Raw genomic sequence first — 57,671 nt, forward strand, 5'->3', positions numbered from 1 at the left:
CACTCCCCGCCACAGTTTCCACACACTCCACACATACTTCCCCACTATCCTAATTGGCATCATCTTCCTCATTCCCTTATTTATCAATCACTTATCATACATTATCTAATTTTGGCACGCGCTTTGATCTTTAATTAGACGTTAGCGAAAAGCAATAACCGATTCCTTAACACAAAGGTAGAGAATTGAAAACATATGTCTAATAATCATTAAAGCAAACGATTATGAAAAAATTAGTATTAGTAGTAGCAATGTTTATGTTTGTTTGTGGTGGTTCATTCCTTGTAAAGGCTCAGAGTTCTGCAGAAGCTGTGACAGCCCCGACAGAAATCAATGCAACAGTTGTCAATGATACAGTAGTAAAAGATACTGTAACTAAAGAAGACGCGCCTGCAAAGGCATCACTGGTTGCACTCGCCGCCAATGTCAATGATACAGTTGTCACAGACACTACATCAAAAGACAAACCGGCTGAGCCTGTCAAGGAATAACCTTGCCAACAACATGCAGGACATAGTCTGCCGAAGAATAGTAAGCACACTACAAAAAAAGCCATCCCTACTTTCGTCTATTCCGGGGATGGCTTTTTTATTATCCTATCTTCTTACAATCATTCTGTAGGAGTACTTGTTTCCAATATCGGATCTGTTTTCCAACTTGAAACAATATTTGCCGCCTCTGCTTCGAAGCTCTTTCCTGCCAAGGACACAAATGTCTTGGTATTACCATTTCCATTATTGAATAACCAATTAGCTACCATTCCATCCTTATCCTCACTCAACAACTTGCCGCTCTGCTCGGAGATCTGTTGATCCGACAAGGCTTTTGTCCAAATACGGGCATAACTGATAGCTCCGTTCAACCGGCGTTTACCATCAGACTGGCCGATGTAGAAATCAGAAGTAAGATTGATCTCTTTCAAATCATCCGGCGTACCGTTTGATAATTGAAGCGTTTCTCTGACACCATTTACATACAATGCAATCCGTTCGCTTCCGCTCTTACTATTATCCAATACCACAGCCACATCATACCACTTATTGGTTTCTATCTTAGTAGAGCCCTCATAGCGAATACTACCTTTATCATCTGCAGCAAGCTGAAGGAAACGTTCCTCATCATTGCTTCCTCCCTTATGCACATCGACACGCAGCAAGAATTTCTTCTCTATACCCATCACCGTATTAATCCGGGCATTTCCATTGTCATTGCCATTCAACGACTCAATGTTGAAACGAGCCTCAAATGTGAGCGTACTCAAATTCTTTAGCGATTCATCTGCCGTACCATTATATTCAAACGGTACTTTAAAGTAATTACCGCTACCCAGGTTTGCCACTTTATCTGCCTGTACCACCGTTACGGTCAGACTTAATTCCTGTTCCGCTTCGTCTCTGACAAACACGGTAGTGATACCCGCTTTCTTACCTATTAAATTGAAACGAGTGTCATCCACCTGCTGAATAGCTACAATCTCTTCATTCTCTGCTGTCAGACTATAACCTCCGTTTCCTTTTTCTACCGTAATCATGATCTTATTGTTGACTCCCACTCTCGGTGTCAGATTGGAGACATCGATAGAAATCGGATTTACCGTCACCTGAACCACTGCCTGTTTTCCTTTATGGTCTGTAAAAGTCACTGTTGTATGTCCGTTCTTCAAACCTGTCAAAGTATAGAAAGGACGGAACTGATCTGTATTAACCATGCTGACAACCGTTTCATCCTCCACCTCATAAGACAATTCATCATTGCTGGAAAAGTTTCCCATGCTGACAATCAGTTGCTTTTCACCGGCAACTTCCAAGATCACCTCCGGTTCATTCACTTCCAATTCAAATACACCTACATTCACAGAAATATTGGCAACTACTCCTTCTCCATCCATTACTTCGACGGTAGTGGCCCCATTCTGTGAGCCACTTTTTACAGTTATCAATTCGCCGGAAACGGTAGCCGTTGCAATGGCAGTGTTGAAACTTCTCACGGTATAGTTTCCGTTTCCAACCACTACATTCACTTTGGCTTCCTCATTCTGCCCGATACGTATTACCGGTTTGTTCACAATCAACTCTATCAAGTCTTTAGCCACATCGTCGTCGTCATCGTCATCACAACCTGTAACGGCAAACGATAATACCGACAAAAGCAACAGACACATATATGTATAGATTCGTTTCATCTGATTTTCTTTTTAAAGTTATACATTCCTACCGGTTTACCATCCGGGATTTTGTTCAATGGTCGGTGTCTTCTGCAACTCACTCTGGCGAATCGGGAACAGATAATGCTGAATAGAGAACGTACGTTCTTCCACGCAGAAACGCTCCATTCTATATTTCACACCGTCAACCGTAATGGCCCCATTCTCATCCTGCACCGGACGCATTCCGTTAATCATTCGCTGGCAACGGGGCAATGCACCGTTATTGGCAGCCCAGTATTTCTGTGTACGTTTTGAATTGTCACTCCCGCTCGATTTCCAAAGGCTTTCCTTTGCTAGCTCTTCCTTACTGGTGGGTTCCAGATACAAGCGGCAAGTCCACGGACGTTTTCCTTCATAAAAAAGTTCCACGCGACGTTCGCGCTGAATGTATTCACGCATCAACTGTTGATTAGTCTTTACTTCCGGCGGCATCGGTTTCATAAAAGAACGTTCACGAACCGTATTCACCAATTTATAAGCTTCATCGATATCCTCGCCCAATTCATTACAAGCCTCTGCATAAATATAAATAAACTCCGGAAGACGCCAGATGGCGGGCGCATTGATACTGAAGTTACCGGATTTGTTCCATGACTCCTGTTGGAATTTACGTAAATAATAACCGGTAGTAGTTGCATTGGTAGCACCAATCTTATCGGAACCACTCGCCGTATTGATCGTTTTCGACTCGTTCTTATTATTACGGTAAGGAGCTCCGTGATAAATTACATCACGATAGAAACGCGGGTCACGAGTACCTTTCACATACGGATTAGTATCATCATAGCCACCTTTGCGGGCTTCTGCCGAATATACCGGATAGCCATAATCACCTACGATATATTCGTATTCATCCACTTGTTCCTGCACCGGTTGCTGGCGCGAACTTCCCTCACGGCTGGGCGGATAAATATCACCCTGCCATGCCTGATCCTTGCTCTTCGTCATAAAGAACACATACTCATTGGCAAAGGCATCCATATCATAAAACATATCCCACAAACGAGCATATACACGGCTGTCATTCAGATTACCGTCAGCCGGATCCTTGAAATCATTTGCATCATGTTTCGTATAGAGAGAATAACGCTTGGTTCCGCCGACTTCGAAATCCAGAACGGCTTTAGCCGCTTCTTTGGCTTTTCTCCAACGAGTAGCATCATAAGCATACTCATTTTCAAACACACGACGCAAGTTGTATCCATATTGAGAAGCACCGTTCCACAACGGAGTAGCCGCTACCCAGCGAACAAAAGAAATCAATCCCAGACAGGCTCCCTTATCCACACGCCCAAAATTCTCGGAAGTTTTCACATATTTATTAGGAACCATGCCATAAGCAGTTTGCGCATCCGTCACAATCTTTTCAACCATCGAATGAACAGATTCTTTCTTGAAGTCCATATTATCTCCGGCATTAATCACACGGTCAATATAAGGAGCTTCGCCATACATACGCAATAACAGCATGTGGAAATAACCACGCATGAAATACATCTCACCGATACGGTTGCGAAGATCACCATCCTGCTGTGGGTTGTCGGGCGTGTTATACTTCTGTACATTTTCTATAATCAGGTTCGCTTTACGGATTCCTTCATAAAGAGCTTCCCAATATTGCCCTACACTACCGGGCAAAGAATTCGGGTTCCAGGCACCGTTATTGAAGTTATTCGTAATGTTTCCCTCTACGTTGGTTCCTTCACATTCGTCCGTAATGGCACTGTTGCTGAAGTGCTCGAAGAACACCAGCGGACGGTCTGCTTTCTTTGCAGCCGCGTATACGTCGGAAACCAGTCCGTTCACTTTTTCGTAACGGGCAAAAACGTCCGCTTCCGTAATATTATCATCATCGTCCCGATCCAGGTAATCGCTACATGAAGTAAAGACCAACGGCAGGACCAATAAAGCAATTGCTGAAAATCTATATAACTTTTTCATATTTCTATCTTATTTAGAATGTTATATCAATACCAAAATTGAATACCTTTTGAATAGGATACCAGGAAGCTCCGTCTCCGGATTTCGTTTCCGGATCTATATCCACATCACCCAGTTTATCAAAAGTCAACAGATTCAGACCTTGTACATAGATACGTGCCTGTTGCACATGGAATTTACGTAATAATTTGGGTGATACATTGTAACCAAATTCCACATTCTTAAGACGCAGGTAGGAAGCATCATACAAAAACAAACTACTGTTTCCATTCTTGTTGTTATCATGTGTTCCATAATGCAATGCCGGATATTTGGCAGTAGCAGCCGTTTCCGGTGTCCAACGGTCCAGATGCATTTTCTTCACACGTCCGATCTTATCTTGTTCAAATTGCGGGAAGTCAAATACAGCAGCCCCATTCAACAGAATAGATGATTTTGTCGCACCTTGCAATAATACACTAAAATCAAAGTTCTTATACTGGAAACCGAAAGGAATACCGAACATCAGTTCCGGACTACGCGGATTTCCCATTACCGTACGGTCTTCATCATCAATCACTCCGTTACGATCCAAATCCTTATAAACAACATCTCCCGGAATTAATTGTCCCCACGGCTGATAACCGATCTTGTTCAAACGGTCAGCCTCTTCCTGATCGGCTACAAAATGATCGAACACATAGACGAAGTTTTCGTATAAACGTTTACCGGTTTCTTTACGCCAGGAGTTCTTGCGGGCAACTTCCGCTTTATATTCCAGACGGTTACGGGAGAAAGTCAGGTTCGGACGAATATAGTAACGGAAATCCTTTCCAATCTTATCATTCCAGCTCAATTCGATATCCACACCACGGTTGCTTACTTCACCCAGATTCTGTAAAGCTGCATCTTTACCTACAATGTCCGGATATCCCATGATACCGTCACTGTTCATATCTGTAATAATGTCAAAACGATATTCGTAAAATGCATCTATCGTCAATGCCAAGCGTTGATTCAGGGTAGTAAAGTCGATACCGACATTCAGTTTACGTGCTTTTTCCCAAGTCAGATTCGCATTAGCCAAATTACCTTCGGAAGTTCCGCCTACATTCGTACCAAAGTTATTACCGAAATCATAACCGCTACCACCACCGTAGAAAGCCAGATATGGGAAACGGCTGCTGACGTTGTCACTACCTACCAAACCATAGGAGGCTCTTACTTTCAGGAAGTCAATCCAGGAAGCCTTTTTCATAAATTCCTCTTCAGAGACTACCCAACCGATTGAACCAGCTGGGAAGAACCCGTAACGTTTGCCCGGAGCGAAGTTCTCGGAACCATTGTAACCGAAGTTAAATTCCATCAGATACTTCTGATTATAATAATAAGCAAAGCGTCCGGTGATACCCTGGCTATGATAAGCCAATTCATTGTTAACAGTACGGTTACCACGGTTTGCCAATAACATGGCTGTCACTTCGTGGCGGTTGCTAAACAAACGGTTGTAATCCAAACGTGCCTGTATATAAGTACGTCCGTCAGAAGCGTTATGACTGAATCCGTTGCCGATAGTCTGGTCAATATCATATTTGTTACCCGTTTTGTAAGCACCCGTATAGTGTCCGCCTGCCATATAAGCATCCGAACCTTCGATCGGCATAAACGTCGCATATTTCGGATATTCACGATAACCGTCTTTGTAAGTATCCAGTTTGCGATTAATCCATCGTCCTTCAGAAGCATCATAAGAGAACATCACTTCCGCTTTTAATCCTTTCGTCAGAAATTCCATATCCAGATTCATGGCAAAACTACCATTCAGATACGTGTTCTTTTCATTCAGATAACCGGTACGGCTCAATTCACCCAGAAGATTGTAACGGTAGATATTGTCACCATAAAGCATACCACGAGGATTTTGCTGAATGTATTCCTCATTCTGCGGATGCGCATTTTCTTCCACCAGAATGGGCAGATATGGAGGCTGGGTAGCACAGATGGTCATCAGGCGACCGGCTGTTGTACCCGGTGCATTACGGTCGGTAATACGGGCCCCCAAATCCAAACGGGTACTCAAATAACGATTAATGTTGATATCGATGTTCGAACGGAAGTTGTAACGGGTGAACTTGGTTTGCGAGTCATATTCACCGGCATTCGAATATTTGTAGTTACCGCCTTGTGAAAAGTAATTGGCCAATACATAATAACGTACCTTGTCCGTACCGCCACGGATGGAGAGGCTGACATCTTCCTGCAAACCGGGTTTGAAAGCAAAATCATAATAATCCCAGTCATATCCCAAACCATCGGAGTTGTCTCCTTTCGCACGGCGGAAATTGTCAATCGCCTGTTGAGAGAAAAGGTTCAAACTGCTGATGTCTGCGCCCGTCATCTTGGCATCGTTCAATCTGGCTTCATTATATAAAGTTGCATAATCGGCAGAGCCTAAATATTCGGGGAAACCGATCGGCTGGTTAATACCGATAGAGGCTTTCAGGTTCACGGTTGCCTTTTCCGCTGCCTTACCACGTTTGGTAGTAATAACGATTACACCATTTGCACCACGGATACCATAAGCGGCAGTGGCGGAAGCATCTTTCAGGATAGTGAATGTTTCAATTTCATCCGGTGCGAGGTAACTCATGTCACGTTCGATTCCATCGACAATGACAATGGCACTCTGGTTACCGTAAGTTGCCTTACCACGGATAAACAATTCACTTTGATCCACACCCGGTTCACCACCCGCATACTGGTTTACAATCAACCCCGGCAGACGTCCGGCAAGCGCATTGTTGATATTGGCAGTAGGACTTTGCGTCAGATCTTTTGTCGTGATGGTAGCAACAGAACCGATCATCGTTTCTTTACGTTGTTTGGTATAACCAACTACAACCACTTCCTGCAATGCTTTCGTATCTTCCTGCAATAAGACAGTCAGTTCTTTCTTTGCACCGGGAACAATCTCCTGTGGCTGGTAACCCAGATAAGAAAACACCAACGGAGCTTCCGCATAAGGCAGTTTAAGCGTAAACTTACCATCCATATCCGTAATCGTACCTGCATTGGCTACTCCTTTCACGACAACAGACACACCGATCAACGGATCATTTGTCGTCTTGTCCAATACCGTACCCGACACTGTTATCTTATTGCTTTGTGTGGCCTGCACCTTTGCCGTTCTTCCCGTTTGCGCCACACCCTGCAAAGGTATACCTGCAAGAAGAGTGCAAGAAACAGCCACCAGACAAATATTTCTTTTTATATGTATCATCTTTCTTTTCGATTTTCTATGTGTAATAAATCAATCTTATTCCTCTGCTTTCTTACCGAAATCCGGTCCGACCCAGTTGGCCTTTTCCGTTGCTTTACCTTGCACCCAGTCTTCATAACGGGCACGGATTTCAATCATTGTTGCTCCCGGGACTTCCGCATTCAAGGAGATTGTCAGGCGATCTTCCCTGTTGTCGCGATTACCAAAGGCCGGTGCTTTTGCCCAGTCGTACTCCCACACATAATAGCCTTCGGGATGAGCCAACGTCCAAAGCACATCAGAACAGCTGCGCAATGCAGCGATAAACTTATTCTTGGTCTTTTCCGGATAAAGGCTGTTAGTCGGCTGTTTCACCATATCCAGGAAGTAACGGACAAATATTCCACGGAATAAAAGATTATCTCCCGAATTTCCTTCACCACTGAATACCGGATAGTTAGAGTCCATTTTCTTATTTACCTGATAAGAGCCGAAAGCAACCGCATTACGAAGATATTCCTCCTCACCGGTAGCATTGTACAATTCCAAGGCAGCCGCCATAAATGTTCCCTGATTATAAGACAAAGCTACTTTATCAGGATCTCCCGGTGTACCGTCATCTTTAATACTCAAATTATCATATACCTGTCCGGTGGAAATATCACACAGATAAGCCGTCATCCAGTTGTATACCTCTTTGGCGAAGTTCAGGTAATAAGCAGCCTGCTCTTCCCAACCGTCTTTAGCCTCCTTAATGGTGAGCTGATATAACTTCATAGCCAACAGGCAACCGGGACCATTGGAACAAGACATACGCGAAGCCGGCGCATCCGTTTTCCATGCCATTCCTCCTGCCCCTTTGTAGTCATTCTTTGCTCCCTTGATATGATTCCACATCTTCATCAATGCACTGTAATAATCAGGATCACCAGTCAACTCGTATACCCGCAGGGAAGCTAGTGCCATCCATTCCATATCATCATAGAAGTTATTCCAAAAATCCTTGCCACCATAACCGCAATGCTCATTCCAGTCATCAAAAGCCGGCAGGAAAGGTTTCATGATGTTTTCATACAAATAAGTCTGATATTCGGGATTGTTCGCATGGCGGATATAAGCATCGGTGATAACATCCAATGCATGTCCCTGTGACCAACCACCGCTACCGCCTGTACTTGTTGGTTCTCCGGTTTCCGGTGTATTCGGTTTTTCCCAATAGATGCTTCCGCAAAAGGTATTCCGTCCACTGGCATTCTCATAGAAATATTTGATATATGTTCCTGTACTTTTGTCGGCTGCATCCGTCCAGTTCACATCCGACACATATTCGCCGGATGAGTTACCTTTGTAGATGTCTCCCAAATCGCCATCGTCACAAGCTGCGAATATTGCCAGTGCACCGCTTAACAGCAAAACTCTTTTTGATAATGATACTATATAGTTCTTCATATTATTATTAAGTTTTAATCTTCATTCGTTTCCGAAGCTACCCAACGGTGGGTATACGTTCCAAGCTCTGCGTTGAAATAAAGGGTTACATCGGTTTTCACCGTAGCATAATATACATTTCCCTGTATAGCACCCCACTGCAGTAATTCGTCGCAGAAACGGAAACTATAATCCCAGGCATCAGTACCCAATGCTAATTGATATAGATTATAATAACTCTTATCGGTATCCAAATTAGGCTGTCCCTTATCTCTTTCCTTATGTCCCCAACGGTAAGTCGTTCCGTTGATCTCCATCTTAAAGCTATGACGGGTTTCACCGCTTCCTGCCCAATCCTCTTTTTGCTTACGTGCTGTATAATTCTTCACGCCCCATTTGCCATATCCCAGATAGTCGAAGTTTTGTCTGTACCCTCCAGACTGGTTATAAAGATATACGGCTCCTATCTCATCATAACTGATGGTTTGTTCACCCATATTGATGGTAATACGATAAATACCCGATTGAGGGACAGTCACCGTATATTCTTCACCATCGTTACGTTCACGCAGCACTCCATTATCGTCTACATAATAATAACACTTACGACCTTCGACAGTAGACATAAAGACAAACGGCTGGTTGGCTTTCAATTGAGTGAAAGTCTGATAGATTCCTTCATTCTGACGGAGCATTTGTTGTGCTTCCGCTTCATCACCATCATCTTCCGTACCCACACCCGTGATGTAAACCGGGTCATTTTCAGCAGGCATATCATCGATGCCATCCATCATGAAGATCACGAAATAGCCTTCCAGACTACTAAGAGCCTGATCCAATCCGCAATAAGCACGCACCTTCCAACGCAGTGTGCCGTTGGTATTGCAACGGAATTTAGCCAGTTTACCTATTGTGTTTGCCTGATAATGGGTTAAAGTCAACTGTGATTCCAAACCGTTATTGTCAGAAAAGATCGTTTCTACCGGTTTGGTAAAGTCGCCCCCGATCGTATCAATCAATACTTCATAACGATATACTGTATTTCCGTGTTTTTCGGTAGGCGTCCATTTCAGAACAATATCTGTCAACGAAGCACCCGAAAGTACTACCCGCTCGCCACTAGCCATTGCATCCATGGTTCTAACAGGTTCAGGCGGAACAATCGGTTCATAATCATCCGGATCAAATCCCGGATTCAGTTTATTGTCACAAGCCGTCAGTCCGATAAGAAAAAACAGCAGGGCAAATTTGATTAGTTTTTTTGTTATCATATTGTTTCTCATATTATTATATTCCTAGTTTTAGTATGAATGAGGACATTCAATTGGTTCAAAGCGGCTCTTATCTCCATTATAAGTTGCAGGAAGTTCCGCTCCCCAGGCAGGTTTATTTTCGCTTATATTCTGCAAACAAACTTGCGCATCCAATCCGTTGCCGCCATTTCCCCAATTTTCAAAAACTGTAGTACCTCCGACACCTTTCGAGAATACCCAATATCCCATCAAGTCAGAGTGTTCTTCTGCATTAAGGATTTTGCACATATTCGCTTTAATTTCACTTTCGTCCAACGCTCTCTTCCACATCCGTGCCTGATAAACTTTGCAATATCCTACCCGATATGAATCTCCGGAACGTCCAATCAACAGTGCTTTATCATTTCCACCTACATCTGTCAGATTGAGAGATGAATTAGGGGCACAATCCTCATAAGAGTTATCTGCAGGAGTCAACGTTTCTCTCACCCCGTTTATATACATTTTATAAGCCTCTTTAGTACTTGATTTCGTTCCATCATATACAATGGCTATATGATACCATTTACCCGGAGTCTTACGTCCACCTTCCGAATCATCGCAATAAATAGTTTGCTGACTACGGAAACGGGGATCACTCTTACCATTAATTTTAGTGGCTATTTCAAAACGCGGATTCACATCCTTAGCTTCTGCACGAAGCAGGAATACACTTTCCAAACCTATAAACGATTGCATAGAACGAGTATAAGTCGGGTAGAACACAACCTCAAAAGTAAGCTGATTCATACTTTTCACCTCTGAATGTGATTCGGCATACTTTTTAATATCAATTTTAAAGCATACGTCATATTCCATACGATAACATACCGGATTCACATAAACTGGTAACGTCAATTTCTGACCTGCCGCATCAGACAGTTCCAGTGTGGTAGCCCCGAGCTTCTTTCCTGTTAGTTTTAACTTGGTAGCCCCGTCTTCCGTAATCAATTCTGCGGTTTTCAAATAGGTTTTATTATCATCTGTGAGTTGTGCCAACTTATAATCACCATTTCCTCTGGTAATAGCTATTTCTGTAGATGCCTCATAACCACCGATGATTAAAGAAGTTGCTTCATTTTCCAGTTTAAGGTTATATGGATTCACTTTCACCGAAATCTCCTCCACAGAACCTTTCTGGTCTGTCACAATCACTTTCACATCACCTCTAGCTTTGGGTTTCAAGGTAATCAAGTTCTCTTTTTCAGTAGCTTCCACAATCGTTGCATCCGTAGTAGGCTCGCTGTCTCCCACCTGATAAGTGAAACTATATCCGCCATTACCTCTCTCAATAGAGATATATTGAGATTCGGCATCCGGTTCGGCAAAAGTGGCTTCATTACTTTTCAGTGTCAGATCCACGATGTTCACTACCACAGGAATAGTGATTGTCTTACCTTTCTTATCTGTTATCGTAATATTTACCGGATCGGCTCCAGTCTCGAACTTGGCAGTCAACGGAATAACTTGTCCGGATAGTTCACCCACTTCCAAAAACTTATCAGCACCTTCCGGTATGGAAATCTGATAATCTCCGTTACCGGTCAAAATCTTCACCAGTCTCTTTTCACCGATAAAAAGGTCAAAACCTTCTTCCGGTGCATCTACCGTCAAATCCCAGAGTTTTGCTACCCGAACCAGCACTCTAGCCACTTTCTTACGTCCATCTACTATTAATATAGTAGTTTCCGTACGGTTATTTTCTTCCAACTGGCTATTTTCGGTAGCTTTAATAGTCACCTTATTACCATTGATTGTAGCCGTCGCCACGTTTTCATCAAATGGCTTCACATAATAATCGCCATTACCGGAGGTGATACTCACCGTAATTTCGTCTCCTTGTAGTAGTGTCACCGAATTATTATCGACAACCAGATCTGTTGCCGGTTTCACTTCCTGTTCTTCTTTATCATCACTGCACGAACCCATAAAAAATGGAATGGTCAATGCTGAAAGAAATAAAAAACTAAGTTTCCTTTTCATTAGATTAAAGATTAATAAATTAATACTTTTCAAGTTTATCTACTTAAAACTTCGATGAGACAAAGATAAAATCACTAAACTCTACCAAAAGAAAATTAACTATCCTTTTTTACCTTTTGGCACGGATATTTACTATATTAACACGGATATTTACTTCTTCTTTTTCTTTAAAAATTCCCGCCACAGGCTACTGCTGAACCTCTTCCAAATGTTTCATCCGAAACTCTTTTGGCGTGCACTCATACTTTTCACGGAACACCTTAAAGAAAGTAACTTTGTTCGAGAATCCCGAATCGAATACAATTTCATCAATCGTCTTTTTAGTGGTCAGCAATAAATCTTTCGCTATGTGCAAACGACATTCCTTAATCAGATCGGTCGGGCTATCCTCTCCTATCTCTTCCATCTTCCGATAAAGACTCCGGGGACTGATTGCCAGTCGATCGGCGATATAACGCGGAGTCAAATCTTTGTTCGTTATATTATCATTGATAATCTTCAAAACCGACTGAAGGAACTTCTTCGACTCTTTATGCGTCAACTTCCCGTCCGACTTTTCAAAAGAACTGATCGGCGAACTGAAATAATTTTTCAACACCTCTTTCCGTTCTATCACCTGACAGACAGAGATACGAAGATACTCCGCACTAAACGGTTTTGTGATATACATTTCCGCACCGGCAGAAAGGGCTTCCATCTGTTGTTCCATCTCGTGTCGTCCGGAAACCACAATAATAGGAATATGCGCCGTCTCTTTCACCGATTTAATCCGCCTGGTCAGTTCAATGCCACCCATTCCCGGCATCATGACATCACAGATAATCACATTCGGATAAACCTCATTCATCACCTGATCCAGCCGTTCAGGATCTTGCAAGGTTACCACATTGAAGTCAGCCGAGAAGATTTCTCCAATAAACCATAGCATTTCGATTTCATCATCGACAACCAAAAGCGTAGGACGCATCTTATCAAACTCATACTGGGGAAGTTTCAGTATCGATTGAGTATCTATCTTAGGGATGTATTCCGCTGTGAGCCGCTTGGTTTCCACCACTCCGGTAGTCAGTTCCACGACCGGCAAGGTTAGTGTAAACATCACCCATCCGTCAGGAGTATTTTCCACTTTCAACGTACCATTCAGCAACTTTGCCATATTATAAGAGATGGCTAGCCCCAGTCCGTTCCGTGAAAAGTTCTTTTCATCCTGATTCTCGAAATTATCCAAAATGGCATACCGATTAAAAATATACTGAAAATCCTTTTCCTTGATGGTACTTCCTTCATTTGCTACACGAAGAGCCAGCATATTTTCCCGGCTCGTATCCACTTCAATCTTGATACTCTGTCCGTCGGGAGTATATTTAAAGGCATTAGAAATCAGATTAATAATAATTGTATTCAGGAATCCTTTGTCCGAGTTCCACATCACCTGCTCGGGTATCTTGCTCAAGAAAGTGATGTTTCTGGATTTAGCCATTTCAACAAACGTTTTGGCTATTCCTTTCACAATGGAAGACACATTCAATGACTCAACCCGCACTTCCCTGTTTCCCGTTTCAATCCGACGGAATTCGATCAACTCATGAATCAGGTTGTTGAGACGCTCCGCATTCGTCTGAATCATCTGTACGTAGTCCACGACAAATTTACTAAGTCCCTTCGATGAAAGGATTCGTCCGCAAGGACCATAAATCAAAGTCAGCGGAGTACAAAATTCATGTGCGATATTAGTAAAGAAACGAAGTTTGGACTCAAAGACATTCTTTTGATGGCGTTTCTCTATCTCGTTCAGCAATTCCTGCTTTTTACGTTTGGAGCGCAGGATAAAGGAACGTATCAGCAAGGCTGCCAGTAAAAGCAGACACAGGGCATAAATCAAATAAGCCCACCAGGAAGCATACCACGGATCACCTATACGAATCACCAGAGAATAGACATCACTCTCTTTATCAAAGACACTATTGTAATATTTCACCAGTAAGGTATATTCGCCGGGAGCCATATTCGTAAAAGAGACTCCGCTTTCCGAACCATTGTTTACCCATTGGTCACTCAATCCTTTTAGTTTATAGAAATAGGTACAGTTATTACCATTCAGATAATCCACAGAGGCAAATGAAACAGAAAAGAAATTCTGGTCATACTGCAAATTCAAGACTTCAGTTTCTTTTTTCCGGGTGAGAAATTCGCCCAGATTGTATTGTTCACCGAAGATAGACAGCTTATCAAAATAAACAGGAGGCATATAAAGCTGCTCCGGACGGCCATCCGCCCGGATAGCTACGACTCCATTGATTCCGCCAAAGAACAGAGTACCAGTCTGGGAATCCCGAAAAGCGGCTCCGTCACTAAACTCTACCACCTTTAAACCATCTCCAAAACCGTATGAACGAAAGACATTCCTTTTCGTATCGAAATTGATTAATCCAAGATTGGTGCTCAACCAGAAGTCGTCGGACGAGTTTCTAAGAATTGCATGAATGGTATTATTCAGGAAACCATTCTTGGCATTGAAGAGCTGATAAGAGGTTTCCGATGTGTACTTTATCAATCCGTAGCTCGTTCCGAAAAGATAGTTATTGCTGCTGTCTTTACTGATAGCGAGAATATTATTCAGGGTCATGTTTTCGTATTTGTGAGTAGACACCGGTTCCAGGCCATTCGTCGTTTCGTTATAGCGGAATACCCCATATCCTTTATTGCCAAACAACAGGTTGGCTTCATTCTCCGCATAAATAGTAAAGAAATAGTTCGATCCCAGTTCGCCGTCATTGATGATGTAACGTTGCGCATCCACAATCACCGGATTGTCCGGTGTTCCGGCAATACGAGCTTTCACCACTCCCATGCCGACACTCACCAGCCACAGTTCGGAATCTGCTGTTTCGTAAATGTCATGGATGTATTTGAAATCTTCGTTACCGATCCGTATTGGTATACTCTTGATACGTTTTTCCCGATATGAATAATAAGTTAATCCTTCTTCGTCTCCTATCCAAAGCAAATTCCGGTGGCTCTTGGCAAAACAATAAACGGCATTACTACTCAAAGCACTATTAGAGGTAGTCAACACCTCCGCCCGACAGTCGGAGATGTTTTTATCGAATTCGTAATCATAGATTTTAAGAATTCCGTTTCCTTTGGTTCCCACCCAGAAAGTACGTTCATCATCAAGATAGATGGCACGCACGGGGCGTTCTATTTTCTCGGTATAATTGCTAAGCACCATTGATTTGATAGAATAAAGCGGGTTCGAATAAAGATAAACACCCTGCCCGTCGGTACCAATCCAAACAACATCCTGAAAACGGTCTTTCTTGAGACAGAATACACCGCTGTTGATAGGTAACGACTGAATTTGATAATGATTCGTCTCCTTCTGTTTCTCCAACAGCAGAATACCATCCATCAAAAAGCCCACAAAATAGCTGTTATGATAATGAACGATGGACGAAATTTTGCCACGTTCCTGTATTTCCTTACCCAGATTGGCAATAAACTCATTCTTCTGGGTCGGAATATGGAAAGCATAGAAATTAAATTCCTTGTCTATGTAATAAAGAGATTGCTCGTCATTGAAACAATAAATCAAGGAAGTCTGATAAATCAGGTTCGTTTTCTGGGGTAACAGGGTGATATCTCCCGATGCGGCTTCCTGCTGTATATCATAACAGCGGTTATATCCTTTCATGACTACCCACATCCGGTTGTTACCGTCGATAAAGAAGTTTACGATATCGGAAATCGGGATTCCCGTGATATTGATTTTCTTGAAGACTCCTTCTTTTTTATGATAATAATAAATGCAGTTACTATCCTGGATAATGAACAGATTACCATGACTATCCTTATTCATAAAGAAGAGTTTCTGAAATTCATTATAGTGAGTGATTGTATTGGTTTTCCGGTTCAAACGGTTCAGCCCATAGTAGGTTTGAATCCAGTAAATATCTTCGCCCGTATACACAATATTGTCAATCAGATTACCAGATAAGTAATCCTCCTTGTCACGAGTCTTAAATTCCTCAATCTCCTGTCCATCATAAATATTCAGCCCGTCGCAGGTCCCGATCCACATCAATCCACGCTCATCCTGGCACAGAGATGTAATCGAACTATTAGACATATACTCTTTATCTGCAACTTGCTTCAAATTATAAGCATAAGCGTTATGTATCAACAGATTAAGAAAAAAGAATAGAATAAAAACCAACTGTTTTCCCATAGTGTATTATTCTTAGATTTGCTATATGACAAAGGTAAACAAAAAAACATTTCGAGCTTTTTTTTGGCCGGAATATAAGTTAAGTTCCGTGCCAGAGTAGTTAATTTTAGCGACAAGAGGCGATTTAACCACTCTATTACTAGAAGCACATTCCTTTTCTCCCTATTTTCGTCGTAGAAATTATTTTCAAATCTATAAATTCATTTGTTCATGAAAACACATTTTTCATTTAAACACTTGCTATTTCTTGGAGGTGCCGTGTTGTACAGCCTGCAATCTTCTGCCGTTAAGAATCCGGTAGACTATGTCAGCACACTGGTAGGCACTCAATCCAAGTTTGAACTGTCTACCGGAAACACGTATCCGGCTACGGCATTGCCGTGGGGAATGAATTTCTGGACACCGCAGACCGGTAAAATGGGAGACGGTTGGGCGTACACGTATGATGCCGACAAAATCCGGGGATTCAAACAAACACATCAGCCCAGTCCCTGGATGAACGACTACGGGCAGTTTGCCATCATGCCTATCACCGGCGGACTGGTATTCGATCAAGACCGACGCGCCAGTTGGTTCTCTCACAAAGCGGAAGTTGCCAAACCTTATTATTATAAGGTGTACCTTGCCGACCATGATGTAACAACCGAGCTTGCTCCTACGGAGCGTGCCGTCATGTTCCGTTTCACGTATCCGGAGACAAAGAATGCCTACGTGATTGTAGACGCTTTCGACAAAGGTTCTTATGTGAAAGTGATTCCGGAAGAAAACAAGATTATCGGCTATTCAACCAAGAATAGCGGCGGTGTGCCGGAAAACTTCAAAAACTATTTCGTGATTCAATTCGACAAACCGTTCACATTCGTTTCCACAGTTTCCGAAAACAACATTCTTCCGAATGAAACAGAAGCGAAAGGAAACCACACAGGTGCGGTAATCGGATTCGCCACGAAAAAGGGAGAAATCGTACACGCACGTGTTGCTTCCTCCTTTATCAGCCCCGAACAGGCGGAGTTGAATCTCAAAGAGCTTGGCAAAAACAGTTTCGACCAACTGGTAGCGAACGGAAGAGAGATCTGGAACCGTGAAATGAGTAAGATAGAGGTGGAAGACGATAACATTGATAACCTGCGCACCTTCTATTCTTGTCTATACCGTTCCATGCTTTTTCCACGCAGTTTCTACGAGATAGACGCTAAGGGAGAAATCATGCATTACAGCCCCTATAACGGTGAAGTGCGTCCCGGCTATATGTTTACCGACACCGGTTTTTGGGACACGTTCCGTTGTCTGTTTCCTTTCCTCAACCTGATGTATCCGTCAATGAATCAAAAGATGCAGGAGGGGCTGGTAAACGCTTACAAAGAGAGCGGTTTCCTGCCGGAATGGGCCAGCCCGGGACATCGGGATTGTATGGTAGGCAACAACTCGGCTTCCGTAGTGGCCGACGCTTACATCAAAGGGTTGCGCGGGTATGATATCGAAACTCTTTGGGAAGCATTGAAACATGGAGCAAATGCACATCTTCGCGGGACTGCTTCGGGGCGTCTCGGTTACGAGTCTTACAACCAACTGGGATATGTTGCCAACAATATCGGCATAGGACAAAACGTTGCACGTACACTGGAGTATGCATATAACGACTGGGCAATTTATACATTAGGCAAGAAACTCGGTAAACCGGAGAGCGAAATCGACATTTATAAGAAACACGCGCTGAACTACCAAAATGTCTATCATCCGGAACGCAAACTGATGGTTGGCAAAGACAACAAAGGCGTATTCAATCCGAATTTCGATGCAGTGGACTGGAGCGGTGAATTTTGCGAAGGGAATAGCTGGCACTGGAGCTTCTGCGTATTCCACGACCCGCAAGGACTTATCAACCTGATGGGAGGCAAGAAAGAATTCAACGCGATGATGGATTCCGTCTTTGTCATCCCAGGTAAACTGGGAATGGAAAGCCGCGGCATGATTCACGAAATGCGTGAAATGCAAGTAATGAACATGGGGCAATATGCGCACGGCAATCAGCCTATTCAGCACATGGTATATCTCTACAACTATTCGAGCGAGCCCTGGAAAGCTCAATACTGGATACGTGAGATTATGAACAAACTATATACCGCCGGTCCCGACGGTTATTGCGGTGACGAAGACAACGGACAGACTTCCGCCTGGTATGTATTCTCCGCACTCGGTTTCTATCCGGTTTGCCCGGGAACGGATGAATATATCATAGGAACCCCGCTTTTCAAATCAGCGAAGTTACATTTGGAGAACGGAAAGACCATCACTATCAAGGCAGATAACAACCAGCTTGACAACCGCTACATCAAGGAAATGAAAGTAAACGGGAAATCACAAACCCGTAATTTCCTTACACATGACCAGCTGATTAAAGGTGCTAATATTCAATTTCAAATGAGCCCCGTGCCCAATAAACAACGGGGAACCACAGAAAAAGATGTACCTTACTCTCTTTCGTTTGAATAAAATATTGTACTTTTGGAGATCAATGAATTATCTACCAAACAAACTATAAAAACATGAAACTGAAAAACCTTTTACTAATTGCCCTTGTTGCGATCGTCTTTTGCGGTTGCCAAAGTAACTATCAGCCTACTTCTATCACCGTTGCCTCCTACAATTTGAGAAACGCCAACGGTGGCGATTCAATCAACGGAAACGGTTGGGGACAACGTTACCCGGTCATTGCCCAAATAGTGCAATACCATGATTTCGATATTTTCGGCACGCAGGAGTGCTTTATTCATCAACTGAAAGATATGAAAGAAGCATTACCCGGTTATGATTATATCGGTGTAGGCCGCGACGACGGCAAAGAGAAAGGTGAACATTCTGCTATTTTCTATCGCACAGACAAGTTTGACGTGATAGAGAAAGGTGATTTCTGGTTGTCGGAAACTCCCGACGTGCCGAGCAAAGGATGGGATGCCGTATTGCCGCGTATTTGCAGTTGGGGACACTTCAAATGCAAGGATACCGGCTTCGAATTCCTTTTCTTCAACCTGCACATGGACCATATCGGCAAGAAAGCACGTGTGGAAAGTGCATTCCTCGTACAGGACAAGATGAAAGAACTTGGCAAAGGCAAAGAGCTTCCGGCCATCCTGACGGGAGACTTCAATGTCGACCAGACCCACCAGTCTTATGATGCTTTTGTGAGCAAAGGGGTGTTGTGCGACTCTTACGAGAAGGCCGGCTTCCGCTATGCTATCAACGGCACGTTCAACGACTTCGACCCGAACAGCTTTACGGAAAGCCGTATCGACCATATATTCGTTTCTCCGTCTTTCCATGTGAAAAGATATGGTGTGCTGACGGATACTTACCGCAGCATCGTAGGCAAGGGAGAAAAGAAGCAGGCGAACGATTGCCCGGAAGAAATCGACATCAAGACTTATCAGGCGCGCACTCCTTCAGACCATTTCCCCGTAAAGGTGGAACTGGAGTTCGACCAGCGTCAGCAGAAATAATCTTTGTATCTAGTTATAACCTGAAAGTTTCACCACACAACCCGATATTCCTATGAGAAATATATGTTTTGTAGCCTGTATGTTATTTTGCCTTACCTCCGCAGTGGGAAAGACACCGGGAAATACCCGTTATCTTTCTATTGCCGACTCAATTCTATCTAATGTATTGAATCTCTATCAGACGAATGACGGACTACTAACAGAAACGTATCCTGTCAATCCCGACCAAAAAATTACTTATCTGGCGGACGGAACGCAGCAGAACGGAACGCTGAAGGCTTCTTTTCTATGGCCGTATTCCGGGATGATGTCGGGTTGTGTGGCTTTATACAAAGCGACCGGAAACAAGAAGTACAAAAAGATTCTCGAGAAAAGAATTCTACCGGGAATGGAGCAGTATTGGGATAACAGTCGCTTGCCGGCCTGTTATCAGTCATACCCCACCAAGTACGGGCAGCACGGACGTTATTATGACGATAACATCTGGATTGCACTGGACTATTGCGATTATTACCAACTGACTCACAAGCCTGCATCTTTGGAAAAAACCGTTGCATTGTATCAATATATCTACAGTGGATGGAGCGATGAGATAGGCGGTGGCATCTTTTGGTGTGAACAGCAGAAGGAAGCGAAGCATACTTGTTCCAATGCACCGTCTACTGTGCTCGGTGTCAAGTTGTACCGGCTGACGAAGGATGCCAAATACCTCGAAAAAGCAAAAGAGACGTATGCCTGGACGAAAAAGCATCTGTGCGACCCTACCGACCATCTTTACTGGGATAACATCAACCTGAAAGGGAAAGTTTCCAAAGAGAAGTACGCCTACAACAGTGGACAGATGATTCAGGCGGGCGTATTGCTCTATGAAGAAACAGGAGATGAACAGTATTTGCGCGATGCACAGCAGACAGCCGCAGGAACTGATGCCTTTTTCCGCACAAAAGCCGACAAGAAAGACCCGACTGTCAAAGTGCATAAAGACATGGCCTGGTTTAACGTGATCTTATTCAGAGGACTGAAAGCTCTGTATAAGATTGACAAGAATCCGGCGTATGTCAATGCGATGGTGGAAAATGCGCTTCACGCCTGGGAAAACTACCGGGATGAAAACGGATTATTAGGCAGGGATTGGTCGGGACACAACAAGGAACAGTATAAATGGCTGCTCGACAATGCCTGTCTTATTGAATTCTTTGCAGAGATTTAACACTTCTTCTCCGCAACACTTTCATAATCAATACTAATCAACAAAAAAAGACTATTACCATGAATATAACTAAAGCCTTTTGTTTGTCCATAGCACTCTTTGGTGCTAGCAATATGCAGGCTATAACGAACAGTGATTTTGTCATCCAACAAGATAATACCCAAATCAACAACTATCAGACGAACCGCCCGGAAGCATCGAAACGTCTGTTTGTCTCGCAAGCTGTGGAACAACAGATTGCGCATATCAAGCAACTGCTGACGAATGCCCGCTTGGCATGGATGTTCGAAAACTGTTTCCCGAACACATTGGACACTACTGTTCATTTTGACGGTAAAGACGATACGTTTGTTTATACAGGTGACATCCACGCCATGTGGTTGCGCGATTCGGGTGCACAAGTATGGCCTTACGTGCAACTCGCCAACAAAGACGCGGAACTGAAAAAGATGCTGGCCGGCGTTATCAAACGTCAGTTCAAGTGTATCAATATCGACCCGTATGCCAATGCTTTCAACATGAATTCCGAAGGCGGCGAATGGATGAGCGACCTTACGGACATGAAGCCCGAACTGCACGAACGCAAATGGGAAATCGACTCGCTCTGCTATCCTATCCGTCTTGCTTATCATTACTGGAAGACGACGGGAGATGCCAGTATATTCTCCGACGAATGGCTTACAGCCATCGCCAAGGTTCTGAAAACGTTTAAGGAACAGCAACGAAAAGAAGATCCGAAAGGTCCTTATCGTTTCCAACGTAAAACGGAACGTGCACTCGATACGATGACCAACGACGGCTGGGGTAATCCTGTAAAGCCGGTCGGACTGATTGCTTCTGCTTTCCGTCCTTCGGATGATGCTACAACTTTCCAGTTCCTCGTTCCGTCCAACTTCTTTGCTGTAACTTCATTGCGCAAAGCTGCCGAAATTCTGAATACGGTCAACAAGAAACCTGATTTAGCTAAAGAATGTACTACACTGTCGAACGAAGTGGAAGCAGCCCTGAAACAGTATGCGGTTTACAATCATCCGAAATATGGCAAAATCTATGCTTTCGAAGTAGATGGTTTCGGCAACCAACTGTTAATGGATGATGCCAATGTGCCGAGTCTCATTGCCCTGCCTTATCTTGGAGATGTGAAAGTGAACGATCCTATTTATCAGAATACCCGTAAGTTTGTATGGAGCGAAGATAATCCTTACTTCTTCAAAGGTACTGCCGGCGAAGGAATTGGCGGTCCGCACATCGGATATGACATGATTTGGCCCATGAGTATTATGATGAAAGCATTTACCAGTCAAAACGACGCAGAAATCAAGACCTGCATCAAAATGCTAATGGATACGGATGCCGGAACAGGGTTCATGCATGAATCTTTCCACAAGAACGACCCGAAGAACTTTACTCGTTCCTGGTTTGCATGGCAAAATACGCTATTCGGAGAACTAATCCTAAAACTCGTAAATGAAGGAAAAGTAGACTTACTGAATAGTATCCAATAGTCTTCTATTATGTTTTTTATTGTATTCCCGCTTATGAGATAACTGTTTCTAACCTTGAAGCTTACGCTTCCAAAGTAGTTTCAAGGTTGAAGAACTTTAGTTTCACGCCTTTGAAACCATAGTTTCAAGTAAGTGAAACCAAAGTTTCCCGCTGACGAAACAAAAGTTTCAAGCAATAGAACTTTTAGTTTCAAGTACTGAAACTCTCTCTTCTGTAATAGGCTGATAATCCTTGAATACCAATCCGGATAGAGAAATAAGTATCCACATAGCAGAGAAACAATAAAATCCTTGCTTTCAACAACAAGGTGACAGCAAAGTTGTCGTCACCTTGCCGTCACATCATGCTGTCACACTGCAGTATATTTATAATCAATCATTTATGCCCAGTCAGGTGACAGATGACAGCATTTAATTTATTTTCCAATTTATATGTAGGGAGTATATGACTCCTAAAAAATAAATGACCCATATAATATGAACAACATGAAATCAACTTTTTTATTCCTACTTGCTACAACCATGATGACTTGTACTGCCTACGGACAGTCCTCCAATCATAAAGAGAACAAATTACCCGATTGGGCTTTCGGTGGTTTCGAACGTCCAAAGAATGTCAATCCGGTAATATCTCCTATAGAAAACACCAAGTTTTACTGTCCATTGACCAAAGATTCTATTGCGTGGGAATCGAACGATACATTCAATCCGGCTGCTACACTCTACAATGGTGAGATTGTCGTGTTATACCGTGCAGAGGATAAATCAGGTGTCGGTATCGGACACCGGACTTCCCGCCTCGGTTATGCCACTTCTACCGACGGCACACATTTCCAACGGGAAAAGACTCCTGTATTCTATCCGGATAATGATTCACAAAAAGAGTTGGAATGGCCCGGCGGCTGCGAAGACCCACGAATTGCCGTAACCGATGACGGATTATATGTAATGATGTACACCCAATGGAATCGCCATGTGCCTCGCCTGGCAGTAGCGACCTCTCGCAACCTAAAAGACTGGACAAAACACGGTCCTGCTTTTGCCAAAGCATTTGATGGAAAGTTCTTCAACCTGGGTTGTAAGTCCGGCTCTATCCTGACCGAAGTTGTTAAAGGGAAACAGGTTATCAAGAAAGTCAACGGGAAATACTTTATGTACTGGGGAGAAGAGCATGTATTCGCAGCTACTTCCGATGACTTAATCCACTGGACACCTATTGTCAATATTGACGGCTCCCTAAAAAAGCTGTTTTCTCCCCGTGACGGCTACTTTGACAGCCATCTCACCGAATGTGGACCTCCGGCTATCTACACTCCGAAAGGAATCGTCCTTCTTTATAATGGTAAGAACCATTCAGGAAGAGGTGACAAACGCTATACCGCCAATGTCTATGCTGCCGGACAAGCACTCTTCGACGCCAATAATCCTACCCGCTTTATCACCCGTCTCGATGAACCGTTCTTCCGTCCGATGGATAGCTTTGAAAAGAGCGGGCAATATGTGGATGGAACCGTATTTATAGAAGGAATGGTCTACTTCAAAAACAAATGGTATTTGTATTATGGTTGTGCTGACTCCAAAGTAGGAGTAGCCGTTTATGATCCGAAACGACCGGCAAAGGCTGATCCGCTTCCATAGTTATAAAAATAGTCTTGATTACATTCTTTTTTAAAGGAAAGATATAATCAAGACTAACTTATTTCTTAAAACTATATTCCCCAAAACGGCTGAAAACAGTAAGTTCTTGTTAAGGATTTGCTTTTCAGCCGTTTCTAGTATAAAATAAAGCTTTCCGAAGCAGAATTAAATGCTACAATCGGAAAGCCTTATAATACCTATTGAAAACTGAATTGAATATTGAGAACCAGCTTTATTCTTTCATTGTCGGAGGCTTCTTCCTCCTTTCAACAATTAGCTGTCTTTTATAAGTAAGCCATCTTTATCCATTTATCTTATTCAAAACAACCGGTCTGTTTGCCGGAGCCTTACCAAAATTCTTATTAGGCTTTTTCCCCATTACAAACTTCAATGTGCTGCCATTTATTATATCCTGATAAGTGATATAACTCTTATCATAAGGCTTGCCATTCAAATACACTTTCTGGATATAGATATTTTCTTTGCTGTTATTGAGTGCTTCTACAGTAAAAGTGTTACCACCACGTACCTTCATTTCTACTTTCTTAAAACAAGGGCTACCGAAAACAAATACACCATCCGACGGGTTCACCTGATAGAGTCCCATAGATGAAAGAAGATACCAGGCAGACATTTGGCCACAATCCTCATTACCGATGATGCCGTCCGGCTGGTCTGTGTAAAAATCGCTCATGATAAAACGAACCTTTTCCGCCGTTTTCCATTGTTCACCGGCATACGCATAAAGATAAGCAACATGATGGCTCGGTTCATTTCCATGTGCATATTGTCCGATCAATCCGGTTATGTCGCTCGATGCTCCTTCCCCCATACTGTCGTTGTTGGTGAAGAAATTATCAAGTTTAGTAATAAAGGGGTTGTCACCGCCAAACAAGGCAATCAGCCCGTACGGGTCTTGTGGTACAAAGAAAGTATATTGCCATCCGTTTCCTTCACAAAAATCTCCAACTGTGTGGATGGAACGTGCCGGATCATAAGGAGTACGCCAAGAGCCGTCTTCCAATTTCGGACGAATGAAATGGATTGAAGAATCAAAATAGTTCTTGTAATAATGAGCACGCTTTGAGAAAGTTTCAGCATCTTCTGCCTTTCCCATCTTACGTGCCATAGCGGCAATTCCCCAGTCGTCCACTGCATACTCCATGGCTATGGAAGTAGCTTCATGAACTTTATCGGCAGGGATATACCTCTTTTTGACTACATAAGGTACTCCTTTCTGCTTTTCATAAGTAGCTGTAGCTATCATTGCTTGCAATGCTTCTTCCGCATCGAACCCGGTAAATCCCTTCAGATATGCATCGGCAATCACCGGCACGGAGCTATACCCCGGCATCTGATCGGTCTCTCCACTCATCAAAGGCCAGATAGGGAGTTTGTCCTGCTGACGATAGATGGAAATCATCGAATTGACTACATGGTCAACCATTTCAGGTTGAGTAATAGTCATCAAAGGATTTAATGCACGGTAGGTATCCCATAAAGAAAGAGTCGTATAGTTGGCTTTCTTCGGGTCTGTGTAAATCATGTCATTCATCCCTCTATACTCTCCATTCACATCGCAAAAAAGCGTAGGGGCAATCATAGTATGATAATGGGCGGTATAGAATACACGCTTGGAAGCCTCATCATCAGTCTCTACTGTCATCTTCTCCAGTTGCTTGTTCCATCGGTCGGCACTCATATCCACCACCTTATCAAAATCCCAGTGAGTAAGTTCGGATTGCAGGTTCATCGCTGCGTTGTCACAGCTGACAGAAGAAAGAGCGACTTTTATCTTCACTTCTTTCACGTTGCCAAAAGTAAGGACACTCTTCACCGATGCCACTTTCAGTTGGTCCCAAGGTTGCGGAGCATTATCGTCATAGGCAGTAAACTGCTCTATCTTTTTATCACTTTTCAACACAAAATAAACTTTGCGGGAAGGACTCCAGCCTCTCACATAGCGATACCCCTCTACCGTATAATCATCTACCTTACGGATATAGCTGTCGTAAGCATTCGATCCGTTTCCTTCACGTAAGTCGATCAATATGGAAGCCGGTTTTCCTTCGGGATAAGTATAACGATGGAAGCCTACACGATCTGTAGCTGTCAGCTCGGCTTTGATATTATAACGGTCGAGAAGCAAAGAGTAATATTCGGGACGGGCGATTTCATTCGCATGAGAATATCTGGAAGCATACCCATCACGTATATCATCCTGATTGCCTCTGGGGGTACGGATCTCATTCAATGGCATGATGAGAATATCACATAAGTCAGTACAACCCGTACCGCTCAAATGGGTATGTGAAAAGCCGATTAAAATACTATCGGAATAATGATAACCCGAGCACCAGTCCCAACCTTTATGGATATTGGTAGGGCCCAGCTGTACCATTCCATACGGAACACTCGTCCCAACAAAGACGTGTCCATGATAACCGGATCCGATATACGGATCGACGTACTGCAATAATCCTTCACTTTTTGAATAGTTCTGTTGCGCTACTCCATTTCCCGCTGCAAGCAAGACACAGGAAGTAAGTGCAAGTAGTTTAAATGCTTTCATTCGTATTTTTCTTTGGTATGATTGAAAATTATAGTTAGCGAATGATGCAAATATACTACCTATTTAGGAATTAACTAACTGTCGCTAGAGCTTACAAGAAAAATGGCAGGCAGGTTTACTCTTTTGGCAAGTTCCAACCACAAATTTACACGGTTTTCCACAGAAAAACTGCGTACCGTCTATAAATAACATAATAGATGAATCTGTGGAAATCCGTGTTAATCTATGGCGAATCCTTTCCATAAGTTTCCTTCGGGAAGAGGAGCTTCAAGTTCTATCAGTTCTTTGGAGACAGGATGTATGAATCTCACTCTCCGGGCATGCAGGCAAATACTCCCGTCCGGATTGGAGCGTGGAGAACCATACTTCAAATCTCCCTTGATAGGGCATCCCATTTTTGCCAGCTGACAACGGATCTGATGATGCCGCCCGGTTTTTAAATCAACTTCGAGTAAGAAGTAATTCTCCGAATGACCAATCAACCGGTAATGCAAGATCGCTTTCTTGCTGTTCGGCACCTCCTTGTCGTATGCATAACTTTTATTCTGCTTTTCATTGCGCACAAGGAAATGTACCAATTCCCCCTCCGGTTCTTTCGGCGCATTTTTCACGACTGCCCAATAAGTCTTTTTCACCTCACTGGTGCGAAACATTTCGTTGAGCCTTGTCAGCGCCTTACTCGTTTTGGCAAAAATAACAAGACCGCTTACGGGGCGGTCCAGCCGGTGTGTCACACCGAGGAAAACATTTCCGGGTTTCTGATACTTCTCTTTCAGGTACTGCTTCACAGTCTCCGAAAGCGGCGTATCCCCCGTCTTGTCTGCCTGGACAATCTCGGAAGCGGTCTTGTTGACTACAATGATATGGTTGTCTTCGTATACAACAGTCATTCTGTTCGATTACATATTCATACCACCATCTACCTGAATCACTTGACCTGATACATAAGAAGACATATCAGAAGCCAGGAAGGTAGCGATGTTTGCCACATCTTCAGGAGTACCACCACGACGCAAAGGTATTTTCTTTGCCCATTCAGCTCTTACTTCGTCAGAAAGAGCAGCTGTCATGTCTGTCAGGATAAATCCCGGAGCGATAGCGTTGGCACGGATACCGCGAGAGCCCAACTCTTGTGCGATAGACTTAGCCAATGCAATCATACCTGCTTTAGAAGCAGCATAGTTAGCCTGTCCTGCATTTCCGTGAACACCTACAACAGAGGCCATATTGATAATACTACCAGCTTTTTGACGCATCATGATAGGTGTACAAGCGTGGATGAAGTTAAATGCAGACTTCAGGTTCACGTTGATTACCATATCCCATTGCTGTTCGCTCATACGCATCATCAAGCCGTCACGAGTGATACCGGCATTGTTTACCAATATATCGATACGTCCGAAGTCCTTGTGGATTTCTTCTACGACCTTTGCAGTATCTTCAAAGTTAGCAGCGTTAGAAGCATAACCTTTGGCTTTCACGCCCATTGCTTCCAATTCTTTAGCTGTATTGTCTGCATTTTCGTCAATGACAAGGTCAGTAAATGCGATGTTTGCGCCTTCGGCAGCAAACTTAAGAGCGATAGCCTTACCAATACCGCGAGCTGCACCGGTTACAATGGCTGTTTTTCCGTCTAATAATCCCATACTAAAAGTTATTTAATTAAATTTCTGTTCTATGCAGTGCGCCAAACACAATGTTGGACACATATCTATTTCTTGTATCTTCATCCAGATGTGCACCTATATGTCCACGAATATAAGGAACTTCAATACCTTTCACACAATAATGTATCAAATCGGCAGTCATCTCCACATCGTCAATATGGAAAACTCCTTTTGCCTGTCCTTCCAGAAGAACTGCCTTAAAGAACTGTATTTCCTTTGCGTCGAATTTCTTACGCACCTTCTCCACCCGCCATATATCACGGAAAAAGTTAGCACGCAACGTCCCGTTCCGATAGACCACCTCTTTCACTGCATCTAATCGGGTATATATCAGCTCCAGCAGTTTTTCGTCCGGAGAAATGTTTTTCTCGGCTACCCGCTTCATCATATCCGACAATATATCCAATTCCGATTCCACAACAGCCAAATAGATTTCATCCTTACTTTTAAAATAAGTATAGAGCGTTCGTCTCCCTTTTTTAGAAGCAAGAGCGATATCGTTCATAGTCGTATTTTCTACCCCCATCTTCGCAAAAAGCTGACGGGCTACATCTACTAACTTGGCTTTTGTCTTGGATACGGTCATAGGTTACAAATTGCACATTGCTGAATATTTTGAGCAAAAGTAATTCTTTTCTTTAGACCATACAAGAAAACAGAGAGAATATTAACATTTGTATATTAATAGGTGCTAAGAAAAAGTTTCATCATTATTTCGTTCATTCTCAACCTAATAAGAAAAAAGTGATGATTTATTCGAAAAATATTCAGCGAATTATTTGTTTGTTTCAAAAAAAGCCGTACCTTTGCACCCGTTAAACATCGCGGAGTGGAGCAGTTGGTAGCTCGTTGGGCTCATAACCCAAAGGTCATTCGTTCGAGTCGGATCTCCGCAACTAAAGAAAAAGAAGAATCGCAGAAATGCGGTTCTTCTTTTTTATGACAACTCTTCTTTACTGACTTTATTCACAACCTCATTTCAGTTATCAACAAGGATATCAACAAAGTTATTAACAGGTTAATTAATTTATAATTAAACAATTAACCTAATAGTCCCCTTTTCTATCAACAAGGCAGTATTTAGTTATTCACAACCTAAGATGGGGCATAAAAAGTTCATTGAGGGAATTAAAAAAGTTGCCATAAATAAGCCATTCTACATAAAAAAAGAATGACGCTATCCAATGCAAATAGTGACGGTATATGACAGCGATACCGTTAGTATCCTGAACATATACCGTCACTAGTTTTTCTACATCAATCAGCGATCTCACGTTTATTCATATAGTACCGCCAACAGAGATTCCCGGTTGATCTTATTTATGCTTACAGAACTTCCATACCTTTTCCGCATAACGTTTTCCTAACAATAATTGTGCTTCTGTATTAAAATGAGGGTCCTTCTCATCTTTATACCATCCCAATCCTTTCGACGACACCCAATCGGAATAGGGAATAAATGAAGATACTTTTTTAATCATCTGATTAAAGGGAATAGTCCCCGCTTCTCTCTTCGTCCAGTTCCATTGAGAAATCTGTCCGACAACAACCGGTAGATCCGGCATGTTTAAATCTTCCCGCAGGTCTTTCACCAAAGAAATCAGTTTTTGTTTATATGCTTCCGGATTGGAACAATCGGCTTCTCCCTGATGCCAAAGGATCGCTTTCAAAACACCTCCCTGTTTCATCGCAATCCGAATCCGGGAGAGGGCTTCTTCATAATATCCATCTTTACTGCCTTTTAGCCAAGAGTTGATAGAAGAGCCACCACGCGCATTTACTACCAGTCCGAGAGGGCGTTTCGTTTTCCGCGTCATTTCTTTGGCAAAACCATAAGCCGGTCCCAAGCGTTGCATCGACAGGTCTTTACGGACTGTCGAATAACGATTGAGAGGATTTACTGCCGGTTCAAAATTCCCCTTATCATTCAATAGATATACATTTCGCAGCGTATCCATGACCTCCGGAGTCAATGTTGCACGCCCCGCCATGTTGGATTGACCGATGCATACATACAAATCAAAAGTGGATGGAACATCTTCCTTTACATTTCCTGCAAAAGCAAACAGGGATTGCAGGAGGAAAAAAGACAGTAAATAAATAGACCTAAGCATACGAACTGTGTTTATGATTAATAATTTCTATAAATACGGATAGCATTCAGAATAGGTTCTCCTTCTTTTTTATGAAAGTCGACACTTACTCCTTTTCCGTCCTTTACTGTTATTACAAACTTTTTGATAACAGCACGGGCATATCCGTAATCACGGGCTACGTTGAAATCATCTGAAACGGTTGTTCCATTGATTGAAATACCAAAGCTGCGATTTCCGGCAAATGTTTGTTCCGAGTCAGCTCCCAGATTATAAACCAATGCTTCTCTTTCTTTGTCTGACTCCAATTCTGCCCAGTACAAATATACGGAATATTCTCCATTCGGCACATCAGCCTTAAAAGATTTTATTCCAACGCGTTGGGTCTGGAAGATTGGATTCATGTCCGTTCCGTGAATATCAATATCCGAACCAAGCATGGTGCCGAATCCTGTTTGACGACGATAGGATGTTCCACCGATAAATCCCCAGCTACCGGGCTTATATTCCTGTTCGGGAATCCATGCTACGTTTGCCGCACGATCTTCAAAATATCTCGGAGAACCTAACATTACATTTAATTCCGTAAATGGCACAGCTTCGTCTTTCAACTGCGAGCCTACTAACTGGAACTGAATCCGAAGCATATCACGCAACTTGTTATCACCAGTCACAGCAACAGCTTCCAGCAAATTCTCTCCACCCACAAACGGTACATCAAACAAAGCATAATTATCTTCTATCTTTTTCTTTCCCAGACTCTTGTTATTCACAAACAGCTCGACTTCTTCCGCATTAGAGAATACAGGAACGGATTGAATACATTCTTTCTGCGCCGTATTCACCACTCCCCCACGGCTTTTCCACTCCCGATTACCAATGACAAGTATCGGACGACGTGACAAGGCTGTCTTATAGAACCAATAAACATCTTTCTTCTCTCTGTTTAACCCGACAACGCCTTTATTGTTTACATGAGGAACAGCATCTACACGGGATTCGGAATAAAAATCATTCAGATTCCACAGACTGGAACCGGCTATAAACGGACGTTTCATCATTTCATTGAGGTAATGTTTATGATATACCAGTCCATATTCCTGCGAGAAGTCAAAACGTTCCGGCTGGTACGAATGAACTCTCGGATCCACTCCCGGTCCATATTCCGTTACCATCAGCACTTTCCCTTTGTATGCTTTATGGGCACGATCAAGCAAACGCTGGAACTCATTGATATCCGGTTCATACCAACCTTGATACAAGTTCCATCCCTGAATCATCGGGATTTCGGTGAGATGAGCATCTTCGTAGTATTGAGGCATATTGTGATAAGCCATCATCGTATATCTTGAAGGATCTTCCTCACGGATAGTCGCCTCCAAGGCACGGGCTACTTTTTCCGTGAAACGGTAGTAATCTTCCAACTGTTTGCCTTCGGTATAGGGACGACGCAGGAAAATCTCATTCATATACCCCCAAATCATTACGGAAGGACGGTTGAAGTCCTGACGTACCATCTCTTTCGCCATCTCAACGGAATTATGCAGGAACTCTTCGGTTTCTGTAACAGCATTAACGACGGGAATTTCAACCGAAGTCACAATGCCCAGTTTATCACACATTTCCATGATTACCGGATCTTGGGGATAGTGTGATACACGCAGGTAGTTTCCTCCCATCTCCTTCAATAGCAATACATCCTGTACGTGCAATTCGTCACGCAAAGCATTTCCTTTCTGAAAATAATCCTGATGGCGGGCAGTCCCGATCAGTTTGCGTCCTTTGCCATTCAGAAAAAAACCTTTTTCCGAATCAAACTTGAACCAACGCAAACCTAACGGATTCACCACTTCATCCAGCAAAGTACCCTTTCTTTTATCAAGAATACGGGTATATACCATATAGCGATAAGGATCGTCTATATCCCATAGACGAGGGGAATCTATTTTTATCTTTTTGGAGATGTCCGTCTTCGTCTCGCCGGCTGCCAGTTTTACTTCTGCCTGCGTTTTTTTCACTTCCTTGCCATCCGCATCACAGATTATATTTTCCACCCTGATTTCCGTAGACTGGGACATATCGTTTGTCAGTAGCGTAGTGATTTCTACCGAAGCAGCGGAGTTATTCACTTCGGGGGTACGGATATAAACTCCCGACGAAGCATAATCATTCGTTGCAATGTGCACCGGATTCATAAACTGCAAATAGACATCCCGGTAGATACCGCCAAAGAAAGTAAAATCGGCAGATAAGGGGGGAATATTCGGATTATAGACATTGTTTACATAAATGGCAAACAGGTTTTCCTGTCCATAACGCAAATGGGGAGTGATGTCAAAACAGAAGCGGGTATACCCTCCTTTGTGCTCCCCAACGAACTGGCCGTTCAGGTAGAATCGTACTTCCTGATTGGCTCCTTCAAAGTAGATCACTGCCCGACGTCCCTCCTGGCTTTTGTCTATAAACAACTGTTTTCGATACCAGACCGGCCCCCGATAGAACCCCGGAGTTTCATCGTCTGCATCTTTATCATTCCAGGTATGAGGTATATTGACCGTCTCCCATGAAGAGTCGTCACAGCCAGTCAGTTGTGCTTCAAACGGAGATCCTTTTGTAAATTTCCATCCGTCGTTGATGGTGTATACCACGCGTTGCTGTGCCTGCGCCCATCCCACAATAAACAATAGAATAAAGATATAGAATAACTTCTTCATAATCTATGTATGCATCTAATTAAAACTTTATTTTTACCTCTCTGCCTGTGTAGACACACTCTTTACTCTCAAGAGCAGCACCGTCAGGCAGATATAACTTCACACGCATTTTTACTTGTTCCGGCATACCGGGATAACTTCCTTCACGCAAACCGATCGTCAATGTCCGTTCCGAATCTTTCCATTGCATCGGTACTTTGGAACATACGCCGTCTTCATAGCGGTAGGAGTCGCCTTCGTCCTCATACCATAAGAAAGAAGCGTCCGCTCCTCCGTAAATACGTAGTTCCAATTCACGGTCGGGGTATTCCATCGCATATTGTTTCACTTCTGCCAAAGGCAAGATAGAACCGGCTTTTACATACAGGGGAAGGATGTCGAGGGTGTTTGCCTGCATTTGTTCTCTTCCTCCTTCAAAGGCCTTTCCGGTCCAAAAATCGTACCAATATTTGCCGTTGTGTTCCGGCAGATAGACACTGATGTTCTTTTCTTCCGATTGCGGATGAAATACCGGTCGTACCAATAAAGAGGTGCCGAACATATAGGCGTTATCAATATCAAAAGTCCGGGTATCTGTGGTGAAATCCATTGCCAAGCCTCTCAACAGGGTATAATTGTTGGCTGTGACTTGATGGGACATCGAGTAAATGTAAGGCAACAGACGGTAACGCAGATGGATATATTTCACCTGATTATCATAGAATGGTGTCCCCTTTTCACCGAATTGCCAAACTTCACGCGGCACATTCGTACCGTGAGCACGGAAGACAGGAGTAAATGCACTGAACTGGAACCAACGGGAATATAACTCTTTATAATCATTGCTTTTCAACCCATCAGGATATTTTGCATCACGTTCTGTGACAAAGAATCCTCCTGTATCGGAAGTCCAATATGGAATACCGGACATGGATAAGTTCAAACCGGCAACCAGTTGTTTATGCATATTTTCCCATGAAGCCGAGACATCCCCCGACCATACCGCCGTACCATAATGCTGTTGTGAAGCAAAGGCGGAACGGGTTAAGATAAATATGCGCTTCTGATCGCTTTCGGCCCGAAGACGTTGATAAAAGTCCTTCAGCATCTCCAAAGAATAGGTATTCAGATAACGGTGGAAACTACCCAGATAAGTATTTCCGGCTGATTTCGTCCTCTCTTCCTGCTTCAACTGTGTGAATCCATCCCGGAAGGAAGGCTCTGTCGCATCCATCCACCAGGCATCCACCCCCATATCATAGAGTCCTTTCTTGAGATATTGCCAAAAGATATCCCGTGCGGCAGGATTATACGCATCAAAGACTTTATAACCTGCCCATGTAGGTTCGCTAAATAAGGCACCGATAGAATCGAGTGACTGATAGACAGCTGTTTCCGGTCCGAATCCGGGCCATACGGAAAGCATAAAGTGAACATGATCCTGCTGATGCAGTTCTTCAATGACTTGCCGGGGATGATCGAAGTTCGCCGGATGGAAAGTCAGACTGTTCCAATGGGGTTTATCTCCCCAATACTCCCAATCCTGCACAATGTTATCCAACGGAATCCCCCGTTTACGATACTCCTTTACAACGGCTTTCAACTCATCGAACGATTTATAGCGTTCTTTAGACTGCCAGAAACCATATACCCACTTCCCGAACATCGGCACGTCTCCCGTCAATTCCCGATAACCGGCAACAACTTCGTCCATATTCTTGCCATATACAAAATAATAGTCGGAAGCATCGCCTACCTCGGAAGTAAATGAGTATCCTTCTTTCGTATCTTCAAACTTTGTTGAAGAATAATTATCCCACAAGATACCATATCCGTTAGTCGAGATAAGGAACGGATTGACTATATCCATATTAGCCTGTAATAGAAGTACGGATTTTCCACGATAGTTCATGATTCCGTTCTGATACTGCCCCAGACCGTAAATAGCCTCATCGTCAGTAGGAACAAAGCGTTGGGTTACTTCGAGGCATTGCTCACCTCCGGCAACCGAACGTTTGAAGTGCCGTGCCTTTTTAGCTTCTTTCTCTTTCAGTAACAGCTTTCCTGTCGATACTTCCTGAAAAGTGAAAGCCGCATCTTCTTTATCAAAAGCAACGGAAAGCTCACGGGTAGAAAAGATCAATTGCTGCCCTGTATCTTTCCATTTATAATCTTTGAATGCCGGTTTTTGCGAATCGACAACCAATCTTTTTGTTACCAGCGTATCACCTTCGGGAAAAGACAGAATCCGCACGCATCCCTCCGACATAAACTCAACCCTGTATTGAATACTATCGGATACGAAAGCACATCCCCTGCCGTCTTCATGAACCGACGAAGAACACCCGAAACAAGATAATACGGATAAAACTAATAACCAATTTTTCAAACTCTTCATCAATACATTTATTTGACAGTGTAGATGGTATAACCCAATGACAAATTACGGACAACGACATTTCCTTTTAAATAGAACGTAGGCATATTGAATCCATTTACGATATTATCTTTATACAGTTCCACTTTTGCACTTTTCCATTCGCCTGTATTATCGGTACGTATCCGGGATACAATTTTAAACGGTTCTTTCGGTTCGCGCTGTGTGGACGAACGTATAAAAAGAGATTCATTTCCTTTGTCCAGGTATTCAAAATAGAGATACCCTACATAGTTATTCATTTGCAGTTTGGAAACCAATTCTTTGGGCAAAGAGATAGAAAGCGTTTCTTCGGCATTGTAACCACCTGATTTTCGCTTTCCCTGAATCTTCATGTCCGACTCACGCAAACGCATCATCTCAACCGCCAAAGCGGATTTGGCTGTCTTGACATCATTTTCTATTTGTGGCAACAAACCTATCGCCACCGGATAACGTCCCTGGCTAATCAACAACGCTGCCTTATCGAGCGAACGTTGACAAGCAGATACATCCATCTTCGTCTTTTCCAGGAAACGGGCTTCTTTTCGCAAACGGAAAAGCATTAAAGGTAAGGTTAAGCCACGTTCGTCCGCCTGTTCGCCTTTGAATTCTGCCGCATACTTTAAAGTGGTACGCAGTTCGCGGTCACCGTTTTCGATGGTAGGTTCTATTTCATGCCCTTCGGTATAGTCGCTCCACGAAGCGATAAACATCATGTCCAGACTGTCTTTCTCCGCCATACAGAACTTCCACAGACTTTGGTAAGTTTCTCCATTATTGCGAGGGATATAATAGAAGTGTCCGCGTCCCCAGCCTGCACATCCCCGGTTATCCATTCCCGGCATGGCAAATCCTGACTTAATGGTATAAGCAGGATTGTTACTATGCCAAATCGAGTCACGGAAAGGTTTCATAAACTCAATAACATCATCCTGCGTGGCATAATTATCCCATTCAGCATGTGCCTGATCTCTTGTACGGACACGAGCGGGAAGCCATGCGGTCGGTATTTCTCCCACTTTTTTCCAGGCATCCATATCATCACTGCGGGTGACAGGAATGTATTTATCGTTTTCCAGTTTTCCCCAATCCGCCCAACGACGTAAGGCAATGGGCTGCTTCATTCCTTGCGGAAACTTCACCAGTGATAATACTTTCTTGTATTCATCGACTTTTGCTCCGGGACCGAAATGATAAAAGACAGGCATTCCCTTCACCATAGGAGCAGTCGGACCGGAAAAGACACTGTCTACTAAATATTGGTAACATTTAGCCATATATTCGGTCTTTGCCTCACGGGTGTTAACTTCCGGATAAATCTTCGTAATCCAGTCATAATACAACCAACCGTCACACCAGTTTACACCGATTTCAAAGTCATATTTCGCTGCCACTTTCTGCATTTCACGCAGCAAGATGTCATTTTCGTGAGGCTTGAATCCCCATTCGATAAAGAATCCGTCTATCTTGGCAGCTTTTGCCGACAATATCTGATATTCGATATAATCAGGATCGAGATTGGACTGCATTCCGACTTGGGGATAGGCCACTGCCGCTATCTCATGTCGTCCTTCACTGTCTATCAGGTCGGCATTATAACACAGGGATTTCCTTCCCGTACTTGATTTCTCCGTATTGGCATACATCTCCCAACGCCCCAACTTTCCGTCATGTTGCCGGGTATAACGCACACCGTGGAAGTCAGCATACACTTTCTTTCCGTTCTGCGCCAAGGCCGGTAATGCAATAGATACCAATAAAAAAAGAAGAAGTTTCCTCATTGTTCCAAACTTAATTATTCAACTTATGTATTTTATTACCCTTCGACGATACTTAATCAATCCTCACCCAATACGAAATCGTGCTTTTCCGGATAACTGAAAGTATTGTCTATCATCCAACGACCTTTATAAATCTTAGCTCCGTCCATCTTGAAGAGTTCTTCTCCCTTCTCATTTACAAGTCCTTCAGCCCACCACTCTTCAGTCGGTTTCAGCATCAAGATTCCGTCAGGTCCGTTACAGATACTTTTTATATCAGCTGTATTGTAGACTTTTTCACAAGTCGGTTCGGCAGAGTCATTAGTCGTAGCGTCGGTAACTCCTGTCAAATCAAACTTATAGACAGCCGAAGCAGCTGTAAGCCATAATTTATCTTCTTCACCATATACCGGAAACAAATCATGTCCGCCCGATTCTTTGTCGAACGTATAAATACGAGTCTGATTTGTCAGTTTAGGATTGCTCTGGTTACCATCATACTTAAAACGGAATAATGCGGTAACTCCGCCCGTTATTGTAGCCGTGGCATACAGATACGACCTTTTCTTATCCCAAACTACATTATGCGCATTACCCAGCTTCACCGTATTAGCCTTCGCTCCCAATACCTTAACTGTGTCAACCACAAAGGTACTAATTTCACCGTTCTTAGATTCTGCCGTCACAATATTTCCATCGGGTAATACCTCCGCAGAGTGAGGATTCTGTCCGCAATTTGCATAGAACATTAATTTATGATCCGACAAACGGATTAAAGCCACAGCTCCGCCGGAGGCAGTCATCAAGATATAGCGTCTATTGAAAACAGGTTTCACTTCACTCGGATTGACAAACCAACCCTGTTGGGCAGCAGGAACACAAGCCGTATAAGGGTCCCAACTCCAAATATTACGATGCATCTCCGCATCCCTGATGACAATAGCCCGTCTGGATTGCTCCGCCAGTACATAAGCCTTTTCCGGAAGTTGAAAGATTTGATCTTTTACTACAGGAGCGGCATCATCATCGGAACATGCTCCCAAAGCTATATTAAATCCTAAGAGGATTGCGAATAAACTAAACTTCTTCATGGTCATAACTATTTTAATTCTAAATATTCAATTTGTCTTTTTAATGTTTCCGTTAATCTATTGAACCGATTTTGTATCATAATAATCGATCAATGAATGAACTGCAAGATTTACCTGTCGCATCTGCGACAGAAAAGATGTATAAGGCTCGTATTCGATGGAGACTATTCCTTTATTAGAAGCTTTTCCATCCGAACCGTATCCATCATTATACTCAAAGTGTACCCAACCCACACAATTCCGGGTTTCAAGTAAACGAAGACAGAAATTCTGATAAAACTCACCTCTGTTTTTCTGTGTACGTACCAGCCATCCACCTCCTTCGGTATTGGCATATCCAGTTCCCTGATAACTGGCATCTTCTGCTTTCGTATAGAATTCCGAAACTAAAAAAGGTTTCGTTCCACACCAAACTTTCAGGTTCGCCAAGAAATCTGCTTCCGGTTGCCAACGGGCATAATAATTGATAGAAACAAGATCGCAATAACGGGCACAAGCTTCCACCACTTTCTGATTGTATTTGCTCCAGTCATGCAGCCGTGTCCCCAAAATCAAATGCTCTTTATCATATCGTCTGACGGTAGCGGTAGTCAACTGATAATAATAATCAGCAACCATCCCCCGAAAGTCTTCCTGATTTTTCTTGGTGATCGCTCCGGCAGAAGCTATACCGTTATCCCGCATGAACTTTTCTGCATACTCACGAGCCGCTTTATAGCGTTCGGGCAAGGACAAAAAATGTTTCAGATCAATTCCTCGCAAAGGGTCAGTATTCTGATAACTAGCAAACGGCAATTCATTGTCAAGATAGAAACCTATAAAATGCCGGTCACCGGCAAATAAAGCTGACTTCTCTTGTACGAGACGATCTATGTACGTAGCAAATGTCGGTTCGAAAAGAAGAACGAGACGATTATACTTGTCATCATCAAACGCGTATCCCAAATTCTTGCTCATATCCCACATAAAGGTACGGAGCAGATACAGATTCTCTGCATAAGCAATCTTTTGCGTCTTAGGGGTCAACAAGTTAGCACGTACTGCAGCAGGAAATACTTCAATACGGTTCGAACCATACGAAATATAGTTTATATGATTGTCTGCCAACAGTTTGCCTGTCTCTTCACTCCATCGCGCCTCACTACCGTATCGAGTACTGAAAGCCTTCTTATGAGCAGTAGATTCTCCCGGACGAACATGCTGAATTCCATGAATGATAACAGCTCCATTATCCGGATCCAGTAAATAAGAACGGCCTCCACAATTAGCCACTCGGAAAAAGCCCTCTTTTCCAACCACAGAAGAGGGTTGCAAACCGATTCGCCCTCCCCACGCAGTCCGGCTATAATCCGAAGAAGGAGTATACCAATTCATATTATCAATGATACGGGTTTCCCTTGAATCTGCTGTTGTCCATGCTTGGAATGTTCCGTTCTGCCATTTCCGGTATTCAACGTTCAAAAAAGTATATTCATCTTTTTCCAAAGGAGTATCTCCTCCTTCCGGTTTCAAAGGTTCTATTTCGTTGGAAGAGGAGGAACAACTAAGCGTTAACTGCATCAGTCCGACCAAAGATAAAAAGAGGAAATACCTATATATTATATGTTTTCTCATATTACTTTCAGCTACCGCACATTATTACTTAACCAATGTGCTTGTTATCAATCGCATCTTTCGTATATTCTATCTAAGTTCACCGGGATAGCTGTTAATAACTCTCGCGTCAGCTATTAATAGAAAAGTTATCCTCCACTAGGGGAGAACTTCCTTCCCCCTTGTTGCAAACTTCTTTTATCCTTATTATAAACTATAAACGCAAGCTTTGTTTTTATAATTGCAAGCTTTGTTTTTATAAACGCAACTTGCATTTATAAAAACGTAAGCTTCGTTTATAGTTTGTATCGGACAGAGAGCAACTTTACTCCCAATGAAAGGGAAGTTTAGTCTTAATAGAAAAGAACTTTTCTATTAAGACTTCAGACGGTAGGTAATACTACCCTACTTACTTCTTCTTAGGGAATTTGATTTCAACAGTTGCTATCTGTTTCATCGTATTATTATCCATCTTACCGGAGACATCAAGAACTTTCATGACACCATATCTTTCTCCACCAGCACTTGAGGCACCACCGGTCTTAAATCCAATCACACTACCGACAAAGTTATCAATTGTCATATATACTTTCTGATCTGCATTTCCTTTCAAATATTCATTCTGAATAGAGGAACGGGAAGCTGTATCATAATCAAAATCTGTAGGGAATAGGACATATTTAGTCATATTCTTTGCCGGCAAGTTACTCAATGTTTTTCCACCTGACCCTTTATATAAAGGATTTTTACTTTCTACATTTTCCATAGAATAAAAGCGGAAAGAAAGAACACCATCTTTAGAATTTATAAAGAACTTTATATCAACATTCCTAGCACTTTCCACACTGGAAATAGCTTCATCCACCGAATACGTCTTCATATCCTTCAATGAAATCAGAGCAAACGGTTCCGCATTTGCCAAAACTTGGCTACCGACTTTGAGCTGGACAACTTCCATATTCACATAAGTCCTTACGATCCCTACTACTTCTTTACCCTCTCGACCGTCAGAAACAACCACTTTTAATTGGGACGTTTCTTCTGTTAATTGTACTTTAGGTGTATAATCAAAGTTTTTATTGTCACCACCTATCTCCTCACGGAATATTTCTGTACTTATACCATTTTCCACTCGGGATATAGCTACATATTTTACGCCACGAACCGATTCGATATGCATTGGAACTTCCGTATCTACTCCTTCATCAGTAGTAATTAGCTCTTTACCCAAGGTCAATACAGGAACCGGAACTGTCTTATATGACACCTGCAAAGTAGAAATTGTGATATTACCATATATATCTTCTGCTTTCACTTTAAAGCCCTTATCACCTTCTTTATATTCTATCAATTCATCATACTCATACGTTTTGTCGCCATTCAGTATATCACCACCTTTCGATGTTTGTCCGTCTACAGAAACCAAGAATCTTTCTACTTTCTTCAAACCAGCTTCCGAAACAATTTTAAAAGTGGTACGAGGCATTACCGGGTTTTCATCCATCTCATCATATACAATCTCTTCCGGATCGAATGTAATGACAGGACGTGCCATTACATCGGTAACAGCAATTGGTAAAGTCCCACTCGTAACATGATTCAGTTTATCTGTAGCTTCAATGATAAAAGCTTCGTAATTTGCATTGTACTCCAAGTTTTCAGACAAGCTGTAAGAGTTGGGGTTAAAAAAGTCGGTTACAGTTTTATATTCTGTCACTCCCTCCACCGTCTGCAATTTCATCGTCACGCTCTGAAGCCCTGCCTGTGATTTAATAACAGCCACTACCGGCAGATTGTCTACTTTATTCAAATCAACGTCCAGCTGCTCCATAGGAAAATTAATCACAGGAGCCGCTGCATTAGGATCCAGTCCATCATTATCGTCGCCACAGGCAGCAAAGCCCAAGCAAAGTCCTAATATTAATAAGGTATATATTTTACGAATCATAATTAGTTCTCTTTTTAATTAACTGTGGTTATTTGGAATATTTGCAATAGTTCTCAAATATATGAATCACGCCGTTTGTCGGCAGAATATTGCTAGTCTTAGCTTGCCGTTGCGGAGATTTTCCGTTGCTTCCGGTCTGATTCACCAGAATCTTACCAACTGCAGCCTGCCATGGATTTTTCCATACAGACATTGTCATCAATCCAGTCTCACCTTTCAGCATAGTCAAAACGAACATCGGTTCTACCTGCAATTGCCCATAAGAACTATATTCTCCATCTACAATATGATAAAGCAACATATTCTTCACCTTTTCTTTATCACAATCTGTAATAGAAGCTACACCAGCAAATTCATTCTCCCGATAAAGCTGCATACCGGCATTATTCAAAGCCAGAAAAGTATATTTATTATCAGTCTGTGTATAATAGTCCTTCAAACCTGTATACTCGATAGCTGCTATCAACTCCGAGAACATATCTTTGTGATCCTGAAAATATTCCCACGCTGTCACTTTTACATACGGATCATCCACCGAAGGCTCATAATCATAGTTCTTTTGCAAGTCCAGATCACAACCGGTCAATGCCAAAATTGTCCAACAAAAGAAAAGAGTCTTATATAATATTGTCTTTTTCATTGCTTCTACCTTTTTAGTTGTTAGTATTACCATAATACGTATTCTGCACAATCTTCGGATTTTCCAAGATATGTGAATAATGGATCGGGAAAAGTTCATTGCCGTCCTGCTCCATTCCGTTGATAGGTTTCATCACTTCTTTCCACTTTTCGGTACGTAGCAAATCAAACCAACGGCGTCCTTCGCCGGCTAACTCCACCTGACGTTCACGCAAGATATAATTGACTACCTCTTCTTCTGAAGCAAAATCATTTTCAGTCAGTGTATTCAATCCGGCACGGTCACGTACAGTTTTTACTAAATCCAAAGCTTCCCCCCATTTTCCCTGATGAGCACGAGCTTCAGCTTGCAACAACATCATATCTGTGTAACGATAGATTGGATAGGCTACTTCGCATGTCTTATTCAAAGAGTTACTGATGTCACCTGCCATATATTTACGCAATTCATTTCCGTTTTGGTAATTCTTCACCGTATAATCTTTGCGTAAATCACCTTTCATATCCTTTTCATCAAAGATACTCATAAACTTATCAGACATGACTGCCGCACGATTCCCTGAACCGGAAAACCATTGATACATGTAACTGTAACCATTCGTGCCGACTTCATCCATGTTGAAATGAACAAGGAAAATAAACTCTCTGGAGTTATATTCATCATTTTCCGGTGTATCATCAGAAGGTTTATTAGTCAGCTCTTCCGTAAACATGGTATGCCAAGTAGCAATGTTAGGTTCGAAGTCTACAAAACGACCGCCTTTTTTGGAAGCAATAGTTGCCATCTTATCAATGGTCTGATCGGCCAGATTATATTCTTTAGCCCACATATAAGCATCAGCCATGATAGCCCAAACACCACAGATAGAGATACGTTTGCGCTCATAATTCTTGTTACGGTTAATCAGGCTTTCCGCTTTCTTCAGGTCCGGAAGAATGACATTATCAAGAATGTAGTTTTTATCCGTACGCTCTTTGTAGATGGCTTCCGAATACTTTTCAGTAGGTTCTGTAAACAAAGGTACGTCTCCCCAAACACGGATAGCATAGAAGTAGGCCAAAGCACGCAATGCATAAGCTTGTCCAAGATAGTCATTTCGGTCTGCCACATCAGGCATACTGATATTAGGAACATATTTAATAGCCAGATTTGCCTGGTTAATCATCTGATACAGAGTCGTCCACTTTGCACATTTCTCATCCGTAGACATCAGGTTGTTGATAACACGTGCCTGATCGGCCATTACCGGTGCTCCGGGAGCTACATTATCCGAACGGAACTCACCCCAATAGAAATAGTTCTCCCGTAAAGTGGAACGTAACAATCCATAGATTTCATTTATACCTGCCTTAGCGTCACGGGCAGTCTGCCACATGTCACCTGCCGGAATTTCACTTACCGGTTCCTCATTCAGAAAGTCTGAACAGCTATTCAATGATAGAGCCAGGCATACAGCTCCAACAAAATATTTTATATTCTTCATACGATATCTTCAATTAAAAGTTTGCAGAAAAACCAATACCATATTCTCTCTTTCTCGGATAACGGTAAGAGTCTTTACCTACCTGCAGAGGATTGTTGGTAGAGAATTCAGGATCGAATCCCGAATAGTTGGTCCATGTCAAGGCGTTGTTTACAAAAGCGTAGATATTTATATTCTTCAACATCAGCTTCTTTATCCAGTTTTCAGGAAGATCGTATGCTACACGTATGTTCTGCAAACGAATAAATGAAGCATCTTCCAGATAGAACGAGTTACCCATACGGGCATTGTTGTAATCATCATTATACGGACGCGGATAGATTGCCTGGTCACCCGGATGCAACCACATATTATGGATGACTTCCGGTGAAGGAGTAGTTCCGGTGTATTTGAACATATTACGATTATGTTCGGCTGCATTATAAATCTGTCCTCCCAATGAATAATAGAATCCTAAGTATAAACTCAAATTCTTCCAAGTCACCGTTGTATTCAAACCACCGGTTACATCAGGCATGGCATTACCGATCACCATACGGTCATTATCATCAATCACACCGTCACGGGTTCCTTCCGGTTCCTCCCAGTTGTAATCTCCCCCACGGAACGGTTTGCCGTTCGGCAACGTTTTCTGACGGATATTACCTGCATATTCCTTTCCATCCAACAAATATTTGTACTGGAATACACCATTCTCAAACACCGGAGTCAGCTGTTCCCATTTATCAGTGAAAGCATTCGATTCGTCGTATGCAAAGACACCGGCGCTTTTAAATCCGTAGAAGTCACCCACACGGCCACCTTCCTGCATCCACCAGATATCACCTTCCATATATGCCTTACCTTCAGACAGCTTCTCAATACGGTTGACGTTTCTGGAGATATTGAAAGAAGCATTCCACTTCCAGTCCTTCGTGCGGATAATATCACCGGTAACAGCTATTTCAAAGCCTCGGTTACTCATTTCACCGACATTGGTTTTCATATATGCAAAACCGGATTCTTTAGGCAATTGGTAGTTTGCCAGCAAACCGTCTGTATATTTATCGTAATAATCGGCAGTGATTGTCAAACGGCTATTCCAGAAATTCAAGTCCAGACCAAGGTTGAATTGTTTAGTTTCCTCCCATTTCAGATTGTCTTTACCTATACGAGTCGGAATAACGCCACCCACTCCGTCATAAATAGAATTCGGAGAATAAGAGTAGATATAGTCGTAGTTGCCGATTGCTTCGTTACCCGTGATACCGAAACTTGCACGGATCTTACCATCTTCGAGAAACTTTTTCGAGAATTTCATGAATTTCTCATCCGAGAAGCGCCATCCCACAGATACGGAAGGGAAATTACCCCATTTGTTCTCTTTGGCAAAACGAGAAGAACCGTCACGACGCATAATGGCATTGAGCAAATATCTTCCTTTATAATCATAAGTCACACGGGCAAAAATGGAAGCCATAGAGTGATTGCTTAATGTGGAGCCTGTAGATGACAAATCCAGGTTTGCGGCAAAAGCATTCATTGTATAGATAAAATCTGTAGACGAGTTTATCCCCACAAATGTTTCGTTTTCATAACGCCACTGCTGTGCACTAACACCTACCATGGCCGTAAAATTATGATCTTTTATTTTGCGTGCATAAGTAAGGATGTCTTCATTCATCCAGTTCCAGTTCAGGTAATTATAAGAATAACCTTTATTCTGTTTCTGCCATTCGTCGGTGATAAGACTCGGTTCGAGTTTTTTGCGTTTATCCAGATAGAAGTTGGCATTAATATTGGCTCTGAACTTCAAATACTTGTTGAATTTGATTTCAAAGAACTGGAAGAAGTTAGCCTTATAAGAATCCGTAAAGTCGGTGGTATAATTGACCTGCGCAATAGGATTCTTCTGACCGTTAAACACTCCGACCAAAGAGCCATCCGGATAATAAGTATTGAAATAAGGACGACGAGTCAACACTGCGCTCAATAAAGTACCTTCATTCAGACCTTTCTTTTTAGAATAAGTCAAAGAAATACGGCTACCCATATTCATCCAGTCTGTCGGTGAATAATCGGAGTTGATACGAGTATTTAATCTCTGGAAACCTGTATTGGAAATAATACCTTTCTCATTATAATAACCGGTATTGATGAAATATTTCAGTTTCTTTGTACCACCACCTACACTGATATCCACCTGATCTTTTTGTGCAGTGCTTGTAATCATGTCCAGATAATCGTTATCCACATTAAAGAAAGAGTTCAACGGATCATTCAGTATATCACTACTTTCATCCGGATTACCTCCGCCGTATGTTTCAAAATACTCTTTACGATATTGGTCGTACAACAAACGTTCTTTACGGTTTGCCTGTGGCACCTTGTGAGACAATGTACCCCATGAGTGATTATACTTGATATCAATACGGGCTTTACCTTCCTGCCCACTTTTAGTAGTGATAATAATCACACCGTTCGCCGAACGGGAACCGTAGATAGCTGCAGAAGCGGCATCCTTCAAAATCTCCATAGAAGTGATATCATTCGTATTGATACCGTCGATACTTTCCAAAGGCACACCGTCTACGATATAAAGAGGAGTAACCCCTTCGGCAGAGAACGTGGAAGTACCACGTATTTTGATAGAAGAAGATTCACCGGGCTGTCCGGAACCGGATACCACCTGTACACCGGCAGTAGTACCCTGCAATGCTTCAAAAACATTAGTAGCCATTTTTTGCTCAATGGCCTCGCTTGAGATGGAAGTAATAGCTCCTGTTACATCACGCTTTTTCATCGTACCGTAACCCACTACCACTACTTCGTCCAATAGCTTAGAGTTCTCTTCAAGCGTAATATTCATTGTTTTATCTTTCACTACCACATCTTTAGGGGTATATCCCATGAATGATACAGTCAAAGTAACTCCCTTCTTCGAAACATTCAATGAGAAATTACCATCTAAATCTGTAATTGTCCCATTAGATGTTCCCTTTTCCATCACATTGGCGCCAGGCAAAGGAAATCCTGTTTTATCCACAATAACTCCCTTCACTGCAAACCCGCCTTGAGCATAAGCCGGATTGACAAGGAAAAAGAGACTCAAGGAAATCAAAAGGAACGACTGAAGCAACCGCACTTTTGTCCTACTCTGCAAATTTTTCATAACTAGAATAAAATTAAATTGGTTAATTATCAAGGTTTTACTCACTACTTAATTAATTGGGGAAAATATATTGATTCTCTCCAATAAGATGTTATCTTTTATTTATTATATGGATATTTGTCTTTCATAATACTACACAATAATTATTATATTAGAATAAAGATTACACAGTACCCGGTCTACCAAATGAAAGTGTGTGCGGACACACTTAACCAAAGAGAACTCAAGTACAAGCTGGCATTATCCAACGCCACAAAAGTATCGCATTTGAATATATTGCACCCTATCGAATTGTTCGTTTTATCTAGTCTAAAAATTCAGATGACTTATTTTAATCACTTCACAGAGGGTTCGGAGGAGGTATTATGAGCTTTTCGGTATTGCGTAGGAGCAATATCAAAAAGTTCTTTAAAGCATTTATTGAAGTATTGAGGATTTCCAAATCCTAACCGGTAAGCAATATCCGATATATTCATTTCCGGAGAATTCTGCAGAAAATATGCCGCTTTTTTCAGACGCAGATTCATGATAAAATTATTTGGCGTACTTCCCGTGATACCTTTTATCTTTTGGAATAAGACAGTACGTCCCACCCCCATCTCACGTGAGAAGACATCTACACTGAATTCGGGATTTTCCATATTATCTTCCACTACCTGCGTCGCTTGTTCGATAAACCTCTGATCGAGTTCATTCGTTGCAATCTTCTCCGCTTTGCTATCCAGCTGATGGGCATATTTATTCTGTAAAAGTCTGCGGGTATTAATCAGATTATTGCATTGCATCACCAGCCGCCGCATATTAAACGGCTTCACCACATAAATATCCGCTCCAATTCTCAATCCTTCCAACTCACGTTCGGGCGCACTAAGGGCAGTCAGAAGAACGACGGGGATATGACAGGTTTCAATATTGTTCTTAATTTTGGCACACAATTCCGTTCCGGGCATTCCGGGCATCATAATATCCGAAATAACCAGATCAGGTTGCATCATCTTTACTTTCTCATACCCTTCCTCACCATCACTTGCCGTTTCAACCGTGTATAATGGAGAAAAGATATCTACAAGGATATTTCTGATTTCTTCATTATCATCAATAACCAACAGCTTGCAGTCAGTAGTCCCACTCTCACTTTGAGCCGACTGTACCTCCTTAACCAATAGTTCTTTATCTTCCGAATAATAAATATATTCCTTATCCTGCTCCGGTTCAATCCGGGAAACAGAAGAATCAAAGTGAGCATCTCCTTTCTTCAGAGTGACCTTAAAACATGAACCTTTCCCCAACTGACTTTCTACAGTTATATCTCCCTGATGAGCTTTCACAATCCCCTGACTTAAAGCCAGCCCGATACCTGTTCCTCCATACTGTCCGATATTCTCGGCCTGATAGAACCGCTCGAATATCTTCACGTAATCTTCCTCGGATATTCCTGCCCCATTGTCTGAAACGGAAAACATACATTCATCCGCTCCATCAGCCAATTCCATACTGATACTTCCACCGTCTGAAGTATATTTAAAAGCATTCGACAGCAGGTTATTAACCACTTTCTGCAATTGCATACGATCTCCCCACACGAGGCATTGCTCACAGTCAGCATGCAAAACAAACGAAATATTCCTGTTAGCTGCCAATTCTTTGAACAATACATAATGCTCTTTAAGTAAAGAATATAAATCAAATTGAGAAACTTTCAATTTCAAAAGTCCCTGCTCCTGTTTCCGGAAATCAAGCAACTCCGTTATCAATGATTTCAGGTTACCGGCATTTTTATGTATATTCAGTAATTTCGAATAAGCATACGTAGACAACTTACCGGAATTCAACAACAGATCAACCTGCCCCAGGATAAGGGTAATAGGGGTTCTGATTTCATGTGAGATATTAGTGAAGAAACGCAGTTTGGATTGGTTCATTTCTTCAATGTATTGTTTCTCACGAAGTTCAAAATCCAACGAGGTTTTCAAGAACAGCCGAATTCTATATTCTCTCACTACAAAGAATAGAATCGTCAGAATCACACACACATAAATAGTATAAGCCCACCAGGTGGCATAAAAAGGTGGTGTGATCGTTATATGAAGAGATCTGATTACTTCCGGAAAGTTCTTCAATCTGATCTCAAAAACATAATCGCCCGGAGATATATTTGTATAGGTAATATCATTCCCCAAACGATTCTCACTCCATTCGTCATTAGAACCTATCAACCGGTATTCTACCTCACCACCGCCAATATGCAGAAAGTTATCTGTCGAGAAACCGATAGAAAACACATTCTGCAAATAATTCAATTTAATCCGGTCGGTATAGGCAAAGGACTTATTTAGGATGCCGGTTTGATCGCCTGTGGTAATCTCTTTATTATTGACATACAAATGCGCCAACTCCAAATCATATATTTTCGGAGGATAGGACAAACTACTTTCACGAATGGCAACCAGTCCGGTAGCTCCTCCCATATAAATATCATGATTGCGGGATACATGCATGGATTTCCTATTAACAAGAGTCAGCGGAAATCCCGTTTTAGAATTGAAGTTTATCACTTTCCCGTCTTTCTGTTCCAACACAGACAATCCATGTCCGGTACCAATCAATAAATTCCCGGAAGGAGTTTCGCCCAACACTCTGATATTTTCTCCCGATAATACACTTTCAGGAGTATGCAAACGAAACAAACGCTCTTTCTTATCCAACAAGAAAAGCCCGTTGCCATGTGTTCCGACCCAAATGTTTCCCTTTCGATCTTCATAGATGACATTGACCAGCTCTTTTTGAGATCTGACCTGCTTCTTCAGACTTATCCTATACGTTTCAAACCGTCCTTCATCAATCACATAAGCTACACAACCATCATCGGAAGCAAACCATAGCCGGTTTTTCGAATCAAGCAACAAAGTGTTATAATTATGTGTAAACAACTCCTTTTGATGAAACAACACTTCAGTTTTTAAGGTCTGTTTATCCAGACTAACAACTGCAGATGTTGTACCTACATACAATTTACGAGGAGTGTCGGCCAAGGCAAACAGAGCTTCTCCCACACTTTCCTCGCCGAGCGGTTCGAGGTCATATATATCATTCCGATAGTTATCAAGATGAAAACAGTTGACCTTGTTTGTAAAGTCAGCGGCAATCCACAAGCAGTTATTAGCCTCATCAAAAACGACATCTTTCAGATAATCCGTACTAAAATGATATCCGGTATGCGCATTAAAATGTTTGAACGTTCCTTGTTCCGGTTGATATAAATCCAGTCCCCCACCTTCTGTACAAATCCATATATTTCCGGATTTATCTTCTGCCATAGCACCTACCACCGGAAAAGACAATCCGGTATCCGAAGCATGATAATGTACAAAATGTTGATATTCCGGTGAGAAGAAATTCACGCCGCCCCAATAGGTCCCCACCCAGACAGTTCCTTGTTTGTCCGTATAAAGAGAAGTCACCGAACGATTGGACATAGCCCCCACCCGGTTAGGATCCGCCTGATAATGAAATATTTTCCCGGTAGCCACCTCAATCTTACTCAATCCGCTTCTGTAACCTACCCATATATTCCCTTCCAAATCCTGACATAACGCTCTTGCCATATCATCCCGGACCGTGTAAACACTCTTGTCGTTATAATCATAATGATGTATGACCGCACCTTGAGGTGAAAAACAGAAAACACCATGATCCTGCGAACCGATCCAAATATTCTGATCGTTACTTTTTATCAGTTTCATCACCTTGATTCCGGGCAAATAAAGCGACATCGATCCACAAGTATCCACACGCATCACTCCGCCATCCTTCAAAGCAACCCAAAGATTTCCTTCCGAACCTTCTACCATTGTCGGCCCGGTGTCCGGCAAATGTACCTCCGCATACATGGGTTTCACGGAACGGGTATTCTTATCATATAAGAAGAGTTTTCCCCCTTCTGCAATCCACACTCCCAACTTTCCTTTGGCAAGAGTGGAAGGAGAAGGCACCGGAAGAATATAATATTTCTCCGTTTCAAGGTCGAACTGGAAAAGTCCCGTAGAGGTCAAGAGAAAAAGACTCCCCTGGCCGTCCTCCACCATCTGGGTGACATATAGATTACCATAACTGATGGAATCGTTATGAAAATGATTAAAGACTTTGATATGATTGCCATCGAAACAATTCAGACCATCCAGTGTGGCAATCCATATACGCGACTTCTCATCCTGGCAAATATCGCTCACCGTTATTTGCGACAATCCATCCTCCACACCCAATGTTCTGAACTTATATTCCTGTGATTGAAGAGGAGATATAAATCCTAAAAGAGATAACAGAATAAGAAAATGGATCTTAGATAGTTTTTGTCCGCGCATATCAAGAATGATGGTTTATAGCACATTATCTTCGCCACAAAAGTAACAGTTTTTATGATATTCCCAAAATCAGAGCCAAATAACTAATAGATATGAACTTCATCCTATTCATTCTTCCCGCCCGAACGAACGATACTCCAACGGAGTTAGTCCCGTACGTTTCTTGAAGAAAGAGAAAAAATATTCGGTTGACTGGAAACCTAGAAAAAAAGAAATCTCTTTTACTGACTGGGAAGTTCCCACCAGCATTTGTTTAGCTTTACGAAGTTTCAATTCCTGGAAATATTTAGCCGGAGCATAACCTGTATACTCCTTAAAAACACGTCGAAACCATGAATAACTAATATTGAGTCGCATAGCCAACTCTTCCGGGTCCACATTGCCGGAAACATTTTCATTCATAATGATTTTTGCCTGTTCGATTTTCTGATCCACATCACTCATCTCGAAAACCTTATTCTTGGAGACGGAAAGAATCATCCCTATCATGTGGAGCACAATCCCGGAAAGATATTGTTGCGCGGAAATCTTATCCGCTTCGGCTACGGCAAGAGCACGGGAGAATAATGAGACTAACTCTTCATTAAGGCCTATTTCCAGTATTTGCTGTTCCTGCGACAAAAAAGCATCATCAACAATGGCGTCTATCATAGGCCCCTCGAAACCGATATAATATTCCGTCCAACCAGTCTGCCGCAACGGGCGATAAGTATGCCATTGTCCGGGAAACAATACCATCAGCCGACCTTTACAAACTTGCTTTTCAGAGGTAGAATCAGATGAAAACAAACCACGCCCCTTGGTGATATATACCAATTGATACTCACGAAGCACTCTTCCTTTTTCTGCATTAAAAAAGTAACCGGAAGGATGCTCTTTCAACGGATAAGGTGAATCAGGAGGAATGGATTGATAGCCGACGGTATTTACCCATAGCCCGAATTTACGGTCCATGTCATTTACAATCAGATATTTAAATTCTAATCCCAAACTATTATCCTCGATCATACCGATGTGTTTTCATGTAATTGAGTTGGACAAAAATAGGAATTATTTTCAGAAAAACACCACAGATTACACAGATTTACACAGATTTAATTCTTAAATATCGGCTTCCGATTAGAAAATAATCTGTGTAAATCTGTGTAATCTGTGGTGAAAAGAACTTCCGCAAAAACTAACTTTAGAAAGCTTTGCGATATAGAGCTTCGATATCTGCTACCGAAGTAGGACGAGGATTACCACCTGTGCAAACATCATTGAAAGCAGCTACAGCCAATGCAGGAATGTCTTCTTCTTTCACATTGATTTCATGTAATTTCTGCGGTATATTGATACTGACAGAAAGTGCTTTCACTGCCTCAATAGCCGCTTTTACTCCCTCGGCTTCACTCATTCCGGTAGTGTCCACTCCCATTGCTTTCGCAATATGGATATATTTCGGAGCTGCCGGAGATTCAGCATTGTATTCCATCACATACGGCAACAATAAGGCATTGGCTACCCCATGAGGAGTATCATAGAATGCACCCAACGGATGAGCCATTGAATGAACTATTCCCAAACCGACATTCGAGAATCCCATACCGGCAATATATTGTGCCTGCGACATTGCTTCGCGGGCTGCCACATCTTTACCATTGTCTACGGCTGCTTTCAGATTTTGTGCAATCATCTCAATAGCCTTCAATTCGAACATATCGCTCATTACCCAGGCACCGGGAGTAATATAACTTTCGATGGCATGTGTCAAAGCATCCATACCGGTAGCGGCAGTAAGCCCCTTCGGCATTGAGTACATCAGTTCGGGGTCTACGATAGCCACGGCAGGGATGTCGTTCGGGTCTACGCAAACCATCTTCTTACGGGCATCTTCATCAATAATCACATAATTGATAGTTACCTCGGCAGCCGTTCCGGCAGTAGTAGGCAGTGCAAAGGTAGGTACAGCTTTGTGTTTGGTATCAGCTACACCCTCCAGAGACTTCACATCCGCAAAATCCGGGTTATTCACAACAATACCGATTCCTTTGGCAGTATCGATAGAAGAGCCACCACCCAAAGCAACGATAAAATCGGCTCCGGAAGCTTTGTAAGCTGCCACACCGTTTTGCACATTTGCAATAGTAGGGTTAGCCTTTACATCGCTATAAAGTTCGTAAGGAATCTGGTTCTCATCAAATACTTTAATGATTTCAGCAGCCACACCAAACTTGATAAGGTCTTTATCTGTTACAAAAAAGGCTTTCTTAAAGCCACGTCTAGCTGCTTCCACAGCAATCACACTTCGGCATCCGGCACCGAAGTAAGAAGTTTCGTTTAAAATAATTCGATTCATGGTTGTGCTATTTGTTGTTTTATTTAGGCAGATTGAAAGCAACAGTCATTTCTTTCATCTGTTCCTGACTCATACCATCCGGCTCGAAGCCCATATTTTTCGCTGCGATATAGATGAGAGCCGATTTATTAAGTACATCGATCTGATCGAACGCCTGCATCGCATCGCAATCAACTGCAAATACACCATGTTTCTCCCACATCACAACATCATAATCCTGCAATTCCTTGATGGTAGCTTCCGCCAATTCTACAGAACTAGGCAATTTATAAGGAATGATACCCAAACCACGCGGGCAGAATGCCTTTGTTTCGGGAATCATACTCCATAACAAATTAGTAGCCACATCTTTTTCCAGGAACTTCGGACAATGTGTCATGGCAATCAGTTCGATCGGGTGTGTATGTACAGATGCTTTATAAGGAGAGTTTTTACTCAACAGGTCATTATGTACGCTCAAGTGAGAAGGCAATTCCGATGTCGGAGCCACAGCCTCGTCCGCAATAATTACGTAGCTGGCACAGTCGTCCAGAATACGGATTACCGAACCATTCTCCATTGGCCAGCGAGCTAAATCACGCATGCGCTTATTCGTTCCCTTGCAATAGAAATAACATCCTTTCAGATAAGGAAGAGTCACACCGATAGATTTAACTTCACTGATCGGTTTCATCTGACGGATTTCATCGTCTACAAACTCTGTGATATTAACAGTGATATTACCACCGTTACGTTCAGCCCATCCTTTCTGCCACAAGTATCCGGCAACTTCTGCTACCTTGTTTACTTCTTTGGCAAGTCCCGGACGATTCTCTAAAATTGATTTCATTCTATATATAATTTTAATTAGGCATGGATTACACTGATTTCGTCGCAAGTTATAAAAAAACCGCGTAATCCATGTAATCCACACCTAAATTTTTTAAAACAAATTTGGGAACACTAATGAGAAGATAAGTACGATCAGACCAGCTATCAGCACAGTTATGGTCTTGTTTGACACACCTTTCCATTCTTTCAGAATAATTCCCCAAACATTACTAAATGTGACATTCAATGCCATCAAAATACACCAGGAGAAAGCCAGCAATACCGGACTTTCCGTAAGGAAACTCTTACCCATTTCCAGTCCGAAGAACTGCATGTACCATAATACGCCAGCCAACGCACAAAAAACTAAATTATTGCCCCATACTTTTCCTTTAGCATAGTCACCCATCGATTTATTAGCCACATTCTGTTGCAGGCAGTAAACTGCATTTGTCAGGAACCCGCCAAATGTAACCAGGAAAATCACCGGGAGACCGGCGTAAAGTCCTTCCACTCCACCGGCTAAGGCAGCTTCCTTGATAGGTGTTCCTGCATCCAGTCCCAAAGCGAAGCAAGCACTCATGACACCGGCCAGGAGTGCAACCAGTAACCCTTTTGTCAATGCAAAGTCTTTTACAGCAGCACGTTTTTCTTCTTCGCTCATGTTTTGCGCACGCAAACTACCGGCATACCCGATAATAGCAATACCTACCAACGTGATGCAAACACCCAACAAAAGAATCAGCCCGTTACCTTCAAACAAGTTTGTACCTGCAAAAAGAGCCGGAAGAAGGGTTCCGAAACCGGCACAAGTCCCTAATGAGATACTCTGTCCCAGTGCAACCCCCAAATAGCGCATGGAAAGTCCGAAAGTCAAACCTCCTACTCCCCACAATATACCATAAAAGATGCTCATTCCAGCACCTCCCGCTCCCCACAAGTCGAACAAACGGCTCTCTTGGGGTACACCCAGTAGTGAACCCAGAAACGGGAACACTAACCAGGCAAATACACCTTGTATTAACCAGAAGCTTTCCCAGCTCCATTCCTTTACCTTTTTAATAGGCACATAAGAACTGGACTGGCAAAAGCTACCGATGGCTATAATCAATAAGCCGATTAAAATATCCATAACTTATCGTTTAGAAGTTACTTCGGCTTCGTACTTTTCGATTTCTGCGATGAAATCTTCACCTACAGGAACATTATTCTTCAAGCAGAACATATCCCAAACTGCATTCCAAGGCAGCGCTTTTTCTTCTTCGAGTAGAGCCAGACGTTGGAATCCCTGTCCGTTTGCTTCGTATTCACGCAACTTGGCAATCGGTTCGAGCAGAGCACGAGTCATACATTTCTGTGCAGCACGGCTACCGATTACGTATGCACCAATACGGTTGATAGATGCATCGAAATAGTCAAGACCATAATGTACACGATCCAGAGCACCGCAACGAACGATTTCGCTGAACAGTTCCATAGTCGGGTCATCCATGATAGTTACGTGGTCTGAATCCCAACGAACCGGACGGCTTACGTGCAACATCAATTCAGGAACATAAAGCAATAATGAAGATACTTTATCAGCTACACTTTCTGTCGGGTGGAAGTGACCGGTATCCAAAGTAATCATCTTATTGCGAGAAGCACCGTAACCGATATAGAAGTCGTTAGAACCTACCGTGTAGCTTTCCAGGCCGATACCGAACACCTTAGATTCGATACAATCTTTCATATTCTTATATTCGGTAGCGAAAATCTGATCCAAAGAATCTTTCAACAACGCACGATATTTCATTCGGTTTACAGTGATATCCTTGCTTCCGTCATGCACCCAAAGGTTCATGATACATGGATCGCCCTGTGCCTTACCCATTTCTTCTGCAACTACACGACAACGTTTGGTATGTTCAATCCAGAACTGACGGATACCTTCATCAGGATTAGAAAGTGACAAGTCACCTGATTTCGGATGAGAGAAAGAAGTAGAGTTGAAGTCAAGTTTCATGTTATGTTCTTTACCCCATTCTATCCAACTCTTGAAATGTTCCGGTTCCACTTGGTCACGGTCTACCACCTTACCTTGGAAATCTCCATAGATTTCATGCAAGTTCAAACGATGAGTCCCCGGGATATAAGAAGCAGCTTTCAAGATGTCAGCACGCAGTTCATCAATGTTACGAGCTTTGCCCGGATAATTACCGGTTGCCTGGATACCTCCGGTCAATGAACCGGCCTGTACTTCAAATCCTGCAACGTCATCAGCCTGCCAGCAGTGAAGTGACAGATGAAAATCCTGCATAGTTTTCAATACTTTTTCGGTGTCTACACCTACTGCTGCATAACGTTCCACAGCAATTTCATACGCTTTCTGAATCAGTTCTTCTTTTTTCATGATATTCTATTAGTTTTAAAAATGATTATTCTGTCGATCGTTCTATTTATTTCCGAACGCAATTTTTAAAATGGATATAAGCCGCATCCCAAGCTTCCGTGTCTTGTGGTTGATAAGTCTTCAACGGGATAGAACGGTTAATTAACTGCCGCATACCGGCAACATCCGTCGCTTCGCCTGCCGCCATGGCCTGAATCATCACATTACCGATGGCTGTTGCTTCAGATGGACCGGCTACCACAGGAATTCCTATCGCATTGGCAGTAAACTGGTTCAGCAAATCATTCCGGCTACCTCCGCCAATCACGTGCAATGTTTCAATCGGACGGGGAGAAAGTGAACGCAAATTCTCCAACACCTGGCGATAACGCAAAGCCAAACTTTCAAAGATGCAACGCACTACTTGTCCGCGTTTCTCGGGAACCGACTGTCCGGTAGCCCGGCAATATTCTGTAATAGCTTTTTCCATGTCCGCAGGATTCGCGAAACAGTCA

The 57,671-nt window shown here is 42.5% G+C and carries 34 protein-coding genes and 1 tRNA gene (1 of these 35 cut by a window edge); 7 read left to right on the plus strand and 28 right to left on the minus strand.

Annotated elements, in window-relative coordinates; genetic code table 11:
* Positions 1-224 precede the first annotated feature (224 nt).
* Entirely contained in the window at positions 225-491 is a 267-nt protein-coding gene (locus DW862_RS00165) for a hypothetical protein (protein WP_004299920.1), read from the plus strand.
* A 119-nt stretch (positions 492-610) separates the two neighbouring features.
* On the opposite strand, the gene DW862_RS00170 is transcribed toward DW862_RS00165, so the two are convergent.
* The 7 genes from DW862_RS00170 to DW862_RS00200 all read right to left on the minus strand — a co-directional run bounded on the left by DW862_RS00170 (position 611) and on the right by DW862_RS00200 (position 16,316).
* The gene (locus DW862_RS00170) at positions 611-2,182 is read right to left on the minus strand and encodes a LamG domain-containing protein (RefSeq protein WP_004310443.1); all 1,572 of its coding nucleotides are present in this window, start codon (positions 2,180-2,182) and stop codon (positions 611-613) included.
* A 36-nt stretch (positions 2,183-2,218) separates the two neighbouring features.
* On the minus strand, positions 2,219-4,147 hold the full coding sequence (locus DW862_RS00175; RefSeq protein ID WP_004299918.1) for a RagB/SusD family nutrient uptake outer membrane protein: 1,929 nt from the start codon (positions 4,145-4,147) through the stop codon (positions 2,219-2,221).
* Positions 4,148-4,160: 13 nt separating this feature from the next.
* Positions 4,161-7,406: a TonB-dependent receptor gene (locus DW862_RS00180; RefSeq protein WP_120067063.1), complete on the minus strand. Its 3,246-nt coding sequence runs from the start codon at positions 7,404-7,406 to the stop codon at positions 4,161-4,163.
* 36 nt (positions 7,407-7,442) lie between these two features.
* On the minus strand, positions 7,443-8,834 hold the full coding sequence (locus DW862_RS00185; protein ID WP_004313036.1) for a glycoside hydrolase family 76 protein: 1,392 nt from the start codon (positions 8,832-8,834) through the stop codon (positions 7,443-7,445).
* Between the two features lie 14 nt (positions 8,835-8,848).
* Positions 8,849-10,096, minus strand: coding sequence for a SusE domain-containing protein (locus DW862_RS00190; RefSeq protein ID WP_008018369.1), 1,248 nt, complete (start codon positions 10,094-10,096; stop codon positions 8,849-8,851).
* Between the two features lie 18 nt (positions 10,097-10,114).
* Positions 10,115-12,088, minus strand: coding sequence for a LamG-like jellyroll fold domain-containing protein (locus DW862_RS00195; protein ID WP_120067064.1), 1,974 nt, complete (start codon positions 12,086-12,088; stop codon positions 10,115-10,117).
* A 187-nt stretch (positions 12,089-12,275) separates the two neighbouring features.
* Positions 12,276-16,316 carry a response regulator gene (locus tag DW862_RS00200; protein WP_120067065.1) on the minus strand — a complete coding sequence of 1,347 codons (4,041 nt, stop codon included), beginning with the start codon at positions 16,314-16,316 and terminating at the stop codon, positions 12,276-12,278.
* A 210-nt stretch (positions 16,317-16,526) separates the two neighbouring features.
* Here DW862_RS00200 and DW862_RS00205 point away from each other — a divergent pair, with 210 nt between their 5' ends.
* The 5 genes from DW862_RS00205 (at position 16,527) to DW862_RS00225 (ending at position 24,166) form a co-directional block, all read left to right on the plus strand.
* Complete coding sequence (locus DW862_RS00205; RefSeq protein ID WP_120067066.1) at positions 16,527-18,809, plus strand: GH92 family glycosyl hydrolase; 2,283 nt, start codon at positions 16,527-16,529, stop codon at positions 18,807-18,809.
* Positions 18,810-18,862: 53 nt separating this feature from the next.
* A complete protein-coding gene (locus DW862_RS00210; RefSeq protein ID WP_120067067.1) occupies positions 18,863-19,813 on the plus strand; it encodes an endonuclease/exonuclease/phosphatase family protein in 951 nt (316 codons plus the stop codon).
* 52 nt (positions 19,814-19,865) lie between these two features.
* Positions 19,866-21,023: a glycoside hydrolase family 76 protein gene (locus DW862_RS00215; protein ID WP_120067068.1), complete on the plus strand. Its 1,158-nt coding sequence runs from the start codon at positions 19,866-19,868 to the stop codon at positions 21,021-21,023.
* Positions 21,024-21,082: 59 nt separating this feature from the next.
* Complete coding sequence (locus tag DW862_RS00220) at positions 21,083-22,528, plus strand: glycoside hydrolase family 125 protein (protein WP_120067069.1); 1,446 nt, start codon at positions 21,083-21,085, stop codon at positions 22,526-22,528.
* A gap of 477 nt (positions 22,529-23,005) precedes the next feature.
* The gene (locus DW862_RS00225; RefSeq protein WP_165861861.1) at positions 23,006-24,166 is read left to right on the plus strand and encodes a glycoside hydrolase family 130 protein; all 1,161 of its coding nucleotides are present in this window, start codon (positions 23,006-23,008) and stop codon (positions 24,164-24,166) included.
* 301 nt (positions 24,167-24,467) lie between these two features.
* On the opposite strand, the gene DW862_RS00230 is transcribed toward DW862_RS00225, so the two are convergent.
* The 4 genes from DW862_RS00230 to DW862_RS00245 all read right to left on the minus strand — a co-directional run bounded on the left by DW862_RS00230 (position 24,468) and on the right by DW862_RS00245 (position 28,991).
* On the minus strand, positions 24,468-26,738 hold the full coding sequence (locus tag DW862_RS00230; RefSeq protein WP_117684356.1) for a GH92 family glycosyl hydrolase: 2,271 nt from the start codon (positions 26,736-26,738) through the stop codon (positions 24,468-24,470).
* Positions 26,739-26,956: 218 nt separating this feature from the next.
* Complete coding sequence (locus DW862_RS00235) at positions 26,957-27,628, minus strand: RluA family pseudouridine synthase (protein ID WP_120067070.1); 672 nt, start codon at positions 27,626-27,628, stop codon at positions 26,957-26,959.
* Positions 27,629-27,637: 9 nt separating this feature from the next.
* A complete protein-coding gene (gene fabG / locus DW862_RS00240; protein WP_120067071.1) occupies positions 27,638-28,384 on the minus strand; it encodes a 3-oxoacyl-[acyl-carrier-protein] reductase in 747 nt (248 codons plus the stop codon).
* Positions 28,385-28,400: 16 nt separating this feature from the next.
* Positions 28,401-28,991 carry a TetR/AcrR family transcriptional regulator gene (locus tag DW862_RS00245; RefSeq protein ID WP_120067072.1) on the minus strand — a complete coding sequence of 197 codons (591 nt, stop codon included), beginning with the start codon at positions 28,989-28,991 and terminating at the stop codon, positions 28,401-28,403.
* A gap of 237 nt (positions 28,992-29,228) precedes the next feature.
* Between DW862_RS00245 and DW862_RS00250 the strand changes: the two genes are divergently transcribed.
* Positions 29,229-29,301: transfer RNA gene (locus tag DW862_RS00250), tRNA-Met, on the plus strand.
* Positions 29,302-29,721: 420 nt separating this feature from the next.
* Here DW862_RS00250 and DW862_RS00255 read toward each other — a convergent pair.
* The 17 genes from DW862_RS00255 to rhaB form a co-directional block, all read right to left on the minus strand.
* Positions 29,722-30,519: a sialate O-acetylesterase gene (locus DW862_RS00255; RefSeq protein WP_120067073.1), complete on the minus strand. Its 798-nt coding sequence runs from the start codon at positions 30,517-30,519 to the stop codon at positions 29,722-29,724.
* 17 nt (positions 30,520-30,536) lie between these two features.
* Complete coding sequence (locus DW862_RS00260; RefSeq protein ID WP_120067074.1) at positions 30,537-33,212, minus strand: glycoside hydrolase family 2 TIM barrel-domain containing protein; 2,676 nt, start codon at positions 33,210-33,212, stop codon at positions 30,537-30,539.
* A 19-nt stretch (positions 33,213-33,231) separates the two neighbouring features.
* A complete protein-coding gene (locus tag DW862_RS00265) occupies positions 33,232-35,589 on the minus strand; it encodes a TIM-barrel domain-containing protein (RefSeq protein ID WP_087316950.1) in 2,358 nt (785 codons plus the stop codon).
* 8 nt (positions 35,590-35,597) lie between these two features.
* Positions 35,598-37,391, minus strand: a complete 1,794-nt coding sequence (locus DW862_RS00270; RefSeq protein ID WP_120067075.1) for a glycoside hydrolase family 71/99-like protein — start codon at positions 37,389-37,391, stop codon at positions 35,598-35,600.
* 56 nt (positions 37,392-37,447) lie between these two features.
* Positions 37,448-38,461 (minus strand): DUF6528 family protein, encoded by a 1,014-nt coding sequence (locus DW862_RS00275; RefSeq protein WP_120067145.1) that lies wholly within the window; start codon positions 38,459-38,461, stop codon positions 37,448-37,450.
* Between the two features lie 57 nt (positions 38,462-38,518).
* Positions 38,519-40,075, minus strand: coding sequence for a hypothetical protein (locus DW862_RS00280; protein WP_120067076.1), 1,557 nt, complete (start codon positions 40,073-40,075; stop codon positions 38,519-38,521).
* Positions 40,076-40,463: 388 nt separating this feature from the next.
* On the minus strand, positions 40,464-42,002 hold the full coding sequence (locus DW862_RS00285) for a hypothetical protein (protein WP_120067077.1): 1,539 nt from the start codon (positions 42,000-42,002) through the stop codon (positions 40,464-40,466).
* A gap of 28 nt (positions 42,003-42,030) precedes the next feature.
* Entirely contained in the window at positions 42,031-42,642 is a 612-nt protein-coding gene (locus tag DW862_RS00290) for a fasciclin domain-containing protein (RefSeq protein WP_004310456.1), read from the minus strand.
* A gap of 13 nt (positions 42,643-42,655) precedes the next feature.
* Positions 42,656-44,125 (minus strand): RagB/SusD family nutrient uptake outer membrane protein, encoded by a 1,470-nt coding sequence (locus DW862_RS00295; protein ID WP_120067078.1) that lies wholly within the window; start codon positions 44,123-44,125, stop codon positions 42,656-42,658.
* A 13-nt stretch (positions 44,126-44,138) separates the two neighbouring features.
* Positions 44,139-47,276 carry a TonB-dependent receptor gene (locus DW862_RS00300; RefSeq protein WP_008018357.1) on the minus strand — a complete coding sequence of 1,046 codons (3,138 nt, stop codon included), beginning with the start codon at positions 47,274-47,276 and terminating at the stop codon, positions 44,139-44,141.
* 335 nt (positions 47,277-47,611) lie between these two features.
* Positions 47,612-51,637, minus strand: a complete 4,026-nt coding sequence (locus DW862_RS00305) for a two-component regulator propeller domain-containing protein (protein ID WP_120067079.1) — start codon at positions 51,635-51,637, stop codon at positions 47,612-47,614.
* A gap of 108 nt (positions 51,638-51,745) precedes the next feature.
* Positions 51,746-52,645, minus strand: coding sequence for an AraC family transcriptional regulator (locus DW862_RS00310; protein ID WP_004310460.1), 900 nt, complete (start codon positions 52,643-52,645; stop codon positions 51,746-51,748).
* 175 nt (positions 52,646-52,820) lie between these two features.
* Positions 52,821-53,975, minus strand: coding sequence for a lactaldehyde reductase (fucO, locus tag DW862_RS00315; protein ID WP_120067080.1), 1,155 nt, complete (start codon positions 53,973-53,975; stop codon positions 52,821-52,823).
* A gap of 19 nt (positions 53,976-53,994) precedes the next feature.
* The gene (rhaD, locus tag DW862_RS00320; RefSeq protein ID WP_004304990.1) at positions 53,995-54,804 is read right to left on the minus strand and encodes a rhamnulose-1-phosphate aldolase; all 810 of its coding nucleotides are present in this window, start codon (positions 54,802-54,804) and stop codon (positions 53,995-53,997) included.
* A 93-nt stretch (positions 54,805-54,897) separates the two neighbouring features.
* A complete protein-coding gene (gene rhaT, locus DW862_RS00325; RefSeq protein WP_120067081.1) occupies positions 54,898-55,917 on the minus strand; it encodes an L-rhamnose/proton symporter RhaT in 1,020 nt (339 codons plus the stop codon).
* 3 nt (positions 55,918-55,920) lie between these two features.
* The gene (locus DW862_RS00330; protein WP_120067082.1) at positions 55,921-57,177 is read right to left on the minus strand and encodes an L-rhamnose isomerase; all 1,257 of its coding nucleotides are present in this window, start codon (positions 57,175-57,177) and stop codon (positions 55,921-55,923) included.
* A gap of 46 nt (positions 57,178-57,223) precedes the next feature.
* Positions 57,224-57,671: the 3' end of a rhamnulokinase gene (gene rhaB, locus DW862_RS00335; protein WP_120067083.1), read on the minus strand. It continues 1,013 nt past the right edge of the window; only the last 448 of its 1,461 coding nucleotides appear in the window; its start codon lies off the right edge, out of view; it ends in the stop codon at positions 57,224-57,226.

The sequence above is a fragment of the Bacteroides sp. AM37-9 genome (genome assembly GCF_003603455.1).
Classification (GTDB): Bacteria; Bacteroidota; Bacteroidia; order Bacteroidales; family Bacteroidaceae; genus Bacteroides; species Bacteroides xylanisolvens.

Bases quoted from the DNA above. Each gene is read 5' to 3' on its own strand.
- DW862_RS00270 (WP_120067075.1), bottom strand. From the start codon at position 37,391: ATGAGGAAACTTCTTCTTTTTTTATTGGTATCTATTGCATTACCGGCC.
- DW862_RS00190 (WP_008018369.1), bottom strand. From the start codon at position 10,096: ATGAGAAACAATATGATAACAAAAAAACTAATCAAATTTGCCCTGCTG.
- DW862_RS00310 (WP_004310460.1), bottom strand. From the start codon at position 52,645: ATGATCGAGGATAATAGTTTGGGATTAGAATTTAAATATCTGATTGTA.
- DW862_RS00185 (WP_004313036.1), bottom strand. From the start codon at position 8,834: ATGAAGAACTATATAGTATCATTATCAAAAAGAGTTTTGCTGTTAAGC.
- DW862_RS00280 (WP_120067076.1), bottom strand. From the start codon at position 40,075: ATGAGAAAACATATAATATATAGGTATTTCCTCTTTTTATCTTTGGTC.
- rhaT (WP_120067081.1), bottom strand. From the start codon at position 55,917: ATGGATATTTTAATCGGCTTATTGATTATAGCCATCGGTAGCTTTTGC.
- DW862_RS00285 (WP_120067077.1), bottom strand. From the start codon at position 42,002: ATGATTCGTAAAATATATACCTTATTAATATTAGGACTTTGCTTGGGC.
- DW862_RS00170 (WP_004310443.1), bottom strand. From the start codon at position 2,182: ATGAAACGAATCTATACATATATGTGTCTGTTGCTTTTGTCGGTATTA.
- DW862_RS00275 (WP_120067145.1), bottom strand. From the start codon at position 38,461: ATGAAGAAGTTTAGTTTATTCGCAATCCTCTTAGGATTTAATATAGCT.
- DW862_RS00255 (WP_120067073.1), bottom strand. From the start codon at position 30,519: ATGCTTAGGTCTATTTATTTACTGTCTTTTTTCCTCCTGCAATCCCTG.
- DW862_RS00175 (WP_004299918.1), bottom strand. From the start codon at position 4,147: ATGAAAAAGTTATATAGATTTTCAGCAATTGCTTTATTGGTCCTGCCG.
- DW862_RS00245 (WP_120067072.1), bottom strand. From the start codon at position 28,991: ATGACCGTATCCAAGACAAAAGCCAAGTTAGTAGATGTAGCCCGTCAG.
- DW862_RS00230 (WP_117684356.1), bottom strand. From the start codon at position 26,738: ATGAAAGCATTTAAACTACTTGCACTTACTTCCTGTGTCTTGCTTGCA.
- fucO (WP_120067080.1), bottom strand. From the start codon at position 53,975: ATGAATCGAATTATTTTAAACGAAACTTCTTACTTCGGTGCCGGATGC.
- rhaD (WP_004304990.1), bottom strand. From the start codon at position 54,804: ATGAAATCAATTTTAGAGAATCGTCCGGGACTTGCCAAAGAAGTAAAC.
- DW862_RS00200 (WP_120067065.1), bottom strand. From the start codon at position 16,316: ATGGGAAAACAGTTGGTTTTTATTCTATTCTTTTTTCTTAATCTGTTG.
- DW862_RS00180 (WP_120067063.1), bottom strand. From the start codon at position 7,406: ATGATACATATAAAAAGAAATATTTGTCTGGTGGCTGTTTCTTGCACT.
- DW862_RS00265 (WP_087316950.1), bottom strand. From the start codon at position 35,589: ATGAAGAGTTTGAAAAATTGGTTATTAGTTTTATCCGTATTATCTTGT.
- DW862_RS00235 (WP_120067070.1), bottom strand. From the start codon at position 27,628: ATGACTGTTGTATACGAAGACAACCATATCATTGTAGTCAACAAGACC.
- DW862_RS00295 (WP_120067078.1), bottom strand. From the start codon at position 44,125: ATGAAGAATATAAAATATTTTGTTGGAGCTGTATGCCTGGCTCTATCA.
- DW862_RS00220 (WP_120067069.1), top strand. From the start codon at position 21,083: ATGAATATAACTAAAGCCTTTTGTTTGTCCATAGCACTCTTTGGTGCT.
- DW862_RS00225 (WP_165861861.1), top strand. From the start codon at position 23,006: ATGAACAACATGAAATCAACTTTTTTATTCCTACTTGCTACAACCATG.
- fabG (WP_120067071.1), bottom strand. From the start codon at position 28,384: ATGGGATTATTAGACGGAAAAACAGCCATTGTAACCGGTGCAGCTCGC.
- DW862_RS00195 (WP_120067064.1), bottom strand. From the start codon at position 12,088: ATGAAAAGGAAACTTAGTTTTTTATTTCTTTCAGCATTGACCATTCCA.
- DW862_RS00215 (WP_120067068.1), top strand. From the start codon at position 19,866: ATGAGAAATATATGTTTTGTAGCCTGTATGTTATTTTGCCTTACCTCC.
- DW862_RS00330 (WP_120067082.1), bottom strand. From the start codon at position 57,177: ATGAAAAAAGAAGAACTGATTCAGAAAGCGTATGAAATTGCTGTGGAA.
- DW862_RS00210 (WP_120067067.1), top strand. From the start codon at position 18,863: ATGAAACTGAAAAACCTTTTACTAATTGCCCTTGTTGCGATCGTCTTT.
- DW862_RS00205 (WP_120067066.1), top strand. From the start codon at position 16,527: ATGAAAACACATTTTTCATTTAAACACTTGCTATTTCTTGGAGGTGCC.
- DW862_RS00165 (WP_004299920.1), top strand. From the start codon at position 225: ATGAAAAAATTAGTATTAGTAGTAGCAATGTTTATGTTTGTTTGTGGT.
- DW862_RS00290 (WP_004310456.1), bottom strand. From the start codon at position 42,642: ATGAAAAAGACAATATTATATAAGACTCTTTTCTTTTGTTGGACAATT.
- DW862_RS00305 (WP_120067079.1), bottom strand. From the start codon at position 51,637: ATGCGCGGACAAAAACTATCTAAGATCCATTTTCTTATTCTGTTATCT.
- DW862_RS00300 (WP_008018357.1), bottom strand. From the start codon at position 47,276: ATGAAAAATTTGCAGAGTAGGACAAAAGTGCGGTTGCTTCAGTCGTTC.
- DW862_RS00260 (WP_120067074.1), bottom strand. From the start codon at position 33,212: ATGAAGAAGTTATTCTATATCTTTATTCTATTGTTTATTGTGGGATGG.